This is a genomic window from Wolbachia endosymbiont (group A) of Volucella bombylans, assembly GCF_964026965.1.
Taxonomy (GTDB): Bacteria; Pseudomonadota; Alphaproteobacteria; order Rickettsiales; family Anaplasmataceae; genus Wolbachia; species Wolbachia pipientis.
In genome coordinates this window covers 57,672-115,342 of record NZ_OZ034717.1, presented here as the reverse complement: position 1 = coordinate 115,342, position 57,671 = coordinate 57,672, and the positions used below count along the sequence as shown (strand labels likewise).

Annotated in this window: 44 protein-coding genes and 8 pseudogenes (2 of these 52 cut by a window edge); 27 read left to right on the top strand and 25 right to left on the bottom strand. The window is 35.1% G+C overall.

Annotated features, from left to right (window positions below; genetic code table 11):
* A protein-coding gene (locus tag AAGD51_RS00555; RefSeq protein ID WP_186809130.1) for a WPE palindromic element domain-containing protein crosses the window boundary here: on the bottom strand, positions 1 to 2,538 show its 5' portion. It extends 279 nt beyond the left edge of the window; 2,538 of the gene's 2,817 nt are visible here — the first part of the coding sequence; the start codon lies at positions 2,536 to 2,538; its stop codon lies beyond the left edge, outside the window.
* 108 nt (positions 2,539 to 2,646) lie between these two features.
* On the opposite strand from AAGD51_RS00555, the gene AAGD51_RS00550 reads away from it, so the two are divergent.
* Positions 2,647 to 5,754, top strand: a complete 3,108-nt coding sequence (locus AAGD51_RS00550) for an AIR synthase-related protein (protein ID WP_236514424.1) — start codon at positions 2,647 to 2,649, stop codon at positions 5,752 to 5,754.
* 750 nt (positions 5,755 to 6,504) lie between these two features.
* Here the strand turns inward: AAGD51_RS00550 and AAGD51_RS00545 are convergent.
* Complete coding sequence (locus tag AAGD51_RS00545) at positions 6,505 to 6,678, bottom strand: hypothetical protein (RefSeq protein WP_341810469.1); 174 nt, start codon at positions 6,676 to 6,678, stop codon at positions 6,505 to 6,507.
* Between the two features lie 413 nt (positions 6,679 to 7,091).
* Between AAGD51_RS00545 and uvrA the strand changes: the two genes are divergently transcribed.
* The 6 genes and pseudogenes from uvrA to AAGD51_RS00520 all read left to right on the top strand — a co-directional run bounded on the left by uvrA (position 7,092) and on the right by AAGD51_RS00520 (position 12,167).
* Positions 7,092 to 9,887, top strand: a complete 2,796-nt coding sequence (uvrA, locus tag AAGD51_RS00540; RefSeq protein WP_006279734.1) for an excinuclease ABC subunit UvrA — start codon at positions 7,092 to 7,094, stop codon at positions 9,885 to 9,887.
* Between the two features lie 54 nt (positions 9,888 to 9,941).
* Positions 9,942 to 10,256 (top strand): hypothetical protein, encoded by a 315-nt coding sequence (locus tag AAGD51_RS00535; protein WP_010082388.1) that lies wholly within the window; start codon positions 9,942 to 9,944, stop codon positions 10,254 to 10,256.
* 227 nt (positions 10,257 to 10,483) lie between these two features.
* A complete protein-coding gene (locus tag AAGD51_RS00530; protein ID WP_006279736.1) occupies positions 10,484 to 11,209 on the top strand; it encodes a ComF family protein in 726 nt (241 codons plus the stop codon).
* 64 nt (positions 11,210 to 11,273) lie between these two features.
* Positions 11,274 to 11,486, top strand: a complete 213-nt coding sequence (locus AAGD51_RS00525) for a hypothetical protein (RefSeq protein ID WP_341810468.1) — start codon at positions 11,274 to 11,276, stop codon at positions 11,484 to 11,486.
* A 3-nt stretch (positions 11,487 to 11,489) separates the two neighbouring features.
* A pseudogene (locus AAGD51_RS07155) lies at positions 11,490 to 11,720 on the top strand (ankyrin repeat domain-containing protein); the annotation flags it as partial.
* 63 nt (positions 11,721 to 11,783) lie between these two features.
* Positions 11,784 to 12,167 (top strand): hypothetical protein, encoded by a 384-nt coding sequence (locus tag AAGD51_RS00520; RefSeq protein WP_341810467.1) that lies wholly within the window; start codon positions 11,784 to 11,786, stop codon positions 12,165 to 12,167.
* A gap of 31 nt (positions 12,168 to 12,198) precedes the next feature.
* Here AAGD51_RS00520 and AAGD51_RS00515 read toward each other — a convergent pair.
* Positions 12,199 to 12,573, bottom strand: a pseudogene (locus AAGD51_RS00515) (IS66 family transposase); the annotation flags it as partial.
* A gap of 79 nt (positions 12,574 to 12,652) precedes the next feature.
* On the opposite strand from AAGD51_RS00515, the gene AAGD51_RS00510 reads away from it, so the two are divergent.
* Positions 12,653 to 14,035, top strand: coding sequence for an IS66-like element ISWen3 family transposase (locus AAGD51_RS00510; protein ID WP_341810389.1), 1,383 nt, complete (start codon positions 12,653 to 12,655; stop codon positions 14,033 to 14,035).
* A gap of 4 nt (positions 14,036 to 14,039) precedes the next feature.
* On the opposite strand, the pseudogene AAGD51_RS00505 reads toward AAGD51_RS00510, so the two are convergent.
* The 6 genes and pseudogenes from AAGD51_RS00505 to AAGD51_RS00480 form a co-directional block, all read right to left on the bottom strand.
* Positions 14,040 to 15,071: pseudogene (locus AAGD51_RS00505) on the bottom strand (IS66-like element ISWen3 family transposase); the annotation flags it as partial.
* Between the two features lie 50 nt (positions 15,072 to 15,121).
* The gene (locus AAGD51_RS00500) at positions 15,122 to 16,693 is read right to left on the bottom strand and encodes a UDP-N-acetylmuramoyl-L-alanyl-D-glutamate--2,6-diaminopimelate ligase (RefSeq protein ID WP_341810466.1); all 1,572 of its coding nucleotides are present in this window, start codon (positions 16,691 to 16,693) and stop codon (positions 15,122 to 15,124) included.
* Positions 16,668 to 17,901: pseudogene (gene metC / locus AAGD51_RS00495) on the bottom strand (cystathionine beta-lyase). Before metC ends, AAGD51_RS00500 begins: the two are co-directional and overlap by 26 nt.
* 7 nt (positions 17,902 to 17,908) lie before the next feature.
* Positions 17,909 to 18,193 (bottom strand): BolA family protein, encoded by a 285-nt coding sequence (locus AAGD51_RS00490; protein WP_077188332.1) that lies wholly within the window; start codon positions 18,191 to 18,193, stop codon positions 17,909 to 17,911.
* A 70-nt stretch (positions 18,194 to 18,263) separates the two neighbouring features.
* Entirely contained in the window at positions 18,264 to 20,186 is a 1,923-nt protein-coding gene (gene dnaK / locus AAGD51_RS00485) for a molecular chaperone DnaK (protein ID WP_077188333.1), read from the bottom strand.
* Between the two features lie 86 nt (positions 20,187 to 20,272).
* On the bottom strand, positions 20,273 to 22,036 hold the full coding sequence (locus tag AAGD51_RS00480; RefSeq protein WP_077188334.1) for a ribonuclease E/G: 1,764 nt from the start codon (positions 22,034 to 22,036) through the stop codon (positions 20,273 to 20,275).
* 149 nt (positions 22,037 to 22,185) lie between these two features.
* Here AAGD51_RS00480 and rpmG point away from each other — a divergent pair, with 149 nt between their 5' ends.
* Positions 22,186 to 22,386: a 50S ribosomal protein L33 gene (gene rpmG / locus AAGD51_RS00475; RefSeq protein WP_006279743.1), complete on the top strand. Its 201-nt coding sequence runs from the start codon at positions 22,186 to 22,188 to the stop codon at positions 22,384 to 22,386.
* 25 nt (positions 22,387 to 22,411) lie between these two features.
* Positions 22,412 to 22,687 carry a helix-turn-helix domain-containing protein gene (locus AAGD51_RS00470; protein ID WP_236514428.1) on the top strand — a complete coding sequence of 92 codons (276 nt, stop codon included), beginning with the start codon at positions 22,412 to 22,414 and terminating at the stop codon, positions 22,685 to 22,687.
* A gap of 56 nt (positions 22,688 to 22,743) precedes the next feature.
* Here the strand turns inward: AAGD51_RS00470 and AAGD51_RS00465 are convergent, their stop codons facing one another.
* The gene (locus AAGD51_RS00465) at positions 22,744 to 23,625 is read right to left on the bottom strand and encodes a zinc ABC transporter substrate-binding protein (protein WP_012673303.1); all 882 of its coding nucleotides are present in this window, start codon (positions 23,623 to 23,625) and stop codon (positions 22,744 to 22,746) included.
* Between AAGD51_RS00465 and AAGD51_RS00460 the strand changes: the two genes are divergently transcribed.
* Complete coding sequence (locus AAGD51_RS00460; protein ID WP_006279528.1) at positions 23,617 to 24,357, top strand: metal ABC transporter ATP-binding protein; 741 nt, start codon at positions 23,617 to 23,619, stop codon at positions 24,355 to 24,357. The two genes, AAGD51_RS00465 and AAGD51_RS00460, sit on opposite strands and share 9 nt — an antisense overlap.
* Positions 24,354 to 25,784, top strand: coding sequence for a 2-polyprenylphenol 6-hydroxylase (gene ubiB, locus AAGD51_RS00455; RefSeq protein ID WP_236514429.1), 1,431 nt, complete (start codon positions 24,354 to 24,356; stop codon positions 25,782 to 25,784). The genes AAGD51_RS00460 and ubiB overlap by 4 nt, the downstream gene beginning before the upstream one ends.
* Positions 25,785 to 26,396: 612 nt before the next feature.
* Here the strand turns inward: ubiB and AAGD51_RS00450 are convergent.
* Entirely contained in the window at positions 26,397 to 27,344 is a 948-nt protein-coding gene (locus AAGD51_RS00450) for an IS110 family transposase (RefSeq protein ID WP_209472550.1), read from the bottom strand.
* A gap of 216 nt (positions 27,345 to 27,560) precedes the next feature.
* On the opposite strand from AAGD51_RS00450, the pseudogene AAGD51_RS00445 reads away from it, so the two are divergent.
* From AAGD51_RS00445 to AAGD51_RS00425, 5 genes and pseudogenes are all read left to right on the top strand, one after another.
* Positions 27,561 to 27,968, top strand: a pseudogene (locus tag AAGD51_RS00445) (IS4 family transposase); the annotation flags it as partial.
* Between the two features lie 157 nt (positions 27,969 to 28,125).
* On the top strand, positions 28,126 to 29,739 hold the full coding sequence (locus AAGD51_RS00440; RefSeq protein ID WP_010962938.1) for a hypothetical protein: 1,614 nt from the start codon (positions 28,126 to 28,128) through the stop codon (positions 29,737 to 29,739).
* A 177-nt stretch (positions 29,740 to 29,916) separates the two neighbouring features.
* Positions 29,917 to 30,264, top strand: a complete 348-nt coding sequence (locus AAGD51_RS00435) for an IS630 transposase-related protein (protein ID WP_022626382.1) — start codon at positions 29,917 to 29,919, stop codon at positions 30,262 to 30,264.
* A gap of 167 nt (positions 30,265 to 30,431) precedes the next feature.
* A complete protein-coding gene (locus AAGD51_RS00430) occupies positions 30,432 to 30,767 on the top strand; it encodes a transposase (protein WP_049973597.1) in 336 nt (111 codons plus the stop codon).
* A gap of 219 nt (positions 30,768 to 30,986) precedes the next feature.
* Positions 30,987 to 31,934: an IS110 family transposase gene (locus AAGD51_RS00425; RefSeq protein ID WP_209472550.1), complete on the top strand. Its 948-nt coding sequence runs from the start codon at positions 30,987 to 30,989 to the stop codon at positions 31,932 to 31,934.
* Between the two features lie 208 nt (positions 31,935 to 32,142).
* On the opposite strand, the pseudogene AAGD51_RS00420 reads toward AAGD51_RS00425, so the two are convergent.
* Positions 32,143 to 33,125, bottom strand: a pseudogene (locus AAGD51_RS00420) (IS4 family transposase); the annotation flags it as partial.
* A 141-nt stretch (positions 33,126 to 33,266) separates the two neighbouring features.
* On the opposite strand from AAGD51_RS00420, the gene AAGD51_RS00415 reads away from it, so the two are divergent.
* The 4 genes and pseudogenes from AAGD51_RS00415 to AAGD51_RS00400 all read left to right on the top strand — a co-directional run.
* Complete coding sequence (locus AAGD51_RS00415; RefSeq protein ID WP_012673289.1) at positions 33,267 to 33,527, top strand: hypothetical protein; 261 nt, start codon at positions 33,267 to 33,269, stop codon at positions 33,525 to 33,527.
* A 12-nt stretch (positions 33,528 to 33,539) separates the two neighbouring features.
* Positions 33,540 to 33,812 carry a 30S ribosomal protein S15 gene (rpsO, locus tag AAGD51_RS00410; RefSeq protein WP_006279944.1) on the top strand — a complete coding sequence of 91 codons (273 nt, stop codon included), beginning with the start codon at positions 33,540 to 33,542 and terminating at the stop codon, positions 33,810 to 33,812.
* Positions 33,813 to 33,826: 14 nt separating this feature from the next.
* Positions 33,827 to 36,100, top strand: coding sequence for a polyribonucleotide nucleotidyltransferase (pnp, locus tag AAGD51_RS00405; protein ID WP_077188412.1), 2,274 nt, complete (start codon positions 33,827 to 33,829; stop codon positions 36,098 to 36,100).
* Positions 36,101 to 36,305: 205 nt separating this feature from the next.
* Positions 36,306 to 36,689, top strand: a pseudogene (locus tag AAGD51_RS00400) (IS66 family transposase); the annotation flags it as partial.
* Between the two features lie 28 nt (positions 36,690 to 36,717).
* Here AAGD51_RS00400 and AAGD51_RS00395 read toward each other — a convergent pair.
* Positions 36,718 to 37,569: pseudogene (locus tag AAGD51_RS00395) on the bottom strand (IS630 family transposase).
* A gap of 357 nt (positions 37,570 to 37,926) precedes the next feature.
* Here AAGD51_RS00395 and recR point away from each other — a divergent pair.
* Together recR and AAGD51_RS00385 are read left to right on the top strand one after the other, a co-directional pair.
* Complete coding sequence (gene recR, locus AAGD51_RS00390; protein WP_010963080.1) at positions 37,927 to 38,532, top strand: recombination mediator RecR; 606 nt, start codon at positions 37,927 to 37,929, stop codon at positions 38,530 to 38,532.
* A gap of 3 nt (positions 38,533 to 38,535) precedes the next feature.
* On the top strand, positions 38,536 to 39,756 hold the full coding sequence (locus AAGD51_RS00385) for a P-loop NTPase fold protein (protein ID WP_077190565.1): 1,221 nt from the start codon (positions 38,536 to 38,538) through the stop codon (positions 39,754 to 39,756).
* 45 nt (positions 39,757 to 39,801) lie between these two features.
* Here AAGD51_RS00385 and AAGD51_RS00380 read toward each other — a convergent pair whose 3' ends face one another.
* On the bottom strand, positions 39,802 to 40,626 hold the full coding sequence (locus tag AAGD51_RS00380; protein ID WP_007550761.1) for a hypothetical protein: 825 nt from the start codon (positions 40,624 to 40,626) through the stop codon (positions 39,802 to 39,804).
* 69 nt (positions 40,627 to 40,695) lie between these two features.
* Positions 40,696 to 42,060 carry a pyruvate dehydrogenase complex dihydrolipoamide acetyltransferase gene (locus AAGD51_RS00375; RefSeq protein ID WP_006280214.1) on the bottom strand — a complete coding sequence of 455 codons (1,365 nt, stop codon included), beginning with the start codon at positions 42,058 to 42,060 and terminating at the stop codon, positions 40,696 to 40,698.
* 70 nt (positions 42,061 to 42,130) lie between these two features.
* Between AAGD51_RS00375 and AAGD51_RS00370 the strand changes: the two genes are divergently transcribed.
* Positions 42,131 to 42,622, top strand: a complete 492-nt coding sequence (locus AAGD51_RS00370; RefSeq protein WP_007551030.1) for an SH3 domain-containing protein — start codon at positions 42,131 to 42,133, stop codon at positions 42,620 to 42,622.
* Here AAGD51_RS00370 and AAGD51_RS00365 read toward each other — a convergent pair.
* From AAGD51_RS00365 to AAGD51_RS00335, 7 genes are all read right to left on the bottom strand, one after another.
* Positions 42,619 to 43,104 carry a hypothetical protein gene (locus AAGD51_RS00365; protein ID WP_236514438.1) on the bottom strand — a complete coding sequence of 162 codons (486 nt, stop codon included), beginning with the start codon at positions 43,102 to 43,104 and terminating at the stop codon, positions 42,619 to 42,621. The two genes, AAGD51_RS00370 and AAGD51_RS00365, sit on opposite strands and share 4 nt — an antisense overlap.
* A 121-nt stretch (positions 43,105 to 43,225) precedes the next feature.
* Positions 43,226 to 46,036 carry a hypothetical protein gene (locus AAGD51_RS00360; RefSeq protein WP_341810465.1) on the bottom strand — a complete coding sequence of 937 codons (2,811 nt, stop codon included), beginning with the start codon at positions 46,034 to 46,036 and terminating at the stop codon, positions 43,226 to 43,228.
* Positions 46,017 to 48,371 carry a type VI secretion protein gene (locus tag AAGD51_RS00355; protein WP_077188410.1) on the bottom strand — a complete coding sequence of 785 codons (2,355 nt, stop codon included), beginning with the start codon at positions 48,369 to 48,371 and terminating at the stop codon, positions 46,017 to 46,019. The genes AAGD51_RS00360 and AAGD51_RS00355 overlap by 20 nt, the downstream gene beginning before the upstream one ends.
* 44 nt (positions 48,372 to 48,415) lie before the next feature.
* On the bottom strand, positions 48,416 to 48,790 hold the full coding sequence (locus tag AAGD51_RS00350) for a hypothetical protein (protein WP_006279398.1): 375 nt from the start codon (positions 48,788 to 48,790) through the stop codon (positions 48,416 to 48,418).
* A gap of 94 nt (positions 48,791 to 48,884) precedes the next feature.
* Positions 48,885 to 50,285, bottom strand: coding sequence for a hypothetical protein (locus tag AAGD51_RS00345; RefSeq protein ID WP_236514436.1), 1,401 nt, complete (start codon positions 50,283 to 50,285; stop codon positions 48,885 to 48,887).
* Positions 50,286 to 50,408: 123 nt separating this feature from the next.
* A complete protein-coding gene (locus AAGD51_RS00340; RefSeq protein ID WP_077188405.1) occupies positions 50,409 to 51,437 on the bottom strand; it encodes an NAD(P)H-dependent flavin oxidoreductase in 1,029 nt (342 codons plus the stop codon).
* A 5-nt stretch (positions 51,438 to 51,442) separates the two neighbouring features.
* Positions 51,443 to 51,964 carry a cytochrome b gene (locus AAGD51_RS00335; RefSeq protein ID WP_077188404.1) on the bottom strand — a complete coding sequence of 174 codons (522 nt, stop codon included), beginning with the start codon at positions 51,962 to 51,964 and terminating at the stop codon, positions 51,443 to 51,445.
* 829 nt (positions 51,965 to 52,793) lie between these two features.
* Here AAGD51_RS00335 and AAGD51_RS00330 point away from each other — a divergent pair.
* The 3 genes from AAGD51_RS00330 (at position 52,794) to AAGD51_RS00320 (ending at position 54,835) form a co-directional block, all read left to right on the top strand.
* Entirely contained in the window at positions 52,794 to 53,981 is a 1,188-nt protein-coding gene (locus AAGD51_RS00330) for a phosphoglycerate kinase (protein ID WP_077188326.1), read from the top strand.
* A gap of 243 nt (positions 53,982 to 54,224) precedes the next feature.
* On the top strand, positions 54,225 to 54,545 hold the full coding sequence (locus AAGD51_RS00325) for an EndoU domain-containing protein (protein WP_341810464.1): 321 nt from the start codon (positions 54,225 to 54,227) through the stop codon (positions 54,543 to 54,545).
* 86 nt (positions 54,546 to 54,631) lie between these two features.
* Positions 54,632 to 54,835, top strand: coding sequence for a hypothetical protein (locus tag AAGD51_RS00320; RefSeq protein WP_236717754.1), 204 nt, complete (start codon positions 54,632 to 54,634; stop codon positions 54,833 to 54,835).
* A 51-nt stretch (positions 54,836 to 54,886) separates the two neighbouring features.
* Here the strand turns inward: AAGD51_RS00320 and AAGD51_RS00315 are convergent, their stop codons facing one another.
* From AAGD51_RS00315 to AAGD51_RS00305, 3 genes are all read right to left on the bottom strand, one after another.
* Positions 54,887 to 55,780: an RluA family pseudouridine synthase gene (locus AAGD51_RS00315; RefSeq protein ID WP_236515211.1), complete on the bottom strand. Its 894-nt coding sequence runs from the start codon at positions 55,778 to 55,780 to the stop codon at positions 54,887 to 54,889.
* A gap of 71 nt (positions 55,781 to 55,851) precedes the next feature.
* Positions 55,852 to 57,537 carry a hypothetical protein gene (locus tag AAGD51_RS00310; RefSeq protein WP_077188323.1) on the bottom strand — a complete coding sequence of 562 codons (1,686 nt, stop codon included), beginning with the start codon at positions 57,535 to 57,537 and terminating at the stop codon, positions 55,852 to 55,854.
* 61 nt (positions 57,538 to 57,598) lie between these two features.
* On the bottom strand, positions 57,599 to 57,671 hold the final stretch of the coding sequence (locus tag AAGD51_RS00305; RefSeq protein ID WP_236514433.1) for a ComEC/Rec2 family competence protein. The gene runs 2,087 nt beyond the window's last position; only the last 73 of its 2,160 coding nucleotides appear in the window; its start codon lies beyond the right edge, outside the window; the stop codon is at positions 57,599 to 57,601.

Sequence of the window (57,671 nt, the reverse complement as noted above, 5' to 3'; positions counted from 1 at the left end):
CGACATCACTTCTTCATTGGAAGGTGGTGTACCAAGCTTATAGTCTATAATTGCTACTTGCCCACTTGGTAGATACTCAACTCTATCACATCTTGCTGTCAGTAAGATTTCTTGTGGGATCAGATCTCTATTCGTCATCCAAGCAGTTTCATACTGATCACAAGAACCAGTGTCACGCGCTGGAATATGAAATATCGGACAGGAAAAGCTCTTTTCCAACTCAACATAATTGCTTCGAGTTTCATCAAATTCGACAAAAGATTGAATTATCTTTTGTAGTCTTACCCACCACATATTTGAAAAATTAAACTGACTAGTCGAGAATGCTTCTCGTGCAATGCTCATTGGAGATTTTTTGTTGCGTAAATATCTTGCAAGAATGTTGTGTACCATAGTGCCAAATTCCAATATCGATGGCTTAAAATTCAAGTCTCTTAATTGTTTAAGGCCCAGTATATACTCAACGTAAAATGAATAAGGATTACGAATTAGCTTTTCTATTGCACTGCAAGACATCACCTGCATTTTTTCTTTTCTAACTTCGGTTTGAGGTTTTGGCATAGGCTGAGTACATGGAACAGTACATTCAGGCGTATTTAATATCCTTAGCCAATCACGATAAGGATATTTTGACCCCTGCAACAGAATTTCCAAACGCTGCAATAGCATTGGTTTTCTATGGCTTAGCGATCTTGTAATATAAACCTTACTTGCACAAAACAAATTGTGTAAAGTATAAAAAAAATACCCCTGCTCTTCTTGCGCAGAAGGAAGATTAAATTTTTCTCTCGTAAGTGCATTCAAAAGCGGACTTTGAAAGCTTGGCGCTTCATTAAATCCAGCAAGTATCACAACTTTGTTGTGATATAAGCTGAATTTATTCAAGTCACTTGCTACAGAGAAAAACTCTTTCTCTAAAAATAAGGTCAGAATTTGGCTATATAACTCTAAGGAGCATTTAATTTCTACACCCTCACATGCATTTGAAAAATTACAGGTAAAATTACCTATTTCACTATTTAGCTCTGAAAAATTTATACCAGATAATATATTAATACACTGCAAATGAGTTGCTACCACATCAAAAATAGAGCAATTTATAGAACGAAGTAAAGGATTAAATATAACCTCTAACTTACTGATAATAAGTAATATATCTTCTTTGTATTTTAGCTTTTTATGGGCATTGATAGCATTTATAATATCGCTCAGGCCATTTGTACTAAAGTTGCGTAATATCTCTATTTCAAATTCAGATAAAATCCGAGTGTACTCTTCTTGAGTGTAACCAAAAGTCACTAGCCTATGTTTAAGGAGCGAAAGTAATGACACACTGCTCCAATTTGAGGTCAAAACTTCGATACTATAAAGCAGAAGCGTTATATAAGGGTAATTTTCCGGTATGGCACTGTGTTGCCTTGATAAACATGCTATACGAGCTGCAAGTAATTTATCAAAGACGACCAAAGAAATGTTTTCATAACCTTCATTTTCTATAATTAATGATGTCACTTGTGCTTCTTCCTCTCTGGAATCACAAGTGATGACTTCAATATTGCCAACATGTCCACTACTAACTTTGCTTAGATCGGCAGTTGTATCAAAGACGTAATCTAGATATTCCTCAGGACTTCCTGTTATCCCAGCCCTTTCTTCTGTCATCCAAGTAGCTGACACTGGGATCCAGTTTTCATTATACAGCCACCTGGTGCGCTCATTTAAAGTTAAGTTTTCTGGATCCCAGTGTCTGGGCACTGGGATGACACCAGAACACGCTTCTGGCAGAAAACTAACATCCCTTCTATCCACTTTTAAATAATCGAGTAGATCTTTCAGGCAATATTGATAGTGTTTTTTATCAAGCAATTTCCAGTCTTTCTCTTTAATTTTCAAATTCAGGTTAGGCAAAATTATTTTTCCAAATGGCAGATCATATATAGCCTTAATTAACGACTTATCCTTTCCAATTCCAACAAAGATTATATGTTGGTCTTTTTGTAAAGAGGTTATCATATTGTTTATGTAATCACTCTTATGTTTTAATATATCTACTACTTCTAAATCTTTTAAAGTTTTACTCCAAGTCTCAGTGAGTAAGCTTATGAAATTCTCTATTTTTTTTGAATGTTCATCAAATTGATAACAATCCGTTGTTTGGGTAGATTGAATTTTATCAAGCAATGATGGCAGGCTATAAGCTAAATCAATTGGGAAATTATCATTATTTTTTCTATTCCATTCCAATATGAATTGAATGAGTAGCAGCGTCCTTTTTATTGGACTTATAACTTTAACTCTATCAAGATTTAATATTAAATCTTCCTCATCAATGTTCTCTAGCGAAACTATCTCTGGCAAAATTATGCATTTTTCAGCGTTATAATTCTTGAATGCACTCAGCAGCGCTATCACATCCCTCTTGCAAGGAAGTATGACCTTTATCTCGGGAATTTTTTCTCTTTCATATTCAGAAAATATGTGCTGAACCAGCACATCAAAAAGGGATTCATCCACATTAACAGTAAAAACTCTTCCCACTAACAGTAACAATTAATACAATACTTTTATTGTATAGAAATTATTTAAAATATAAATGTGCTCGCAGTTTCTTATGCTATGATATATTAAAGTCTTTCACAATATTACATGGCAAACATCAGAATAGAAGTTTTAAATAAATGTGAACAATTTGGCCGCAGAAGGGTAGTTAATGTTTACTTGATTTACATAAGCAAAGAATTACCATCAAAATTACATGAAGAAATTTGTGGGCTATTTTATAATAAAGTCATACAAGACTGCCGTTATTATTCCTACAATGAAAACCTTGAAGAAGTTCAATATAACTTCATAGAACCACAAGCAAAGTGGGGCTTGGAGATAAGCTTTTTACCTGGCATGACTGACAATGTAGGCAACACAGCGAAACAAATTGTTAGAGAATATTTAATAAACAAGGACTACATTGATGAAAATGTTTGTATAAAAGCAAGAAGTTCAAAATTGATTCTAAGTCAAGCAACTGAAGATGATATAAAACAAGAATTTAATCCTATCACTGAGTATTGCATTCTTGTTTATAAAGAAAACGGCAATTGCTATTGGAGGCATTACGGTAAATTAAAAGGTGTCATCCCAGTGCCCAGACACTGGGATCCAGAAAATTTCAAGCAATTGTATAATGAAAACTGGATTCCAGTGTCAAGCACTGGAATGACAGAAGGTAGGGTTGGGATGACAGAGGATAGTACTAAGTCCGTTGACCTCAATGTAAGTGACCAAGAGCTTGAAAAGATCAGCAGAGATGGAATCGATGGTAATGGCACTTTAGGGCTCTCTCTGGCAGCAATGAAAGCTATAAAGGATTACTTTAAAAAACTTAATAGAAATCCATATGATATTGAACTTGAGTCCCTAGCACAAACTTGGTCTGAACATTGTAAGCACAATATCTTTTGCTCTCCCATTGATGAAATAAAAGATGGCCTATACGCACATTATATCAAGCGTGCAACGCGTGAGATAAATTCTGACATATGTGTGTCAGTTTTCTCTGACAACGCAGGAGGAATAATTTTTGATGACGATTACTTGATTGTAGATAAAGTTGAAACTCACAATAGCCCTTCAGCTCTTGATCCATTTGGTGGAGCAATGACTGGAGTGCTTGGAGTAAATCGTGATATAGTTGGTTTCGGTAAAGGCGCAGAGCCTATAATGAATACCTATTACTTTTGCTTTGCCAAAGAAGCAAAAGGCAAGTTTTATAGGGATAAAGAGCGCACTGATGAGATCTTACCGCCAAAATATATAATGAAAGAAGTGATTCACGGTGTTAATGTTGCTGGTAATTGCTCTGGTATTCCAACACAACTTGGATCGGTATATTTTGACGATAGATTTTGTGGAAAGCCGTTAGTCTTTGTTGGCAGTGTCGGAATTATTCCACGCAACATAAATAACGCACCTTCACACATCAAAGGGCCTAAAAACGGCGATAAAATCGTAATTATTGGCGGAAGAGTTGGAAGGGACGGAATTCACGGTGCAACGTTTTCCTCAGAGGCTTTGTCGGGAAACAGCCCTTCAACAATTGTGCAAATTGGTGACCCTATAACACAAAAAAAATTATCCAACGCCGCCTTGGAAGCAAGAGATCTTGATCTTTATAATGCAATAACGGATAATGGAGCAGGCGGTCTATCATCATCTATTGGTGAAATGGGAAAAGACGGATTTGAAGTTGATTTGAGCAAGGTTCTCCTTAAAAACGATGGTATGGCTCCGTGGGAAATATGGATATCAGAATCACAAGAGAGAATGACCTTAGCAGTGCCAGAAGAAAATCTCCCTATGTTTAAGCAAATCATGAAAAAACATGATGTGGAGGTTTGTGTGATTGGAGAGTTCAATGAGAGTGGTAAAGCTGTTGTTAAATGTCCTAAAGGGAAAGTAATAATGGATATCGGAACTGAATTTCTGCATGATGGTAATCCTAAAGTGCATTTACAGACAAAGCCGTGGTCTAAGGAGTCTGCTGTATCCTTTCCTGTCATCCCAGTGCTTGACACTGGGATCCAGCAGGTAAAGCCTGCAAACATTTTACGCCAAAACTCATCTAATGGTGGAATTGAATGTGAAATGGATTCCAGTGTCAGCTACTTGCATGACACCCTTTGCGTGTCAGCTACTTGCATGACATCAAGCCAAGAAACTGAACTAAAAGAAATGCTGAGCAGACCAAACATTTGCAGCAAAGAGTTCATAGTGGTGCAATATGATCATGAGGTTCAAGGATCGTCAGTGTTAAAACCACTGCAAGGCAAGGGAAGAATGTGCAGCGAAGCTATTGTCTCAAGGCCTGTTCTTTCTTCAAATAAAGGTGTTGTAAAATCGCAAGGATTTGGCTCAAGTTATGGAGAAATTGACACCTACCACATGGCAGCATGTGCAATTGACACCGCGATACGCAACTATGTAGCCGCAGGAGGAAATATAAATCATCTAGCGTTGCTCGACAATTTTTGCTGGTGTGATGCTTATAATCCAGAAAGGCTATGGCAGCTAAAGAGAGCTGCAGAGGCTTGTTACGACTTTGCAACTGCATTTAAAACACCATTCATATCCGGAAAAGACAGTATGTTCAATGACTTCAAGGGATATGATGAAAATGGCGAGAAAGTGATAATCTCCGCACCACCTTCATTACTCATCTCAGCAATTGGAATTATAGAAAATATTGAAAATGCGGTATCGCTTGATGTGAAAATGCCGGGAGACTTGATATATGTACTTGGAGAAACACTTGATGAACTTGGTAGATCTGAATATCAGTTATATAGTGGAATAGGTAATAACAACGTACCAAAAGTTGATGCAAAGAGCGCTAGGAAGTTGTATGAGCGTTACAACCAGGCAATAAAAGATGGCATAATTGCCTCTGCAATTGCACCAAACTTAGGCGGATTAGTTATTGCTCTGGCAAAATCGCTAATTGCAGGAGACCTTGGTGCTGAAATCGATCTTTCACTAGTGCCAATAGGAAAAATACAAAATACAGACATAATAAACAAGATAATAATGTTTTCTGAATCGCAAAGTAGAATTTTGGTTACTATTGCACCACAAAATCAGAAGAGGTTTGAAGAATTGTTTGAAGGTGCAGTTTATTCATGTATTGGCAAAGTAACAGAGAAAAAGGTGCTAAACATAAAGGATGTTTTAAAAGTAGATCTGAAAGATGTGGCATGCTAATATAAAATATTTTTCTTATTATGCTAAATAACTCTTTTACTATATGTAATGTTTATTTAGAATGAATGTATGTTATTAATTTTGGGTAGGTAATTATGTCTATTTTATCGATACTCCTGTTTATCAGTCTTTCTTTACTCAACACTTCAAATAAATTGATGATATGTGCTGCCTTATTTGTGGGAGCTGCTTTAGTTGTAAATTCAATGGTTGAATTTTATGGCAGAAGCAAAGCTACGTACAACTTAATAGTGTGTACAGCGCTATGTTGTGTTTTTAAATGGCAAAGTTTTAATTTGATGATATTGATTTCATATACTGCAATTTTAGTATCTCTTCTCTCAAGCATAATTATTTTTGAAAAATTGAAGTCCAAGTTGAATTTTCATATGGCAAATTTCATTACTTTAATTATAGCATCAGTGGTTGATAGTGCCGTTGTATGTGTTGGATTACTATACAAATTTTCTGCAGGTAAATGCTTATCAATATACATTAGAGATTTAATTTTTAAGTTTTCTTATGTGTCAGTATTGAGCATCTGCTTGTTTGTAGGAATGTATTTATTTTGCTTGGCGAACAAGAAGTATTTTAAGATTTCCACATAACCTGTTTTCTGATATAGCTAAACTGACTTTGGGTCCTGGGGGTGTATTTGGTGGTCCTAATACGTAACAACAGTTTAGAATTTATAGGTAGCCTAAACTCACAACTGTACAAACACTATGATTTGAGCCTATCAGGGGGGTGTCATTCCAGTCTGGAATCCAGAAAAAAGAATGGTGTCATCCCAGTGCTTGACACATAGCTGTACGAACATTCATTTTTGAAGGTAAATTGCACAGCAAATGGTGTCATTCCAGTCTGGAATCCAGAAAAAAGAATGGTGTCATCCCAGTGCTTGACACATAGCTGTACGAACATTCATTTTTGAAGGTAAATTGCACAGCAAATGGTGTCATTCCAGTCTGGAATCCAGAAATTTTGCTTATAACTGAGCTGATGAGCTAAAGGTAGTTGTCTTACGCTAAAACAAACGTTTTTAATTAAGTTGCATAGAACCAGTGTCTGGGCACTGGCCCACTGGTGGGAATTGCTCCTAAACTACAACGTTCGTACAGCTATGTGCTTGACACTGGGATGACATCATCAGGGCACTGGCCTACTTAACCGTCATACCGTCGCGGTATCTCAGCCGCTAACAAGTAGCGGAATGACGATTTATCAAACGCTGCCTAATTTTCCGTAACAGTTGAAAAAATCAATAGAAAATCAATATATCACTATAAATTCACGTATTTTGAGGCTATAATGGTTAATACGCTATATGGTATAATATGGACGATTTTATCAGAGTTAAGGGCGCAAGGGAACATAATCTGCAAGGTGTAGACGTCAATATACCGAAAAATAAGCTAGTTGTTATAACTGGGCTAAGTGGTTCTGGCAAGTCTAGCCTTGCATTTGATACGATTTATGCAGAAGGCCAACGCCGGTACGTTGAAAGCCTGTCAGCTTACGCGCGTCAATTTCTCAACATTCAGGATAAACCAGATGTTGAGTCGATTACAGGTCTCTCTCCTGCAATATCTATCAACCAGAAATCGATCTCAAAAAATCCAAGGTCAACAGTTGGAACTGTTACCGAAATTTACGATTACTTGCGCTTAGTATATGCACGAATAGGAGTTCCTTATTCACCTGCAACTGGATTACCAATAACAAAACAAACGGTGTCTCAAATTGTAGACACTATAATTGCGTTACCTTTAGAAACTAAGATATATATACTTGCCCCTGTTGTGCGTGGTAGAAAGGGAGAACATCTTAAAGAGATATTGGAAATTAAAAGACAAGGTTACGTAAGGTTCAAAATAGATGGTGAAGTGTACAATGTAGATGACTTGCCTAAACTCGATAAGAACAAGAAACACGACGTTTTTGTGGTTGCAGATAGAATATCAATATTGGGCGATATAGGAAATCGACTGCCAAGTAGTATAGAATCCGCACTAAAACTTGGTAATGGTCTAATGTATGTAGAAATAGTAAACCTACCTGACAACCATAATTCCGAGTATAAAAATGGTCAAATTCTAACTTTTTCAGAGAATTTTGCATGCCCCGAGTCTGGTTTCACTCTTGAGGAAATAGAACCAAGATTATTTTCTTTTAACAGCCCTTACGGTGCATGTGGTTCGTGTAATGGGCTTGGTAAAAAACTAAGTGTTGATATAAAGCTAATAGTACCGGATGAAACTCTTTCAATATCTGAGGGTGCTTTAAAGCCAGTGGGATCAATGTTCCGTCAAGTGCACACAGGTTATGGATTTCTAAAAAGTGCAATTCTATCACTGGCTGAAAACTACAAATTTAACCTTGATATTCCGTGGAAGAACATAGATCAAGAAGTAAAAGATATGATACTCTTTGGCTCTAATAAATTTCAAGGTTTGATCAGTATCTTGGAGAACCAGATGGATTATGATGAAACACTTGTTGAGCGATATTGCTCTGTCACTCACTGCAGAGAATGTACTGGCTATAGATTGAAAAAAGAAGCGCTTACAGTGAAAATTGATAGCAAACATATAGGTGAAATATCAAGGCTCAGCATCGATGAATCCCTTAAATGGTTTGAAAATTTGCCAGACAAGCTCACAGAACAACAGAAGCAAATCTCAAGTAAAATATTAAATGAAATAATCAAGAGGCTAGCATTTTTAAAGAATGTAGGGTTGAATTACCTAACGCTTGATCGAGAATCTAGCACTCTCTCTGGTGGCGAGAGTCAGAGGATCAGGCTTGCTTCACAAATTGGCTCTGGTTTAACAGGAGTGCTGTACGTGCTTGATGAACCCTCGATAGGCCTTCATCAATGCGATAATGATCGGTTAATTGCTACACTGAAAAACTTGAGAGACATGGGTAACACTGTAATCGTTGTTGAGCATGATGAAGATACAATAATGGCTGCTGATTATGCGATTGATATTGGTCCTGGAGCTGGCGTAAATGGTGGAAAAGTTGTTGCAGAAGGAACACCAGACCAGGTGCAAAGAAATTCAGGGAGCATAACAGGGCAATATTTGAGTGGAGAGAAAAAAATTTTAATTCCAAGAAGAAGAAAGCAAGCAACTCAGTTCATAAAAGTAATAAATGCATGTGAAAATAACTTAAAAAATGTGAACGTTAAATTTCCTATAGGGAATCTTATTTGTGTTACTGGAATATCAGGAGGGGGAAAATCAAGTTTAGTCATAGAAACGTTATATAAATATTCAGCACATAAGATACATCATTCGTCTGCACGGTATGGCCAATGCGATAAGATAGAAGGCCTTGAATATATAGATAAAGTTATAGAAGTTGATCAGTCGCCAATTGGTAGAACTCCTGCGTCAAATCCAGCAACATATGTCGGTATGTTTACTCATATAAGAAATTGGTTTGCAGGTCTTTCGGAGTCAAAAGCAAGGGGGTATAATATAGGCCGGTTTTCATTTAATACCAGAGGGGGAAGGTGTGAGGCTTGTAAAGGTGATGGGCACTTAAAGATAGAGATGCATTTTCTACCGGACGTTTACGTGAAGTGTGAGCAGTGTAAAGGACGAAGGTATAATCGGGAAACATTGGAAGTTACTTATAAAGAAAAATCAATCTCTGATGTGCTTGATATGACGATAGATCAAGCTTGTGATTTTTTTGAAAACCTTCCAATGGTAAAAGAAAAGTTGGTTTCTTTGCAGGAAGTGGGGCTTGGCTATATAAAACTCGGACAGTCGTCAACAACGTTGTCTGGGGGTGAAGCACAACGAATAAAGCTGTCCAAAGAGCTATCAAAACGATTTACCGGAAGAACATTGTATATTCTTGATGAGCCAACAACTGGATTACACTTTGAAGATATAAATAACTTACTAAAAATACTCCATAGATTAGTCGATCTGGGAAACACTGTTATAGTTATCGAGCACAATTTGCACGTTATAAAAACTGCAGATTATATAATAGACATCGGACCAGAGGGCGGAATAAAAGGCGGAGAAGTGATTGCTACTGGAACTCCAGGAGAAGTGGCAAAAATTCCAGAAAGTGTTACAGGCAGGTATCTTAAAACGTATTTATTATAAACTATTTCTTAATTATATTAGGCTAGGTTGCATATTTATGATTTGGAGATAAGAATGTCAGTATATCGATACTTTAGAAGGTACGTTGAATATGGAGTTGTACCTGCTAAGAAAGCAGAAGATAACACACTAGTTCCAGAAAATAGTTTCTATAAATCTGTACGTTACGTTGATAATGTGCTAGGACCTGTGAAAGATGTAATTTGTGGAGTTGAGAGTAAAGACAATTATAACAAGTATTATCAAGATAATGATAAACGTGGGTCACAGGGCAGAGAAAGTGTATTCATTGTGTGCACTTGGTGCTATTTTAGCAGCCAACATAATATTGCAACCTTTATGTTTGATACTATAACTAAAGTGACTTAGGTTTACCGACGATTTGATAAACGACAAATTCGTCATCCCGCTGCTTGTTAGCGGGATCTAGAGATACCGCGGCGGTATGACGTAGGAAAACCTGACTTGCACTAGCTACAGCACTCAGCAGTGGCTCAGTTTGAACTATATTGAAATGAAATAAAAAGTGAAAGAGTGTAAGCTTAAGTTACTTTAGCTATACTATATAAATTATTTTATAATATATTTAATGAGTTGTGAACCTTCTCTTACTAAAAAAAGCTACAAATCTCATATTTCCAAGCGTATGCGTAAGTTGCGAATGTATCATTGATGAAAATCTTAATCTGTGTAGTGAATGCAACAAAAAAATCAATTTTCTAACTAAGCATTACTGCAATGTTTGTGGCGTAGTAATCTCAGACAATATTTATACGTGTGGTAAGTGCATCATCAATCCTCCACCGTTTAAAGTATTAAGATCAGTTTTTGCTTATGATCAACATAGTAGAAACATGATTATAAATTTCAAATTTTTTGATAATTTGAATTACGTAAAAATCTATGCAAAGTGGATACACCAAGCTAATCAGGATACATTTCAGAACGCAGAGGTCATAATTCCTATACCGTTACATAAAATGCGCTTGTTTAAACGTAAATATAATCAAGCAGCGTTGCTTGCAAAAGAGTTGAGTAAGTTGTCCAATTTATCCTATACGCCATTTGCAATAAAACGCCTTCGCCATACTGTGCCTCAAGCTGGTCTTTCACTTAAACAGCGTGAAAAAAACTTAAAGAAGGCTTTTAAAACAAGCAACAAGAAAATTATCAAAAATAAAATCGTGATATTAGTTGATGATGTGGTAACAACCGGAGCAACTGTAAGATCTTGCTCTCAGGAAATTTTAAACTCCGGTGCAAAAGAAGTGAGAGTGCTATCACTTGCAAGAACGGTAAATGATTGTGAAACTATTACGTAAAAATCTTGACTTGTTTTTGTTTTATCTATAAAATAACTTATAGCAAATAGTTGTTGGAGAGCTTATGAGTATAAAAGAGCAAGAAATTGATGCCATATTCCAAGAAATAGAGCAAGAATCAAAAGAAAGTGACATAATTGAAGAAATTAAGCAAAAGCTGCTCGTATGTAACCAAGATACATACAATCAGTGGAAAAGACTTAATTTTCACATAGATCATTTATTTGAAATACGGCAAGAGATTACCCATGCTTCTAGGTATTATACTACTGCGTGAAATATTGCTGCTCATAAAGGCTTAGTAAAAACAGTAAGACGTCTACTGGAGAAAGGTGCAGAGGTTAGTACACGCGATGGTGGTAGACACACTGCTCTGCATTGTGCCGCTAACAGCGGTAATACGGAAATAATAGAATTACTACTGGAGCAAGGAGCATATATTCACTCATGTTCTAAACTTGGCTCAACACCGCTGCATTTTGCTGCTACTAATAATCATATAAATGCAGTGAGGTGCCTGTTAAATAAAGGAGCTAGTCCTTTAGCACTAGATAATAATAATTCCATTTCCAGTATGTTTGCTACAGACAAAGAGGTGATTGCTGTCTTGGAGAAAGCAGAAGAAGAGAAGCCTAAGGAAAATGCTGCAAAGGAGGCAGAGGAAAAAAAACATCAGGAAGAGGCTGCTGCTTTAAAGAAAGCAGAAGAAGAAAAACATAAGAGAGAAATGGAATGTAAGAAAAAAAGGCAAGCAAAAATGATTGCTGTAGGTGGTATTGCAACTGCATTGATAGTGGCGGGTATTGGATACATTGTTGAATTACCTATACTAGTAACTATTGGTATATCTGTATCCATTGCATTAGTATCTGTTTGCATTGCGTACGTAATGTCAAAACCTAACACTAAAATGGAAGAAACAGAGAGTTTTGTGCAGAAAGTTGGCCAGAATATATAGGTCAAGATGCGTATCCGTTCAGGAGAGTGGTTTAAGAAACAATAGATAGGAGATTTTGGAAAGGATTGAGACCCCTTTGTTTCCAAGTTAAGTATAATGAAATTATCCGCTCAAGGAATGTATTTCCCCGCTTTGATTGTGTAAAATATGAGTTTTTGCGATAAACGACATAATGCCGAATTTGCCGTTCAGCGTGGTTATTTGTCAGCGGAATATTTTCTGGGTCATCTAAAAATTTCCACATCATTCTTTCAGATCTCAGAACATTTTTTGCAACTCGAGAGGCTCCAATTGCTTCAGGTAAACGAGATATCTCCTTCAAGTAATACTTTGTACGTTTTCTTAATTTTCTGGCACGTCTGACAAACCTCAAAACATCTATCTCACTTTTTAGTAAAGCTTTTTTTGTATCCGTTCAGCGGAGTGGCAGAATAAGGTAGACAAGGTGATCTAAAAAGATAATCATAGAGCAAAAGTGAAATAATATGGTAAACCTTTTAGAACTTTGCAAAAATTTACAGCAAAAAATAGAAAGGTTAGAAGCAAAAATAGAAAGATTGGAAAAAGAGAATGAAAGTTTAAAAGCAGAAAATAAGGCTTTAAAGATAGAAAATGCTGAGTTAAGAGAAAGACTCGGTTTAAGCTCAAAAAATTCATCAATACCAAGTTCCAAAGAGTTGTATAAAATAAAAAAGAATAAGCCGAAAAGCGAAAGGAATATTGGCGGTCAGGTTGGTCATAAAGGAAGTTTTCGCGCCAACATGGATGCAGATAAAGTAGTAAAGATAGAGTTGCCTAATACTTGCGAATGCGGAGGAGAAATTGCAATATGTGAAAAACCATATATTCATCAGAAAGTTGATCTTCCAGAAATCAAGCCTTATGTAGTGGAATATCAGTTAGAACATGGCCGTTGTCGGAGATGCGGAAAGAGAAGAAGTAGCAAGTTACCGGAAGGTGTTACGCCAGATACATTTGGTCCAAGGGTTAAGTCAATAATTGCAGCGTTCAGCGGATTCTACAAAAATTCAAAACGCGAAATAGCGAGTGTCGTAAATGATATCTTCAATTTGAACATAAGCGTCGGTAGCATATCAAATAGTGAACATAGAGTTGCTTCAAAATGCAAAAAAATGTATGAGCAGATCGAACAAGAGATAAGTAGGAGTAAAGTTCTACATATTGATGAAACGAGCCATTATAACAAAGGTAAACTCGCTTGGTGTTGGATGTTTGCAAGCAATACGGCAAGTTTTGTAAAATTTACAGAGTCAAGAGGAATGAAAGTTTTACAAAATAGTAAATTCTGCAATCGCAATAGCTTGGTAATAACTGACAGGTATGCAGCATACAATTATTTTGCCGATAAAAACAGGCAAATCTGTTGGGCACATTTATCAAGAGATTTTGAAAGATTAGCACATAGTTGGAATATTGAAGTTAAAGTTCTGGGTTGTTACTTGAGAAACGTGGCCACTGAATTATTTGCACTAAAAAAAGCTTTACTAAAAAGTGAGATAGATGTTTTGAGGTTTGTCAGACGTGCCAGAAAATTAAGAAAACGTACAAAGTATTACTTGAAGGAGATATCTCGTTTACCTGAAGCAATTGGAGCCTCTCGAGTTGCAAAAAATGTTCTGAGATCTGAAAGAATGATGTGGAAATTTTTAGATGACCCAGAAAATATTCCGCTGACAAATAACCACGCTGAACGGCAAATTCGGCATTATGTCGTTTATCGCAAAAACTCATATTTTACACAATCAAAGCGGGGAAATACATTCCTTGAGCGGATAATTTCATTATACTTAACTTGGAAACAAAGGAGTCTCAATCCTTTCCAAAATCTCCTATCTATTGTTTCTTAAACCACTCTCCTGAACGGATACCTTTTTTTAGTGCAAATAATTCAGTGGCCACGTTTCTCAAGTAACAACCCAGAACTTTAACTTCAATATTCCAACTATGTGCTAATCTTTCAAAATCTCTTGATAAATGTGCCCAACAGATTTGCCTGTTTTTATCGGCAAAATAATTGTATGCTGCATACCTGTCAGTTATTACCAAGCTATTGCGATTGCAGAATTTACTATTTTGTAAAACTTTCATTCCTCTTGACTCTGTAAATTTTACAAAACTTGCCGTATTGCTTGCAAACATCCAACACCAAGCGAGTTTACCTTTGTTATAATGGCTCGTTTCATCAATATGTAGAACTTTACTCCTACTTATCTCTTGTTCGATCTGCTCATACATTTTTTTGCATTTTGAAGCAACTCTATGTTCACTATTTGATATGCTACCGACGCTTATGTTCAAATTGAAGATATCATTTACGACACTCGCTATTTCGCGTTTTGAATTTTTGTAGAATCCGCTGAACGCTGCAATTATTGACTTAACCCTTGGACCAAATGTATCTGGCGTAACACCTTCCGGTAACTTGCTACTTCTTCTCTTTCCGCATCTCCGACAACGGCCATGTTCTAACTGATATTCCACTACATAAGGCTTGATTTCTGGAAGATCAACTTTCTGATGAATATATGGTTTTTCACATATTGCAATTTCTCCTCCGCATTCGCAAGTATTAGGCAACTCTATCTTTACTACTTTATCTGCATCCATGTTGGCGCGAAAACTTCCTTTATGACCAACCTGACCGCCAATATTCCTTTCGCTTTTCGGCTTATTCTTTTTTATTTTATACAACTCTTTGGAACTTGGTATTGATGAATTTTTTGAGCTTAAACCGAGTCTTTCTCTTAACTCAGCATTTTCTATCTTTAAAGCCTTATTTTCTGCTTTTAAACTTTCATTCTCTTTTTCCAATCTTTCTATTTTTGCTTCTAACCTTTCTATTTTTTGCTGTAAATTTTTGCAAAGTTCTAAAAGGTTTACCATATTATTTCACTTTTGCTCTATGATTATCTTTTTAGATCACCTTGTCTACCTTATTCTGCCACTCCGCTGAACGGATACCAAGATGCAACTTTATTTTTAATAACCTCAACATCGCTAAATTCAAAAGTTTGGTTGCCTATAATTTGAAATTTCTCATTTCCCTTTCCTGCAACTAGCAGAATCATACCCTCGTTATAGGCAATATCTACGCCTTTCTCTATAGCTTCTCTCCTACCTCCTATCTCCAGTGCATCAGGGCAATGTAGCAAAATATCGTGGCGAATTTTTGCCGGATCTTCATCACGCGAATTATCATCTGTAATTATTACTTTATCTGCATACATTTGTGCTATTTTGCCCATTTCTGAACGTTTCGTCTGATCGCGATTTCCACCGCATCCAAAAACTAGAATTATTTTTTTGTTGATATGCCATTTTAAAGACAATAGGGCTTGTTTAAGCGCACTTGGAGTATGAGCGTAATCCACGAATGCAAAAGGTTTCACTTTTTCCATTCTTCCTGGTGGAGAAACGAGTTTTTCTACGCATATTTCTCTGTAATTTAATCCAGATATACCAATTGCACATAGCAGATTATATGCTTGAAATTTTCCTAAAACTGGGAAAAATGTATTGTAAATTTGGTTATCAATTTTTACTGTAAGATGTTGACCATTAGGGGTTGATGTTTGCTCTAATAAAGTAATATCAGAGCCTTTTTTTCCATAAGTCACAACTTTATTACTGCGTTTTTCAGCTATTTTAAGCAATGCGCCATATTCATCTATATCCGCATTTAAAATCGCTGTTTTTCCTTCTGGTAATACTTCGTAAAATAACCTTTTTTTAGTTTCTAAATATCCACCAAGACTTTTATGGTAATCTAAATGATCTTGCGAGAAATTAGTAAAAGCTGCAGCACTCAACTTTAATCCATGGATTCTGTATTGATCAATCCCATGACTTGATGATTCCAACACTAAGTGTTCTACACTTATACCACGCAATGTTGCGTAAAGGTCTTCTGCACCTGGAGTGGTAAGGCTGTTGCTATTACCTTTTCTGCCATTATTGATGCATGTTCCAAGTGTTCCAATAGACGCAGCATTATAGCCAGAGTTTTGCCAGATCTGGCGGCAAAATTCTACTACTGAAGTTTTACCATTTGTACCAGTTACAGCAGCAACATATTTGGGCTGTTTGAATTGATAAAACCTGCTGACTATTTCGCTGTATATTTCTTGAGGGTTTAGGTGTTCAAGCACTGCAAAACCCGGAGTATTTGTCATGCAAGTAGCTGACACTGGAATCCAGTTTTTATTATACAATTGCTTAGTGTGTTCATTTACAATTAAATTTTCTGGATCCAAGTAGTCAAGCACTGGGATGACATCTTTCTTGGCCCCTTGTATCACAACGTCTACACAGTTGTGTACGTAACACTGTGATTCAGTAGGAAGGATATGGATTCCAGTATCGCATGTTGCGTATTCTTTACTCCTTTCTGACACACAAACAAAAAGATAACCTTCCTTGACTCTCTTGGGATTACATGTAACGCCCTTGATTTCAATATCAAAGTTAACATCAATAATGTTATGCAGTAATTCTCTCAGTTTCATCTGCCAGCTTTGATATTCAAACATGGCAGTCTTGCTAGTGCAGCATTTAAATCAGAGATCAAATCCTCAGAATCTTCTAGTCCACAAAATATCCGCATGAAACTTCCACCATAATCTGAATTCATTACAGATCTTGACATAGATCTACGATCTATTGGTAATATCAAACTGTCACACCCTCCCCAAGAAGCACCAATACTAAAAATTTTCATATGATCAACCATGCAGCTTAGTTCTTCACATGAATATTCTCTATCCAGTATTATACTAAATACGCTACTTGCTCCTTTGAAGTAACTTTTCCATAATTCGTGTTGAGGATGGGAGGGAAGTGCTGGATACAAAACTTTTTTGATTTTTGAATGTTTTTCTAGCCACTTTGCCACTTCCATTGCTGTATTTTGGTGCCTTGCCATACGTGCATGCAGTGTTCTTAGTCCCCTATGTGCAAGGTAGCAGTCGTGCGATTGAATGGTTACTCCATAATTTTTATAGCTCTCATAAAGCAATTTAAAAGTTTCACCTTCAGCAACCATAGCTCCCATCACTAAATCTGAGTGACCGGCTAGATACTTTGTCACCGCATATAGTGCAACATCAACTCCATAATCAAGCGGCTTAAATAACAAAGGAGTGGCCCATGAATTGTCACAAACGGTTACAATTCCACGTTCTTTAGCAACTTTTACTATATGCTCTATATTCGAAATCTCAAACGTTACAGAACCAGGAGTCTCGATCATTATCAATGAAGTATTACTCTGAATTAAATCAGTTATATCCTGTGTTGGATCATAAAAAGTTACTTCTGTTCCTCTTTTTGGTAGCTCATTTTCTGCAAACCTCCTAAGCCTATAATAACTATTATCTTGAATTAAAACGTGCGAGCCTGCTTTAGCGAAAGTTAGAATAGCAAAAGTAAGTGCAAATAGTCCGGAAGGATAAATAAGCGCTTGTCCACTCCCTTCAATTTCAGCCAGTGCATTTGAAAGATAATGAACAGTAGGAGTACCAACATTACTGTAGCTATAATCCCTTGCAACACCATCGTTGATTACATCGTATATACTTTCTCCATTTGCTGCATTTAAGTAGTCCTTGTAAGTAGGGAATAATATGGTAGAAGAATGATAAACTGGCGGGTTCATGGAACCTTTATAGTCATTAAATTTTCTTCCTGCTTTAACTAATATAGACTCTTCCTTCACATTTTTATTATTTATTTTTTAAATTGTACTCATCTTGCGTATACAAGTGAAGAGAAATTGCATGTATTAGCTCTATCTCACCCTTCAATAACTCATAAATCAACTTGTGTCTTTTTAGAACGCTCATTCCAATAAAGCCGTCAGATATTAATATTAATTTAATGTGCGAAGGTAATGTTGAAGATGAAGCAAAATAATGATCAGCATGCTTTGCTGATTCATCGATAATGTTGATATCAATTACATCTATCGAATCGCGTATCTTTTCTTCTATTGTTTTAATAATATCCATAATGGTTTCTTTAAGCAACAATATGCTCTTCTTGTCATCCCAGTATCAGCTACTTGGATGACAATCGCAATTACTTATTCTCTTCTTTATTATCTATGTCTTGATAATCAGAATCTACTACTTTTTCCTCTTTATCATTTGGATTTCCTTCTGATGAAAAGCCATTTTCAGCACTATTTTGTTGAGATGCTTGATACATAGCTTCTCCAAGTTTCATAGATAATTGAGAAAGATTAGTGACTTTCTGCTGTATTGAATCAGCGTCATCAATGTTATCAGATTTACTAACTTCTTTTAATTCGTTAACTGCATTTTCAATAGCAGATCTATCTTCTGGTGAAACTTTATCACCATACTCTGTCAGAGACTTTTCTGTAGAATGGACTAAGCTATCCGCTTGATTCTTCACTTCAATAAACTTTTTGCGCTTTTCATCTTCTTGCGCTTTTTCTTCAGCTTCTTTTACCATGCGATTTATTTCATCATCAGATAAACCACCTGAAGATTGAATGCGTATTTTTTGCTCTTTTCCAGTAGCTTTATCTTTTGCAGAAACGTGTGCTATTCCATTTGCATCTATATCAAATGTCACTTCAATTTGTGGCCTTCCGCGCGGAGCAGGAGGTATCCCTTCCAAACTAAACTGACCGAGTAGCTTATTATCAACTGCCAGTTTTCTTTCACCCTGATGCACCTTAATTGTAACAGCTGTTTGGTTATCTTCTGCAGTTGAAAACACCTGAGATTTTTTAGTAGGAATTGTAGTATTACGCTCAATAAGTGGAGTGAATACTCCTCCTAGAGTTTCAATACCAAGAGAAAGTGGGGTCACATCAAGTAGTAACACATCTCTTACATCACCTTGAATGATCCCCGCCTGTATTGCAGCTCCAATTGCTACAACTTCATCAGGGTTAACTCCTCTATGTGGATCTTTGCCAAAGAATTCTTTAACTTTCTCTATGACTTTTGGCATACGAGTCATGCCACCAACAAGAACCACTTCGCCAATTTGACTAGCAGATAAACCAGCATCCTCAAGAGCTTTTTTACAAGGAGCCATAGTTCTTTCGATTAAATCATTCACTAAGCTTTCAAGTTTTGCTCTCGTTAATTTCATATTTAAGTGTTTTGGACCACTTGCATCAGCTGTAATAAACGGTAGATTTATTTCCGTTTCCATTGCACTTGATAATTCAATTTTCGCTTTTTCAGCAGCTTCTTTGATTCTTTGCATAGCCATTGGATCATTTTTCAAATCAATGCCATTACTTTTCTTGAATTCATCTAGTAAATAACTCACTACTCCATTATCAAAGTCTTCACCTCCAAGATGGGTATCACCGTTTGTTGCTTTCACTTCGAAAACTCCATCACCTATTTCAAGTATTGAAACGTCAAATGTACCACCACCAAGGTCATATACTACTATTGTGTGCCCATGTTTCTTATCAAGACCATAAGCAAGTGCTGCAGCAGTCGGTTCATTTACTATTCTGAGTACATTTAATCCGGCAATTTTTCCTGCATCTTTTGTTGCTTGACGTTGAGAGTCGTTGAAGTATGCTGGCACTGTTATCACAGCATCTTTTACTTCCTCTCCAAGATAAGCTTCTGCTGCCTCTTTCATGTTTTGTAGTATAAATGCACCAATTTGACTAGGAGAATATTCTTTATTATCAGTTGTTTTAACCCATGCATCACCACTTTTTGCTGCAAATACTTTGTATGGTACACTTAGATTTTTCATCTCAGGATCACTATATTGACGGCCTATTAATCTCTTAGTAGCAAAAAAGGTATTACTTGCATTGGTGGTTGCTTGCCTTTTTGCTGGAGCACCAATCAACCTTTCTCCTGAAGAAGTAAATGCAACTATAGATGGAGTAGTTCTTGCTCCTTCTTTATTCTCTATTACCTTTGTATCTTTGCCCTGCATTATTGCAACACAAGAATTTGTTGTTCCGAGATCTATGCCTATTGCTCTTCCCATAATGAGTACCCCATTGTAAATATTATCTGATATAAGAATATATAAGTATAGGGCTCATTAATTACAAGCCCAATTTAGGTTTCTAATTAGTTATTAGAACTTAAAAGGCGCGAAAGCCACTTAGTCAGCCAAAAATTGCCTCGTAGTTTATTTGAATTATCAGCTTCTTCATTGCTGCTATCCCCAATTTGGTATCCAGAGTTCTGTAATGGCTTATAACCGTTTAAATTAACATCATCTCCTTGTTTTAAAACAAATGTATTTACATCTAAACTGTTATCAATACTAACGTTCAATGTAATATTAAACTCTTTTTCGATTGTAGAAACTGTATTGCGTTTGTTATTAAAAATGTGCGCTATAACTGCACTGTGTGCTACTAAATCAAAAGACTTATTTCGATTCTTGTTAGCAATATGTTGTAAGTCCCTTAGTATTGATGAAACAATTACTTCGTTTGATTTTATTCTTCCAGTACCTTTGCAGTGTAAACATTCTGTAGTATTAATTTCTTGTATGTTTGGTTTAATTCTTTGTCTTGAAAATACCATTAAACCAAAGTCATTTATGTAGCTAAATTGAACTTTAGCTTTATCGTCTTTAAACGCTTGCTTTATAGCAGACTCAACAGCTCTGCAATACTGATATTTCAACATATCAATAAAATCGACTACTATTAATCCTGATAGGCCCCTAAGATTCACCTGTCTTGATATTTCAGGTACTGCTTCCATGTTGGTTCTATAAGCTGTTTCTTCTATGCTATCTTCTCCTGTCATCTTTCCTGAATTTACGTCTATTGAAACAAACGCCTCAGTTAAAGTTATTATCAAAGACCCACCAGATGGCAATTCTACTCTATTGCTATATAACTCAGAAATTTGATCTTCGATTCCGTAGTAAGTAAAGATCGGAGCATAACCTCTATACAATCTATAGCGCAACTTACTACCTTTTAGTGCATTGTTAGCATATTGCTTAACTGCTTCAAAAGATTCCTTTCCAGACACTATAACTTCTATACCATCGCTACAAAAATCACGAACAGATCTCATAATTACATCTGCTTCGTTGTAAATTAATGATGGAGCATTTACAGAGAAGGCATTTTTTTGAATGCTCTGCCATAATGAGGATAAGTAATTGTAATCTTGCTCAATTTCTTTCTTACTTTTTCCTGAACCAACAGTTCTTACTATTAAACCTGATCTTTTTGGCAAGTTTATTAAATTTAGTATATCCTTTAACTGCTTTCTGACATTAGCATCTTCAATTCTGCGGGACACTCCACCTTTGCTCATGGAATTTGGCATGAAAACACAGTATCTACCCACTAAAGTTATGTATGTTGTAAATGAAGCTCCTTTATTGCCTCGTTCCTCTTTAGTTAGCTGAACCAATATTTTTTGATTTACTGAAATAACATCTTGTAATTTGTATTTTTTATATAAAGGTACCTCTCTTACAAAACCACTACCTGATTCGTTGACATTCTTACTAGCTGCAGAATCTGAAGAAACATTTGCTGAGGCTTCTTCTATACAATCGTCATTTGAGTAGCCCTCAAAGATAGTTTCCTTTTCTTTTTCTGGAATGTTGAAGTAATCTAGAGATATCTCGGAAAAAGACAAAAAACCTTGCTTATTTTTTCCATATTCAATAAATACGGCTTGCAAAGAAGGCTCTATACGCTTTATATAAGCAACGTATATATTACCTCTTAATTGTTTTTTTTCCTTGAATTCTTGTTCAAATTCTACAACCTTGTTATTAATTGACAAGGCAACTCTTACCTCATTAGAACAGATAGAATTTTCTATCAATAATACCCTTTTACCACTATTTATCACTTATTTACCGTTTGCTTTTTATTCTGAAGTTAACTTTATGCTACTTAATGCACTGTTGATTGTCAAGGATTTTGCAATCTGCATTATTCGATTGACTTTTAGTATTTTGCGTAATAAACTCGCATAGAATTTATTATATCATTATAAGTATGGCGAAAAAAAATGCTTCTTTGCTTGTTAAGTTAGTCAGCACTGCAATCAAGACAACAAGAGCTGGTGAAGAAAAATCAACAGGCTATTTTTATGTAAAAAAGCGTAATCCAAAAAAGCTCACCAGAAAACTGGAGTTTAGAAAGTATGACCCAGTAGTCAGAAGGCATGTGCTATTTAAAGAAGAAAAATTAAAGTAGTTTTTTTATAGGAAAGTTTATTATTATGCAAAATTTACAATTAAGTTATCCTGTAATAATAGAGTTGGACAATGTAAAGGATACAAAACTGAAATTAATAAAGGTCATTGCACAATTAATAGGTAAGAGATACACAACGCAGAAAAAAGCAGCAAACGCTCTAAAGATTGATCAGCCTAAAGTATCTCAAATCAATAGGTCAAAAATCGAAGGGTTCTCCTTAGAATACTTGCTTAACTTATTGATTGTATTGGGCCAAGACATAAACGTAAGAATAAAGCATAATTCTAAACCTGCATAATATGTAAAGGACAAATAAATGCAGAACAATAAAACAGTAAGCTAAAAGGGAACTTATTACTCAACAAAACAAGACTTAAAATTTTGTGCAATGTTATTGATTATAGCTAGATATGCATCTTTTCCAGGCTCTATGTCTGATCCAATAGGATCAAGAACTACCATTTTTGCGTCATTAGAAAGAGCATTAGGCTTTATGCTGTCTTCCTGTGAATGAGCAAATATACATTTAACGTTTTCTTCCTTCATTATCTTTTTTAGCTTCATTAAACTCCTCATACCTATGTAAGAATCCTCTTCTATGGAAAGAATGGCGCTTGGGTGATTTAAACCAAAATATTTTTCAAAATATTGATAAGCATCGTGAGTGACGATATATTTTTGATTTTTAAAATCATTCAGTTCTTTCATGATTTCTTTTACTTCTTGGTCTATTTTTTTTATAGCTTTTGTTGCATTAGAGTTGTATCGATGGGAATTTTCTTTATCTATGTTAGACAATGTTGCACTTACAGAAAGTATCATGCTCTTTGCATTTTCGGGACTCAGCCAAATGTGTAAATCTTTTTCATCTTTAATGTGAGTAATTTTTCTAGAAAATGAATGTGGCCGAGTAGGAAGTAGGTTGATTGCCTTTGACAATTGCACTAGTTCTTTATTATTTTTGGCGAAAGTTTGAACAAACGTCTCTAAGTTATCGTCAACATAAAATATAACGTCACTTGATTCTAAATTACTCGCATCAGATGGCTTTAATATATAATTATGCGCAGATGTTGCATAGCCAAGCAATTCCGGTTCTAAAATCCCTTCTGTAATAGAAGCTACAAGTGAGTGGATAGGTTTGATTGTAGCTACAACTTTTAAATTGGATGAAAAGGCGATATTATAGTATAGTGTAAATGAAAGTAATAGAAAAAAAGTCAGTAAATGTCTCATATAAACGTTGAGAAGAAGTTAAATTTTGTCAATAAATTGAATAATGTCAATAATCGTGTTCTAAAAATAGAAAATCTTGCTCTCACATATGATGGTAAAAGAATCCTTGACAATATCAATATGTTCATGGAAAGAGGAGACATAATTACAATACTTGGTCCAAATGGTGGAGGTAAAACCTCTTTAGTGAAAGCAATTGCTGGCATAAATAAAAGCTGTACCGGTAATATCGTATTTGCTGACAACATAAAAATTGGCTATATGCCGCAAAATTTTAGTATTAGTAATTTGATGCCAATAACAGTTGAATATTTCCTTTTAAATAGCTCCTTGAAAAGACTAAAGAAAAATCAATCCATTATTACAGAAACGATAGAGTTGGTTGGTATCGGTAACATTTTGAAGAATCAAGTGTTAGAAATTTCTGCAGGGCAAACACAATTATTGCTACTTGCACGTTGTTTAATTGCAGAGCCTGACTTGATCATTCTAGATGAACCAGTTAGTGCAATGGATATTAACGCGCGGGCTAAATTTTATGATATTATAAATAAAATAGCAAAAAAACGATTGGTATCGATTCTTATGACTTCTCATGATCTTAACTCTGCTCTACCATCCTCAGATTACATAATTTGTATAAATAATACTATCTATTGCCAAGGCAAGCCTGATGAGATTATGAAAAATAGAACCCTAAATGAAATATTTAGCAGTTACGCAGCGAAATGATTCAAAATATTTTGCGTCTTCTGCACATAACTACGGTGCTGACGCGTTACAATATATTACCTTATTTACTTCCACCATCAAAAAAATCAATAAATAAAATACAAGGCCACAAGCTAAAGTGTGCTCTTGAAAAATTAGGTCCGGTGTTCATTAAGTTTGGGCAGTCTATCTCATCACGTACTGATGTTTTAAATGAAGATATAACAAATAACTTGTTATTGATATGTGATAGATTGCCATCATTTTCACATAAAATAGCAGTTAAAACTATAGAAAGTGAGTTTAATTGTAAATTGAGCGACATTTTTTCAAGCTTTTCTGAAAAGCCAATTGCAGCAGCATCGATTTCTCAGGTGCATAGAGCGGTTACAACTGAGGGTAAGGAAGTTGCTGTGAAGGTTTTAAGGCCAAATATTGAGAAAACATTCTCAAGAGATATAAAAATGCTTTCTTGGCTTGCAGAAATTGCAGAAAAATTTAGCGAACAATCAAAAAGGCTGAGGCCAATTGAATTAGTTAAAACTTTTGCTGAAATTTGCCGATTAGAGTTAGATCTACGTTTTGAAGCTGCTCACTCTTCGGAACTAAAGAAAAACACAAAAAATGACAGAGGTTTTTATGTACCTGAAATAGATTGGAATAGAACTGCAAAAAAGGTTTTAACATTAGAATGGATAGAAGCAACGCCAATATACGAAGTTGAAAAACTGAATAATCATAAGCAAATAGCTATCAATCTTATAGAATCGTTTTGTAATCAGGTATACAGGGATTGTTTTTTTCATGCTGATATGCATCCTGGAAATCTAATGGTTGATAGTAATAACAATATTATTGCTCTGGATTGTGGAATCATGGGTAGAATAGATCGTGAGACATGCTATTACGTTATAGAGATACTCAAAGGCTTTTTAAATCGGGATTATGATCACGTTGCAAAAATGCACTTTAAAGCTGGTTACGTTTCATCACAGCATAGAAATTTTGTCACAGCTTGCAGGGCAATAGGTGAACCCATTATTGGGCAGCCTATACAGAAGATTTCATTTGCTAGTTTACTTGCTCAGCTATTAAAAATAACTGGTGATTTTGATATGAAAGTTCAAACACAATTGTTATTGCTGCAGAAAACTATGATTTTACTGGAAGGGACATGTAGAAAGATCTACCCAGAAATCAATATGTGGAAAGTAGTTGAAGCGTGGATAAGCAGTCAACATGAAAGTAAAATAGGGTATAGGGAAAAAATTAGAAGTTCTTATCCTGTAAAAACAATCCAAGGGATATTTAGCCTTATAGAAAAATTAAACCTAATAGCTGATAAAAAATTAGAAAACATCCAAATTAAAAATAAATCAAATGGAAAAGTCTATTTTTTATTGTGGTTTGTAATTATAATTCTAATCGTTAAACTTTTAATTTCTTAAACTATGGGAAAAAACTGCGTCAAATCCAATTTTTATTCAACTTAATTTTTAATCTGCAGGAGCCGAGTTGAGAATGTCCAATTTTCCACTTTCTTTATGTATCTGTTCAGCAGAGTGGCAAAATAAGGTAGACGAGAAAAGACAACTATAGGAACAAATGGGTGTCATGCCAGTGCGTGACACTGGCCTCTTGTTTCAATGTTAAACAAAATACCATAGAATTCAAAAAGACAATTCCTAGAAAATTTCTACATCTAAAAAAGGCATAAGTTATGTTAATGCTGTTTGAATGAGATGATATAAAGATAAGCCAAATTTTTACAAAGAAAACATTTCAAGCAGCAAGACACCTTTGATTGAAAGAGAGCACCAAATTTATGGGGTGAGTAACTGTGCTATTTCAACTATAGTATCAACTATGTTTTTTAAAAATTTTTTTATTTGTGTAATTTTGCAAATTATATGGGCAATAAAAACCCGTTTGTCATAGAAATAGAATTTTATATCAAACAGCTACCACAGCAATTTCTGCTTAAGCTAATGAATATGTGCTTTAAGTCTGTGTGGACGCACATATTCATTAGCCAATTTCAGTTACCGTTGTGAAGATTTTTAAGTATGCAAATTAATTGCTTCTTTAAGTCTTGTATTAGCAATTACTATAATTTTACGCATTAGGGCTGTTATAGCCACCATCTTCTTCTTACCACTTTCAACAAGCTTAGAATAAAAGGCGCCAAGTATAGATTTTGACCTTGTAGCAGCCATAGCGGCTGTAAAGAGCTTTGAACGAACGTTACTTCTACCACCTGTAATCCTTCGGTAACCAACAGCTTTACCACTTTCTTTTGGATGCGGTGCAACTCCGGCAAGACTTGCTACTTCTTTTCTATTTAAGTAACCAAGCTCTGGCATTAAACACAAAAAATCTTGTGATAACTTTTTACCTATTCCAGGAACTGTTTTAAGAATTTTTTGGCGTTGTTGTAATTCGCGGCTTTCATCAATAATCTTTTGTATAGTATCATTGAGTTCGTTTATTTGACTATCGAAAAACTCAATGGTCTTTTGACAGCTTTCTTTTATATGATCATTTTCCGGTGCTTCAAGTCTGCATTTTTCTTGAGTTCTCATTTGCGTAATATCATCACGACGTTGACAAAGTGCAGCCAAAGTTGATTGTTCTGTAGAGGTAGGTACAAATAGAGAGATAGTTCTATGGCGTTCAAATCCATATTGAGCAAGAGCTCTTGCATCTGATCTATCAGACTTTGCTAAAGTTCCGTGAGATAAAATAAAGCTTTTTACTTTACGAGTATTAGCTCGATGCACGGCAATATTTTTGTCGGTAAGAAAATGTGATAAGCCAAGCTCATATTTCCCTGTATTTTCTAAAGTCACTAAAGCATTAGGTAGAATATCTGAAAACTCTTGAAATAATTGTTGCCAACCAGAAGCATTATTATCAAATTCGACAGCATTCTTCTGTTTGTGAATTGCAACGACATTTTTAAATTTTCCGATGTCAATGCCAATAAAATTTTGATAAGATGTAACCATAATAAACCTCGATAGTTTTAGTTAATTTAAGATTGTAAACGGGTGCATATATATGTCCCAAGCAACTATTCAAACGTATCGAGAGATAGGGCTAGCGTACCTTGATACCAACGGTTGTAATACCAATTTCCTTTCGGTCGCGCACGCCCGCTATTCCTAGTGAGCAGGGTTATCTTTCTCTCTTATCTCTTTTATATCACGTTTTTAACTTACAATTGCCTTAGATGGAAAATAGAGATATTACATAAAATTTTAAATCCGGTCTCAAAGTTGAGGAATGTAGACTTGGAACAGCAGAAAGATTAATGAGGTATTTAACAGTCATGAGCATTATTGCTTGGAGAATTTTCTTTATTACATCAATTGCAAGAACTAACCCAACATTACCATGTACTGCCTTATTAGCTGAGGAAGAATGGAAAGTTTTATATGTTAAAATACACAGGAAACCATGTCCAAATATAGCCCCTACTATAAAAGAAGCCGTTTCGTGAACTTGGAGGTCATTTAGCAAGAAAAAGCGACCCAAAACCAGGACCAATTACTCTTTGGAAAGGATATAAACGTCTCTTTGATTTAGCAGAAGGATGGCGACTTGCTCACGAACCTCATATTTGTTGGTAATAGTAAGTTGTTAGCGGTATCTGGAGATACCGCGGCGGTATGACGTAGGGAAATCTTACTTATTATAGCTATAGTTCTACATGAATTACAAAAGTAACATTTACTAGATCTTAATATTTTAGATCTATATTTTAATAAATAATGAGCTGTAATTAGTATGAATAATCCATTTAAAAGTGAGAACTATAAAAAAAATCTCGATTCTCTGATCAAAGCTGTAAAGCTAGGAAATGCAGAGAAACAATATAACAAAACGTTAAGGGATTTATCTCATGCATTAGAAGGTTTTACAGGTGAGGCAAAAGGTATAGCTGAGTTTGTTATATATACTGACTTGAACAATTATGTAGAACAGCCATTAGGTCTTTTTAAAACATTAATGAATAGAATTTTGGGAAAAAATTTTCCAACCAAGAACAGTAGTATAAGTAATTTTGTAAATGATGAGTTGTCAAGTTTCACTTTAGAAACAGCAGCTAAGTATACAAGAATTTTAAAAAAAATTGATCTCTTGGAACAATTAGAAAAAGATTTCAGAAAAAATAATATTTTAAAAGATTCTTTAAATTTAGAACAAAGTGAAAAGAGTCAAGGAAAAGATAGATCACACGAAGTGAGTTTGGAAGGTAGAAAGCAAAAGGAAGGTACTTTTGAGCTGCGAAAAGAAGAACAGCCGAAAGAAAAATTAGGTGGTAATCGCATGAGGCAAATAAAGCGACCAACAACAGCACCTCCGGCTGCTCCAGATTCGAGGAAGGTACGCTTTAAATCAGAAATATCCTCAGATGGAGAAAGCAAGGCAAAGTCTACATCTTCTTTACTAAAAGGAGCTAATAGTTTTAGTATGCCTGATGCTAAGGAAAATCCTTCTGAGGATTCAGGCTATGAAAGTTCATTAGATCAGGGGTCTGAATATGAAGACATATCAAATTATCAAGAGAAAAAGCAAAAGGAAAATCCTTTATATGAGCAGAGAGAAGATTCAGGCTATGGAAGTTCATTAAATGAAGAGTCTGTATACAAAGAGATATCAAATTATCAAGAGAAGAAGAGTAAAATTTTAATAGAAAATTCGCAGAGTTCAAAATCGCCCAAAGAAGAGCCAATTTATGCAACAGTTCCTAAAGAACATATAGAAGCAAAAAGAGAACGTAAGCAGAAACAACAACCTCAATCCCTCGTACCACCAAAACCACCGCAAGTGCCAAAAAAAATGTTTACTACTGGTCAAGAAGTTAGACAAGAATCGAAAGTGGTAATCAAAGATAAACCTGCAGTACCGCCAAAGCCTAAAAATCTAAGCCGTGCTAATCAAAAAGTAAGCACAGAGCCAAAAGTAGTAGGAGTAATTCTTAAAAAATCAGCTGAAAGAGTACCACTAAAATCTGAAAATCAAGACAATAGGAAATCAGCACAAAAAGCTGCTGGTAAGGCGATACCAAAAGTAGCAGCAGCTACTATGAAAGGAGGAGCTAATCGCGAGATGGGCAGTAAAGTAAAGGCATTAAAAGAAAAATTTGAGCAAAATCAAGCAAAAGGAAATGCTAATGTACAGCTTGCTGAAAGCAAAACCACTCCAGCAGCACAAGCGGATATCGGTGTGAAGAAAAAACAATCTCATTCATTTCTAACAGAGAATAAAAGATCTGCAACGAAACACGTAACAGCAAAATCTGATCCAAAATCTCATGTCAGCAAAAATTCCCTTCTCACGCATGCAAATGTAAAGGAAATGGTTGCACAAATTGAGAAAGGAAAAGGAGGAAGATAGTAACATTTGGGAAAAAAACATATGTGTCAAGTCAAGAGATTGTGAGCAAATTTAGGAAATTATAGCTAAACTGACTTAGATTTACCGACAATTTGAAAAACCGTCATTCCGCTAACTATAGTATTTTCGAAAGCGAATGATAAAGGTATAATATGTTTTTTTAAAGTAGGGAAAGCGATGGTATATAGTGTAGATTTAAGGGAAAAAGCAGTGTCTTTGGTAGAAAAAGGAAAGTCAAAGGTTGAAGTTGCAGAGGTTTTTGAGATAGGGATAGCAACACTATATAGATGGCTAAAAAAGAAAGCTACTGGCCAAGGTCTCAAAGCGGTAAAAAGTACTGGTTTTATTCGAAAAATAGATCCAGAAATACTCAAAGAATATGTCAAAAAACACCCAGATCACACACTAGCAGAAATGAAACAAAACCTTGGCTTTGGGATAAGTGCAATTTGGTATAGATTAAGACAGCTAAAAATAACCTTTAAAAAAAGTCACATTCTATCAAGAGCGCAATCAAGAAGATAGGCAGCAATTTATCGATAAAGTCTCAAAAATAGACCACTGTAGCATTTTATATATAGATGAAGCAGGAGTTGATAATAGACTATACCGAGAATATGCACGAGCTCCAAGAGGAGAAAAAATATATGCTGATGTTCCAGGAAAAAAGCGGGAAAGAGTGAGTATAATAGGTGGATGAGAAGTTTATTGCACCAATGACCTTCACAGGAGGGTGTAATAAAGATATATTTAATGTATGGTTAGAGCGAAGATTACTTCCACAATTACAGCGTGATACAACCATAGTTATGGATAATGCTACATTCCATAAAACTCCCAAAACAAAGTCATTAATAGAGTCTTTTGGCTGTCATTTGCTTTATCTTCCAACATATTCACCTGATCTAAATCCGATAGAGCATTGTTGGCACACCATCAAAAGTTGCCTCAGACCTCTAATGCATCAATGTACAGACTTACACCTTTTAGTTGGTAATACCATTTTAGACGTTTATCATTCGTTTTAGAAAATTGTAAGTTAAAAACGTGATATAAAAGAGATAAGAGAGAAAGATAACCCTGCTCACTAGGAATAGCGGGCGTGCGCGACCGAAAGGAAATTGGTATTACAACCGTTGGTATCAAGGTACGCTAGCCCTATCTCTCGATACGTTTGAATAGTTGCTTGGGACATATATATGCACCCGTTTACAATCTTAAATTAACTAAAACTATCGAGGTTTATTATGGTTACATCTTATCAAAATTTTATTGGCATTGACATCGGAAAATTTAAAAATGTCGTTGCAATTCACAAACAGAAGAATGCTGTCGAATTTGATAATAATGCTTCTGGTTGGCAACAATTATTTCAAGAGTTTTCAGATATTCTACCTAATGCTTTAGTGACTTTAGAAAATACAGGGAAATATGAGCTTGGCTTATCACATTTTCTTACCGACAAAAATATTGCCGTGCATCGAGCTAATACTCGTAAAGTAAAAAGCTTTATTTTATCTCACGGAACTTTAGCAAAGTCTGATAGATCAGATGCAAGAGCTCTTGCTCAATATGGATTTGAACGCCATAGAACTATCTCTCTATTTGTACCTACCTCTACAGAACAATCAACTTTGGCTGCACTTTGTCAACGTCGTGATGATATTACGCAAATGAGAACTCAAGAAAAATGCAGACTTGAAGCACCGGAAAATGATCATATAAAAGAAAGCTGTCAAAAGACCATTGAGTTTTTCGATAGTCAAATAAACGAACTCAATGATACTATACAAAAGATTATTGATGAAAGCCGCGAATTACAACAACGCCAAAAAATTCTTAAAACAGTTCCTGGAATAGGTAAAAAGTTATCACAAGATTTTTTGTGTTTAATGCCAGAGCTTGGTTACTTAAATAGAAAAGAAGTAGCAAGTCTTGCCGGAGTTGCACCGCATCCAAAAGAAAGTGGTAAAGCTGTTGGTTACCGAAGGATTACAGGTGGTAGAAGTAACGTTCGTTCAAAGCTCTTTACAGCCGCTATGGCTGCTACAAGGTCAAAATCTATACTTGGCGCCTTTTATTCTAAGCTTGTTGAAAGTGGTAAGAAGAAGATGGTGGCTATAACAGCCCTAATGCGTAAAATTATAGTAATTGCTAATACAAGACTTAAAGAAGCAATTAATTTGCATACTTAAAAATCTTCACAACGGTAACTGAAATTGGCTAATGAATATGTGCGTCCACACAGACTTAAAGCACATATTCATTAGCTTAAGCAGAAATTGCTGTGGTAGCTGTTTGATATAAAATTCTATTTCTATGACAAACGGGTTTTTATTGCCCATATAATTTGCAAAATTACACAAATAAAAAAATTTTTAAAAAACATAGTTGATATCAACTAATTTTTTCAACAGCTTCATCGAAAGTATTAACTGAAAGATTCGTTAATAGCATCCATTCTAGCGGTTTTTTTTTAAGGGAAGGGGAGTTTTCTCAACAACATAAACTGCATAAAGTGGTAATTTAGGTAGTTCTTCCGTCTTATGCCTAATATTATTCTTAGATGGATTCATCATAAACTTTCCAAATCTAACTTCCAAACGTGCTGTTCTTTTTGGCTTATTATCTTTTACAGGAACTTCAACTTCTACCGTACCTGCACAATGAGAGGATTTAATAAATGCCCATAACTTCTGCTCACCTTTTTCAGGATATCGAGATTTTCTATTTACTGCTCTATCTCTGCATGCTCTAACTAGCACTGCCGAATTAAGACTATGTGCAAGCTCAAAAAAGTCATATATATCTGCTTCTCTATCGCATACAGTTATAGTCTCAGTTTGAGTTGGATCAATAATATTATTTGTTTTTCTTAAAGTTTCCAACCACTTTACGCTTTCTTTATCTTCAATGCGATCGCTCTTTTTTTTAAGGTTCTCAGTTTCTTCAGGTCTTGAATAAACTTTTTGATCTAGTATCCCTAGTACCAAACCTTCTATACTAACGGCAAGAGCTGTATGCATTATAATACCTTTTGCAGTATCATAACTGGACAAATTTGCTAATCCGCTTGTTTTTTTATGGTTATTATATACAATGTAACTGGTATCTTGAATGACAAGAACCCTCTTGTGAGCTTTTGTTCTCTCAACTGTTTTATCAATGTGTGAAGCTAGAATATCGACTTCTTTTACGTTCTCATTTTAAAAAAAACGATATGCTGCTTTTGCTTCTGACCAACTTCCGCATGCCTCATTAATTGAGCTTTCAGGTAAACTTATCAAACTGTCAGCAATATTTACTAATCGGTCAGTTAATCTTTTATCTCCAAGTACAGCATCTCCAAATTCATTTTTAGCCCATTCATTACTCTCGTTTGCCATTTTTATACCCTCAATATTTGCAAACTCTAATATTGTAATACTTTATTTATAAGTACATTTATATTTGTGGGTAATAGTAAGGAATGACACCGTCTTGGATGGAAACCAGTGTCAGCTACTTTCATGACAGAGGGGGGTGGGATGACAGAAGATGATGGAGTGACAGGGAGTAATACAAAAAGTTTCGTCATCCCCATTGAATCGGCTTTAAAATCGATGTTCAAAGTTGAAATTTCCCTAGAAGATGCGGGAAAAATCAGAAAAGGTCAGGAAGTTGTATTAAATAACTTGCGTAATTTAAAGAATCATGATATTTGTTGTACGGTGGTGGGTAGTGTACCTATTGCAATCTGCAGTTTTATTTATGGTTGTGTGAAACCTATTCGTGTTTTTAATATTTAAAATGAGGTTTAGATGTCGATAACATCCGAAAAGAAAAAGAGTTTGATAAATATATATGCAATTAAAGAAGATGATACAGGCTCATCTTTTGTACAATGTGCAATTTTGACCGAGAGGATCAGTAACTTAACTGAGCATTTTAAAGTGCACAAGCATGACCATCACTCTAAGCGTGGTTTACTTATATTGATAGGTAGAAGACGCAAGCACTTAAATTATATAAAGCGTAAATTTGGTAATGAAGCCTATCAGGAATTAATAGAGAAGTTAGGCATTAGAAAATAATCGAGGAATTTAATATGTTTAAAATTATAAAAAAATCTATAGAGTGGGGTGGTCGTCCCTTATCTTTAGAAACAGGAAAAATAGCACGCCAAGCTCATGGTTCAGTAGTTGTAAATTACGGTGATACTTCTGTTTTAGTAACTGTTGTACGTAAAAAGAAGGAAGAAAGCGTTGATTTCCTACCTTTAAATGTGCAGTTTATCGCAAAAAGCTATGCCATGGGTAAGATCCCTGGCGGGTTTTTTAAAAGAGAAGGCAAGCCATCTGATAGAGAAACTTTAATCTCAAGAGTAATAGATAGAAGTATAAGACCACTATTCCCAGAAGGATTTCATGATGAAATTAGTGTGGTGTGCAATCTATTAACTTATGATACAGTCAATCCTCCTGAAGTGCCAGCATTGATTGGTGCTGTTGCAGCTCTTGCAATTTCTGGTGTTCCCTTTCACTTTACTATAGCTGGAGTGATGGTTGGTTGTGATGAAAATAATAACTATATACTCAACCCTTCTGTTCAAGAGATGAAAGCAAGCAGCTTGGATCTGTTTTTGTCTGGTGATGAAAATTCAATTTTAATGGTTGAATCAGAAGTGAAAGAGCTCTCTGAAGAAAATGTTTTTAATGCAATAAAATTTGGCCATGAACACCTTAAGCCTGTCATTAAGCTCATAAAAGAGTTTGCTGATACAATTGGCAATAAACCTGAGAGCTTTGCCCCTATTGATGCATCAGATATAACACAAGAGCTCGAAAAATACGGTAAAGATTTTGAAAAAGCATATTCGCAAACAGTAAAACAAGAGCGAGTTCAAGCTCTAGAAGCGATCAGAGAGAATATATTGAATACTCTTAAAGAAACTGGAAAAGACGAAAAGTTAATTACGTATGCAGTAAAAAACTTTGAAAGATCTTTAGTACGTGAAATAATTAGGAAGAAAAGTGTAAGGATAGACGGTCGTAAGCATGATGAGATACGTCAGATAGAAGTTGAAGTTGATATTCTGTCCAAAACTCACGGTTCTGCACTATTTACAAGAGGCAATACTCAGGCACTGGTTGTTACTGCTCTTGGCACCACTCAAGATGAGCAAATTGTGGATGATATTGAAGGGGATAGACGTGAGCATTTCATGTTGCATTATAACTTTCCCTCATTTGCTGTTGGAGAAACTTCTGCTGCGCGTGCACCAGGAAGAAGAGAAATCGGTCATGGCAAACTTGCTTGGAAAGCAATTCATCCTGTTTTACCCGATAAGTCTGAATTTCCTTATACAATAAGAGTAGTGTCCGAAATTTTGGAGTCTGATGGTTCTTCTTCTATGGCAACAGTTTGTGGGACTTCTCTTGCTTTAATGGATACGGGTGTGCCAATAAAGGCCCCTGTTGCTGGAATTGCTATGGGTCTCATCAAAGATAAAGACGAGTATGTAATACTTTCCGATATACTTGGTGATGAAGATTATCTTGGTGATATGGACTTTAAAGTAGCAGGAACTAGTGAAGGGGTTACGGCGCTACAAATGGACATGAAAATTTCTGGTATAAGCTTTGAAATTGTTGAAAAATCTTTAGAACAGGCAAAAGCTGGAAGATTACATATTTTAGAAAAAATGAATGCAGTGATTTCAGAACACAGTGATGATGTCAAAGACCATGCACCAAGGATGTTATCATTTTACATAGATAAAGACAAAATTTCTGCTGCTATAGGTTCTAAGGGGAAAAATATACGCAGTGTGTGTGAAAGAAGTAATGCAAAAATTGAAATAGGAGATGATGGTAAAGTTTCTGTTTTTGCTACGAGTGGCACTGAAGCTGAAATTGCAAAGAGTATGATGATTGATTCAATAACAGAACTAGAACAAGGTTCTATAGTTGATGTCAAGGTTGTAAGAATAGAGAAGTCTATTGTAGAGCTTGAATTTCTTAATGGCAGAAAAGGAAAAATGCACATAAGTGAAGTAGCTAATGAACATATAGATTCTATAGAGAGCGTACTTAAACAAGATGATACTTTCAAAGCACTAGTAATTGACTTCGAAAAAGGTGGGTGTCCAAAGTTGTCAAGACGTCGGGTTGATCAAGAGACGGGAGAGTTTTTTGAAGGTGAGCTTTACAACGAGGAAAGGAAAGATGGTCCAAATGACAGGGATAATTATTACAATAATTCATTTAGTAGAAAACCTGGAGGAAGTCACCATAAGAGGCCTCCTCGTCCTCGTTCTGGTTTCAGCAATAGAAATAGGCCGAAATTTGGTAATAATGATTCATCATCAGGTTTTTATTAAGAGTAAACTTCTTGCGTTACCTCTCGTCATTCCAGTGCTTAACACTGGAATGACACCCTTTCTGGTGAAGGTTGTTCTCAAATCACAATGTTAGTACAATTGTGGTGTTAGCTATAGCTAACCCAAGGTATCCGTTCAGCGGAGTGGTAGAATAAGGTAGACAAAGTGATCTAAAAAGATAATCATAGAGCAAAAGTGAGGTAATGTGGTAAACCTTTTAGAACTTTGCAAAAATTTACAGCAAAAAATAGAAAAACTGAAAGCAGAGATAGAAAACTTAAAAGCAGAAAATAAAGCTTTAAAGATAGAGAACGCTGAATTAAAGGAAAGGCTTGGTTTAAACTCGAAAAATTCATCTCTACCGAGCTCTAAAGAATTGTACAAAACAAAAAAGGACAAGCCAAAAAGCGAAAGGAATGTTGGCGATCAGGTTGGGCATAAAGGAAATTTTCATGCTACAATGGAAGCGGATAAAGTAGTAAAAATAGAGTTGCCTAATATTTGCGAATGCGGAGGAGAGCTTGTAATATGCGAAAAACCTTATGTTCACCAAAAAGTTGATCTTCCGGAAATTAGGCCTTATGTAGTATAGCATTTCTCATAATAGTCCGAACAGGTCATAGGAAGGCAGAATCAACAGCACGACGAAAGGATTCGAATAGAGGAATGTTTTTCCTGGCTCTGTTTTTTATAGCAAACCAATGATGCTCAATTTTGTTGAAATCTGGAGAATAAGGCGGCAGATACAAAATTTCTGCACCAACCCCTTTAGCAAGCTTTATCAGACTTATGAAAAGTAGCATTGTCAAGAATGACAGTCTGTCCAGGTTCCAAGATCGGTGTCAAAAATTGCTCAAACCATCCATTAAAAACATCCATATTACAGTGGCCTTCAAAGGTTAACGGAACAACTATCTTTCTTCCACTTAAGGCTGCAACCATACTGATTCGTTGAGTTTTTTTTCCAGATTTTAAGGCATAAAACCGCTGTCCTTTCTGGCAATATCCGTAGGGGTAGTCTTCGGTGTTATCAATGCCAGACTCATCTATATACACTAAGTTTTTAGGTTCTTTTGTCGCTATAATTTTCAAAAATTCAGCACGTTTTTCTTCGTTTCTTTCCTTGTATCCATATGTCTTTTTTTGCGCGTAAATCCAATTTTTTTAAGGGCTCGATAGATCGTTTGGATACTAACGTTGTTCCAAAGTTTAGCCATTTCCGATAGAGTCTTTCCTCCGTGTTCTCTGGCAAATTTGGCAAAGGTATCCCAGTCGGTAATTTTGTGATTGTAACCCCCATTTCCAAGTTTTTTTGATTGAAAGTCTCCTGTTTCTTTTCTTCTTTGCTGCCACTCCCATAAAGTAGTTCGTCCAATCTTAAATCTTGCTGCCACTGTTTCTCTGCTTTCTCCTTCGTCTAGCGCTTCCATTGCTTTTTTTCTTAAATCATAACTATATGCTGCTGGCATTCAACCTCCTTATCATCATCTACCCTTATCCTATCACATCCGGACTTTTATGGAAAGAGCTATACTTGGTAGAGTTAAATTTCCTGGATCCAAGTAGTCGGCTACTCGGATGACAGGAGAAGGTACTGCCGTCATAAAGGAACCAGTGTCAGCTACTTGGATGATACCTTTTTTCTACTTAGTTTGGGTTATGCAAGAAGTCTATTATAATCAGGCTTTAAGTGTGCGGAAGTAATTTTTTTCGTTAAAGTAAAAAATTTTTTCTATAGCTGATCAAAGTGGGATCAAGAGAAACTTACCACTTTCTTTACAAAGGGTTTGATGTTACCATTTGACTGCCTATTCTGAATTTATTGAATGAACGTTAACATAAAGAATCTAGTTCATGCTTTCTCTAAATTGCCAAGTTTAGGGCCATCATCATCACGCAGGTTAGTTATACATTTACTCCAAAACAAAGAAAAAGTTATGCTACCACTTGCATCTTTGATTAAAGAGCTAGCAGATCTTATAATAGAGTGTGAAGTTTGCGGAAATCTAGATACTAAGTCACCTTGTTCTATTTGTACTAACCCAAAACGTGACACTAAGTTACTGTGTGTAGTAGAAGAATTAGGTGATCTATGGGCGTTTGAAAAAGGAAATATATATTCAGGTTTATACCATGTTTTGGGTGGCAGATTGTCTGCAATAAATGGCATAGGTCCAAAAGAACTCAACCTTGACACTATTCTGAAAAGAGTGACAGAGTCTAAAATTGAAGAGATAATTATCGCAATTAATCCGACATTAGAGGGCCAAGTTACTGCACAATATATAATTGAATTGCTAAAAAATTTGGATGTGAAAATATCACGCCTTGCTTGCGGCATACCAATGGGCGGAGAAATTGACTATCTTGATGAAGGAACGCTGAGGATAGCACTTACTTCAAGACAAGAATATGAGTTAAATATAAAATAAGACATGTGCTTAAAAAAACTTATATCGCTAATAACATTCAAAAAGAAAAAAATAGTGCCACCACTTAAAGTGGTGGCTTGGGAAAATGACCACCTAAACTATAAGCAATTTTCAGGTAAATTCAACACTATAATTAAAACAATTGATCAGTCTTTTACAATAATATCTTTGGAAGGATATGATGGATGGGGCAAGACGTTTTTTTTGAAAGAATGGGTAAAAGAGTTAAAACAGCAAAATGAAATTGCAGCTTATTATAGTGCATGGGATATCAATGCATTGGACCAACCACTGCCTTCTTTTTTAAATTTCCTATTTGAAGATTTATTTGTATCGTATAAAGTAAAAAGAAGTGTTATACAACAGTTCAAGAACATAAACCAAGAGCTATTTTCTCTAAACACACTAGGAAAGCTGATCAGTAAATCTCCACTTGCTATGCTTTCAGTATTTCTTGATGCTGCAAAAGAGGCTGATAAAAAAGACATAGGTTTTGTCTTGAGTGAATTAAGTCTTCTCCAAAGAAGAAAAGAGAGTACTAGAGATTTTAAAACACAGTTAGCGGATGTGGTTAATAAAATCAGAAAAGACAAAAACATTTATATAATGGTGGATAATCTTGATGTGTGCCGTCCTAAATTCGTTGTCGATTTTTTGGAATCTATAAAGTATATGCTTGATGTGGAGGGGCTGGTTTTCATTATTTCTGTAAGTAAAGATAAGAGTAATGTACAAAGAGCAATCAGCACAATACTTGGACCAAATTTTGACCTAAAATCTTTTACTGATCTCTCTTTACATTTGCCAAAACAACCGATAGAAAAATTTACAAAAGAACTATTTGAAAATATTAAATTACCGAAAAAGTCAAAAAATTTGATTGTAGATAGTTTTATATTTTATACAGAAAGCCTGTCACTATCGTTAAAAACAATAGAATACTGCGTAAAAAAAATAAAGCTGTGTCTTCTGAATCACACAAGAGAAGAATTACCTGATCCGAATTTGTTTTCATTTTTGGTAATACTGCAATCGATAAATATTGATATATATGAGGAATTAGGTTTTTCATATCAAAGAGCATTGGAAAAAATTGAAAATGAATATAAATCTTTAGTTCTAAATGGTCAAGAAGAATGGGAAAAACTTAAAACCTCTCTAGAAACTGCTTTTGCAGAGAGGGAGTCAAAAATTAACAAAGCTATAAAGGATATACTATTTTGAAAAGATACCCTACCTTTACATATACAAAGATAGGGTAACATTTGATTAACGCCCTTTTACTATGTCATTACCTTGTTCAAACTTTCTGATTAATTCGCTTACATTGACATTAGATAATTTTTTACCTGCAGATTTGTCATTATGTGAAGCATCAGGTTTACGAAGGTCTTCCTTACTGTTACTCCTAGTAATATTACATCTAACAATGTTTGAATTATTAGACTTATCGCTTACATCTGAAATATTGCTTTTTTCACTACATGAAGACGAATTACTCGACATATTGCCTAAGCTAAAGAGCTTTTTACCTTGATAGATTGGATTCCAATCAAGTGGATTATAAGTTTTTTTGCTAGTCTCAACCTTTTGGTTATTTTGCTGTTTAGGAGAAAAACCAAGTTTTTCTCTTTCTTTCTTGCTTAGCGTTTTGAGAAATTTTACGGTTTCTAATTCATCAGTTGCTTGTACTTTATGTAAATCAAAGCTTTTTTGATGGTTATCCTGCTTAACATTTTCCATCATTTTATCTTTTATTGTTCTATCCTCATCATCAGAAGTGCTGCTACTAATATCACTGATACCACTATCCCCTGAATTGCGGCGTTGTTTGTTAGGAGTGCTATGAATGTTGTCTTCCATGAGTTTTTGCATTGTTGGGCCAAATGTTCTTCCAAGATTGCTACTCACTGTTTTATTACTATCATTTGCTTGAGAATGAGGTACATTTCGCTCAAAAATTGCTTTTATTCCAGCAAATTTAGCTTGGGAAGATTTCGGAGGAACAGGTGGGGCAACCATGCCTTTTGAGTTAATCTTTCCTTCATTTTGAGGAAAAATTTTTGGATTATTTTTTTCTACTGTAGTATTCATTTTTTTACCTCTAAACCTATTAACTAATAAAAGTATAAACTTAGAGGTATTAATTTTGTAATAACAATGCTAATAGATTACCGCAGTTTCAATAAGCATCACCAGAGGATTCTCTATATAATGCTTAAAGGCATTTAAAAACTTTGCTCCGAGTGCCCCATCAACTGCTCTATGGTCAACAGAGAGCGTTACTGTCATTATTTCTGCTATTTCTATTTTCTCATTCATAACAATTGGTTGTTTTTTAGATGCACCAACTGCCATAATGCAAGATTGCGGCGGATTGATTATAGCACTGAAGGCTTTTATACCAAACATCCCTAAGTTGGAGATAGTAAACCCTCCTCCTTGAAACTCTTCAGGTTTCAATTTTCCAGATCTTGCTCTGCTTACTAAATCTTTCACTTCTTTTGATATAGATAAAATACCCTTTTTATCAGCATTTTTTACTATAGGAGTAATTAGCCCATCTTCAAGTGCCACAGCGATTGAAATATCTATATTTGAATATCTCAGTATTTTATTATCTATCCACGAAGAATTTATATCAGGAAATTTTTTCATGCTGAAAGCTGCAGCTTTTATGATTAGATCATTAATTGTTACTTTATTGTTTTCATCTGCTGAGTTAATCTCGTTTTTTAACGATATTAACTTATCAACCTGGCAATCTACAGTTAAATAAAAATGTGGAACATTCTGTTTTGATTCAGTCAGGCGCTGTGCTATCACTTGGCGCATGTTGCTTACTTCAACTATGGTATCTTTCTCAGGACTTTCAGTATGTATACCACTGCCTAAAAACTCCAACACATCAGCCTTAATTATGCGACCATATGGTCCTGTACCTTTTAATTGCTGCACATTAACCCCTTCATTTTGAGCTATTTTCTTAGCTAATGGGCTTATTTTTGTTCTACCTTCTGCATAACCCTCTGTCATCTGAGTAGCTGACACTGGGATCCATTCTTCTTTTCTAGATCCCAGCGTCAAGCACTGGGATGACATTGAGGGGTTGGATTCCAGCGTCACGCGCTGGAATGACACCGAAGAATGACTTATTGGCTTTCCGTTTAAATCTTGGTGTTCTGATTTTTGATTATCAACAGCACTTTTTGTCACTTCCTTTTTAACTGCACTATTGATAGAAGTTGAAGTATAGTTGTTAAGTGCACTTTCATCTTCTCCTTCTTCCAGCATTAAAGCTATTGGTTGATTTACAGGCACGCCACTTGTTCCTTCTGTTACTAAAATTTTTGCTAAAACTCCTTCATCTATAGATTCAAACTCCATTATGGCTTTATCAGTCTCTATCTCAGCAATTACGTCGCCTACTTCAACTTTGTCTTGTTCTTTTTTATGCCACTTTACAATTTTTCCTCCAGTTTTGCTCATTGTCGGTGAAAGAGCAGGCATTAATATTTCTATAGGCATTGATTTTGCATTTAAAGATCTATTCAATTTTTAATTTACTCTTTATCTTATGTCAACCTAATCGTGAATTATGATGAATAAGTCTGTTACACTATCCCTCACGTTATCCCAGTGCGTGACACTGGGATCTTGGTTCAGTACTATTATCCTATTGTTTTTATTATTTAGCCATAGCTTGTTTGCTAACAACTTTGTTTCAACCAAATCAAATAAGATCAACATGAGAACGGGGCCAGGGTTTCACTATCCTGTAAAATGGATATACACTTGCAAAAATCTGCCCCTGAAAGTGATAGAAGAGTTTGAGAGTTGGAAAAAGGTCTGCGATATAGATGAAGACTGCGGATGGATAAAAGGCAATCTTCTTAGTGATAAGCGCTACGCGATTGTAAAAGAAGATACTTATGGATATCAAAAACAGAGTGTAGACAGCAAGATTACTATGAAAATAGACAAGTTTGTTGTGATGAAGATAGAAAAATGCAACGAAGAATGGTGCTTTCTTTCCACCCCAAAACGCAAAGCATGGGTACAAAAAAAACATATATATGGGGTTGATTAGGTTGACAAAAGATCTGAATTAACACTAGTTTCTGGGCCTTCTGTAGCATGCTCTTCAGATGAAGCAGAGGGTTCTTGAGGCTCTGGAGACTGTACAGGGTTATCACAGAAACTCCTTAACATCTCCTCAGCGGATGAATCTAAAATTTGTACAATAGACTTTTCACTCTGCTCTTTTAGCGATTGATCCACTCTAGAAATCAACTCAGAAAACTCGCTACCTGATTTTTCAGCTTCATTTTTTATTTTACTTTCTATGCTTGCAATATTGCCTTGTTCAATTTCTTCTTTTGTTATGTTGAACGAATTTGCAGCATCTTGATATCCAATCTTGCAATTTCCACAACCAATTATGCAAAAAGCAATAGAATTAGATATTTCGCTTGCAGCCCACTTATGTATAGCGTAAGCCAAATAATTGTCATGGTATTTAATGCTAAATTGTTGTTCTATTAGCTCAGAAATTTTATTCTTTAGAGACATAAAGTACCCTCCTTACATTCGTTATACCTTTTTGTTAAGATACAGCAATTACACCATTTACTACATGCTTTACTTTAATTAATTATTAAAACGAGAGCATAATTTTCAGAGTTATATCTTTTTACCTTAACAATTCTTTTTTGAGTTCCTCTTTAATTATCCCACTTATATTCACGTTAAGATCCCCTACCCAAAAATCAGTCATAGTTTCAAGATCGTATAGATCCTCTATTAATTTTTTAATAGCAGCATTTATTTCTTCTTCGTCAAATTCCTTTATAATAGGTCTAATCTTCACATACCCTGGAGAGCCTTTACCATAAATTCCTTTGCTTTTATTAATGCAGCCACCTGCACCAGATCTACTGCTTCTCAAACCACTTCCACACTCTACTGTTTCATACTTGATTTCACCATTTTCTATATATGCTATTTGATTGTCTTGTGTAGACTTCAGTTTATCTGCCTTTACAATTTTCTCCTCTAGCTTTAAATCTTGCTTATGAATTACTGTTTCCTCATAACCCTTACCACCGTATGTTCTATACTCACCTCCACCTGCAACAGTAATCAGTTGCTGGCAATGTTGCTTCTGCGAATTGCACATTTCTATGAAAACAGGTCCCCCGTCCTTATCTGAGAGGTTACTTTCCTGGTTACCCCCTCCCTCTGTGACTTGCACCTTAATTATAGGATAATTAGGATCGATTTTCAGTTTAGCTTTAATATAATCTCCTGGCATCCCTACTCTGCTTTCAGTAGAATGGCATTTTTGATTGTCACAGCCACTACCTTGTATATGACCTGCTTCACCACTTCCCCACGCTTCTATTTTAATACGATCAAATTTTATTGATAAGTCATCTGTATAAACATCTTTATTTTTATGATCATAGGATTTTTCATTATTTTTTTCAAGATCTGATTTCTTATTTTTCAGATGTTCCTTGATTATCTCTTTTAATTTTTCTTTTAATTTCTTTTTGAGACCTTCTAAATCGAACCTACACAATTTATCAGCGTAAAAGACCTCCGTTCTGTTTGCTTTAATTGGTGCTTCTTGTTGTGTGACAACGCCATTTGTATTTTGTGAAATCTTTGTATAAAAAGGTTGAGTGTTTTCTTTGTCTACATATCGTGTTGAACGGCTGCATGTTCCAGTAAAGCAGATACAACCATCATCACCTTGATTACATTTTTCTCTATGCTCTACATCCGTCAATTTGTATACTACTTTCAGTCCTTTACTAGATTTAAATGTATCGTCTATCTCATCATTTCTTTTTACACAGTAACTGCATTCTCCCTTCTTCTGCTCATTTTCATCAGGGAAGAAAACATACTCTTGCTTATTAAATATTATTTTATCCAACCTCTCTTGAGTTTCTTTCAAAGGGTAAACTATTTCCTTGCTTGGAAGATAATAGAACTGATTTGATTCCTTGGAGTAAACAGCATTGTATTTAGTATATCTTGTTCCCATTAATTTTAGTGGTATTATTTTATTTTCTCTTTTAAGAACAAACTCCTCTGGTTCTGGCTGCCATCCAGAAAGACAAAGCATTTTACTGTTAGAATTTCCTTTATACTTTACTTCTATTTCCGGCTGCCCAGAGTTATTAAATTCACATTGAATAGATTTGTCTTTTAACTTTTTCTCAAAATCATTAAAACTATAAAAACTTCCGCCTTTAGAACATTTAATTTGCACATCAGGAACATAGCCATATTCTTTCAGAACTTTAAATTGTTGCGGATTACTTTCTAATATACCTTCTATAATATTATCAATATTACTATCAGTTGTTTTTGCTACTATTGCTGGTTTTACTACTTTTAAAGATAGGGGGCCAATGTTTATAGGATGGTTGAGGTCAGTATTAACATTAAAAGTACAGGAACCATTACTATAGGTTCCATGTGCTTTAGCACAAGTGCTCTCACTCATCTTCATTTCTACTTTCAATGTATTTTTATTTACTATCTCCACTATCTCAGGTTCTGGAGCAGGTGATGCAGGAAAACAGCGGACGAACTGTGGATTTTGTTCATTTATACTTTGAGTTCCAAGGTATTCAGCACAGAGCTGGCCCTTTTTTCTATAGGTTTTGAAGTAGTACGTGATGCCATCTTTGTCTAAAATAGAGCGCCACTCAGCTTTATTTTCTCCATACCCTTTAGGGAAATCTAATTTTTCTCCAATCTCTCCGTCTCTTCCTTTCAGATCACCAATGATTACCTTAACCTTAGGATTAAAGTAATCATTGTCTTTATCTGTTATAGGAACAATTCTAACTTGTGGAGGTGACATTGCAAGTTGCTCGCAAAATGGAGGGGGACTAGGTGCAAGTGGCACGGGAGCACATTTTACTGCCGTTTGGTAGCAGGTATCACAGACTTTTTCCATCTCCCCAGGACGAAAAATATTCTCACCCGAAAATACTCTAGAACCCCATGAAGAAATTCCTGACATACAAGCCCCTTTTTGACTGCAAGCACATATTTTAGGAGAGTTAGCGAATCTTCTTTTTTCCTCATCAGTAACACCGTCTGCCCATTCCCATTTAAGACCCCGAGCAATTTCTCCTCCAGCTTTTGTTTTATCCCCTTCCCAATCAATAAAAGCTGCAGCAGAAACTCCAGCTCCTGTACCTTGCGTTCCATATATCTGGCGGCAGGATTCCCCACTTTGTAAGTCATAACAATAACTTTGTCCATCATAAGCACATACTCTAATTTTGGGATTAAAGTAACCATCAACTCCTTGATCTTTTATTGCTTGCACCTTAATTTCCTTTACCCAATCTCCACCAACTATTGCTTCCAACCAAGTATTACTTTCTACAAATGTTGGACAATCAGCATATCCTTGATACGAAAGACCAAGTATCAAAAAAAATATCAATAAGAAATTAAGCCTTACACTTCTCATAAAATACCGGTAACCACTCATTAACTTCTTCTCCTTTTTCCTTTATTGCCTCGTACATATACTTTATCGTCTCTTTGTTAGCTGAAAGTACATGTATTTCTTGCATATTCTTTAAATCTAAATTTAAAGTTACTAATCCTTTATACTGTTTTATCAAAAATAAACCTTCCTGCGTTGGCGTCTGCAGAATTATATTCAGCTCCTCTTTTGATAAAGAAAATGCTTTCATGTATAATCTATTTGCATTGACGTTCGGCATCAAGATTCTTGTATCAACATGTTTATCTAAATATTGAGTAAATTTGCTAGCAAATGCGAGATTTAAATTTTCAGTACTTAGGATTACTACAACATTTAGTTCCGTCATTCTTTGCATCCAGTTATCAAACTCTTTCTCTGTAGGAAAAATATTACTTATCTCCCATGCTTCATCCAAAACAAGTATTGCAGGCGAGCCATCACATTTTGCCTCAAAAGAATATAAAAAATAGTAAAGTATCACGGACATACATTCCTTTTGTTTTGTAAGGTTTGCGGTGTTGAGAGATATAATTTTTGTTTCCCAGTCAATATCTGATTCATTACCATCTTGAAATAAGTAAGCAAAGTCACCATCGTCACACCATCTACTTATCTTACCCCCAAGGAGCAAGAGCACCTCAGAAATTTGTGAAATAGAACGTGATTCCTTGGGTATAGCAAATATAGAATCCACAATTTTTCTTATCTTTTCTTCTACGTCCACCAAGCTCGTATCGGCTACCATTCTTCTGATCAGTTCAACCAACATATTGCGATTGGAAGCACTATCTTCAATGTTTAGTGGATTAAATTTTAGGCTTTTGTCCTTATATTTTGGATCGATTATGTAATATTTACCACTCACTGCTTTAGTAAAAATTATTGATTTTCCAGTGTTATCCAATATGACAATTCTTGGGTTAAACTTTCTTGATTCTGATAATAGAAAATTAATGAGTGAAGTTCTGCCTGAATTTGGAGCTCCGAGTATCGTAGTATGGCCATTATTTCTTTTTCCATGAAAATTAAAGAAGTAAGGATTTCCTTTTTTTGAGAAAAAAATCATTACCGCTTCTTTCCACCTTCTTCCTTTTAATGTACCTGACGTAAAATCGTGCAGCATAGCAAAGCTGCAAGCGTATTTTGTTAAGATATTTTTCGGTTGCGTAATAAAAGCAAAATTGCCTGGAAGTTGTGCCCAAAAATGACTTTCCATATGTAAATCAGTTCTAAACATCATGAAGCCAACTAATGACATTATAGAAGATAAATCACTAATACTTTCAGCTAACTTATTCCTATCATCTGCAAATATTGTAAAAATAATTTTCTGTTGGCAGAAGTCTATACTAGAGGTCTTTTCAAGCTCTATTATTTCTTCAATTCCTGAGCTTTTAAGTAAGGTATTATCCTCACTAATTTGCAGCATGTTGATTTGTTTTTTAAATTCTTTTATTGCTTTGTTATTACTAGTAAATATCATTATTTCTGTAATGATAAATTCAGATTCAAGCTGCAAGCATCTATCTATATTACCTAAAGAGATTTCCCGGTATTCTTTTATGCTGAAAATAGAGCCAAATTTCTGTTGATTTTCAAATATTGTTTGAAACGTATTGAAACCAAAAGCTATTTTAAAATTTCTAATATATTGCGACAGGTCCCTTTCATGTATTGGATAATCTTTGTGCGTTAATGTAACAATATAGTGGAGAAATTCTATCATTTCAGAATATATTTTACCTTCACTAAACCTTAGACTCAGTTTTTTAGCTCCAAAAGGTCCTAAATCATTTTGAATTACGTCAGTTATCTTTTGCAACTCCTGATGGCTTTCTTGTAAAGACAACTTATGCTTATTCTTTATTCTATTGAAAAAAAACGAATTATTAGTATGCTTGCCAAAATCGCTAAACAATATTACAATGTATAGTTCATTTATATACTGTAATTTACTATCAGTTAGTTTATTAAACCACGTTGAATGTAGGTTGTCAGAGAAGTCTTCAGTTTTATTCCATTTCAAGCTCAGTTTATTGCGCTTTCTAACGGTATGAATCCAAACGGTAAAATACAGGCTATTAATATTTTTTGATATGCTTTTTCTAATTTCAGTTCTGAGGTCGCTGTAGTTATCAACAGAAGAATAATCTTCTAACTTGATTATTTTTAACAATTCTCCCTGTTTTGTTAGTATGGTTTCTTCATCGTAATGACAAGCATAAGGAACAAAATCTAAATCAATGCTTTCTAGTAATGCTAAGTTGTTCTTTTTTTTAAGCTTAGAGTTAACTGTTGGTACTTTTAACTGCATATGCGTATTCAATAAAGATAATTAAAAAAGATAAAAATACTATCTTAATTTTTATCTTTTTTTTCGCTATCGGATTGTAATTTTATATCTTTTGCAAAGTTAAATTTTTCTTTTAAGTAGTCTGTTGCCTTTTCTGTACTACCGAACACCAGGACCAGTACACCAAACATTATCATAAAAAAGATTAGACCTCTGAACACTACTGCAAGTATCACTGCAGCTATACACAACCCTATGATTGTTGAAGGACTCATATTTTCTACAGTATCTTTAACTGAAAATGAAGAAATAAAATTTTTTACCGTTTCTTGTATACCCTTTAATTCATCACTCGCCGAACTTGCTTCGCTAGAATATGATGCAAAAATGAAACTTAATAAGGCTATAAAAACCAAAACTTTATTCAATTGAATGCGCATCAACTAAACACCTTTTAAACATTCCTCAAATATAACAACTTTTATATCAATAGGCAAGAACTGAATTCACTTATCCACTACAAGTAACACATATTTAATTTTTACCGCTGCGAACATGCTGTAAGCTCTTATCATCAACAAGAGGACTCACATTAATGGATGTTAATTTACTTGATAGGAAGTTTGAATGCAATTCAGCTACTGCTGCTATAGCAAGCACTGCAACCATAGCAAGTAGTCCTGCTCCTATCAATCCTGATGTCATTGCTCCTGCAACAATGCACCCTATTGTGGAGAGAGCACAACCTGCTACAAATGCAACGTGAAGATTTCTGTTATTGGGTTGTTTTTCAAGTGGAGTATCTTCACCCTTTTTCTTATTCAAAGGAAATTTCTGCACGATTGTAATGGCGTTTTTTCTGTCCCTTTTTTCTTCGGGTTGCATTGAATCTTTTGCCTGGCTGCCTGTCATCTGAGTAGTTTGACTATTTGTATCCATACTTTCTTTTTCTCTGGATCCCAGTGTCACGCACTGGGATGACACCTGTGGTGACTCTTTCTCAACTTGATCTTCAATCTTTTTATTATATTTAGAAGGAGATCTTCGTCCACTTGGCCCTTTGGACCTTGTTTTAGTTAGGTGTGCTAATTTTGTCTCTCCTTCATCCTCTGGTTGTAAGCCATTATCTCCTTCAACAGAGCTCAATGTTGAGTTTAAACTTTCCTCAGATGAAGTGCTTGCTATTGATGTTAAACTGTTTTTTCTACTATTTATTGGTGATATCGAGTTTTTTTCACTCAGTCCAGGTGAGTCTATTCCACTATCTGAGTCATTGCCACTACTGAGTTTAGAAGTTTGCTTCTCCTCTATTTCTTTCACAACCTTGCTATATTTTTCAAACACTTCCTCTGTAACATCTGAATTACTAAGTATTTTATTATCACCACTTTTTTTCTCAGCTACATTCAAGGGTGTTTCTTGTGTGTTGTTTTGCTCTTCAATATGTTTTAGCTGCATTTGATCTTCAATATTTTCTTCAACAGCATTTGGTATTGAGCTTACACTGCTGCTCCTGTTAGTAATATCCAAAATTGTTTGTACTATTTCTGCCTTTTTTTTTAAGTCTAGTTTTTTTGACTTTGTTATTTCTGCTTTCAACGCTGGAAGAAAGTGTTGGATATAATTATTATAATGTTCTCTTTTTTTCCCCACTGATTTTTCTAACTCAGCTAATGCTTCAGGACTAGTTCCTTGCTTGGATGACTCTAAGTGTTTTGCAATAGCCTGCTCATTTTGTCGTTCTCTCAGTATTTTTTCCAATTCAGCCAATGTTTTAGGACTAGCTCCCTGCTTGAACAACCTTTTGCATTCTTTGGAAGTCTCATCTTGATTTTCTTGATAATTTTCTGCTGTTACCTTTTTGTATATAGTGTTGCTCAATTGTTGGTTAATATCTCCTTCCTTACTCTTAGGTTTTTTAAAGGGACTGTGCATAACATTCCTCCATACATAATAAAATGTATAGATACCTCTTTAGCGTTAATTTTACATTAAAACTGGGCAATTATGCCATATTATAAATAATTGCGGCAACTTGCTTATTGGAAGGTCGCTTAACTATTTGCTTTCTGGGCTTTCTACTTCTACAGATTTGCTATTAATATGATTCTTTGCTTGTTGAACTAACATATCCACTACTTCTTTTACAGGCTTTTCCCTATCAACCATGCCAACACTTTGGCCGGCCATTAAAGATCCTGTTTCAACATCTCCTTCAATCACTGCCCTTCTTAAAGCTCCAGCCCAGAACTTTTCTATTTCAAGCTGCCCATCTTCTTTTGAGATCTGTCCCTTTTGGTATTCATCAATAACTTCTTTTTGACGCTTCATGAAGTCATCGCTTGCTTTGTTGGCTATAGCTCTTACAGGAATTACAGGAAAATCAGCACTTATCTGTACAGAAGGTATTGCATTACGTGCGGCCGATTTAATAAACACTTCCTTAAAATTTTTGTGGGCAATTGACTCATTAGTGCAGACAAATAATGTACCTATTTGACAGCCACTTGCTCCCATTTCCAGGTAATTAACTATCATTTCACCTCTTCCTATTCCACCTGCAACAAACACTGGTATTTGTTCATTTTTAAAATGAGGCAATATCTCTTGTGCAAGAACAGAAGTGCTAACTGGACCTATATGCCCACCTGCTTCCATTCCTTCTATTATCAATGCATCTACTCCCATTTTTACTAACCTTTTCGCAAGGCTTAATGCTGGTGCAAAGCACATAACTTTAATGCCTGCACCCTTGATTTTTTCTATATTAGGCTTTGTTGGCAGTCCACCGGCAAGCACTATATGGCTCACTTTCGTTTCAATACACACATCTATCAACTCACTCAACTTTGGGTGCATAGTAATTAGGTTTACACCAAATGGCTTGTTAGTTAATTTTTGTGTCTCTATGATTTCTTTTTCCAGTAAGTCTGGGAACATTGCACCACATGCAATCACACCAAAACCACCAGCGTTTGAGATTGCTGAAACCAAGTTTCTCTCTGAAACCCAGCTCATAGCACCACCCATTATCGCAAACTCACTGCCAAGAAAATCTGTTCCTTTTTTCCAGAGGCTACTTAACATATAACCTATATCATGCGTTTAAAAATGTTTTGCTTATCTATAAATGTGTGCTTTAAGGCGCCAAGTATATGTAAGATTATAAAGAGTACCATAAAATATGCAAGCATCGAATGTAGCTCGTTAGCCGTGTTAGCTAGATCTTTGTTTTGATTAATCAACAAAGGGATATGGAAAAAATATTTGATCTGTTTGCCAGAAGCAGAAGACATGACATAGCCAGATAGTGGCATTAGCACCATTAAAGAATATAAACCAAAGTGCACTGCTTTACTTGTATTGATTACAAACCGAGAAAAATTTGCTGGAAGTGGTGGAACATAAGTAAAGACGCGAAAAAATATGCGTACTATGATTAATCCAAGAATAGTGATACCGCAAGCCTTATGAATAGCGTATATGTTGAACTTAATTTCATTGCTAAGTGGTAAGCTTTTCATATAAAGTCCAGAGCAAAGCATACCGATAATAAAAACAGCCATCAACCAATGGATAACTCTTAAACCTAGGCTATATTTATCGTCTTCCATTTTGATTACCCTAAAGTAGCATTTATATAATAGAAAAACTATTTTTCAATCAAAATTATTAAAGCAATTTAGATTTACCGACAATGTAGCTATACAAATTCGACCCAGCCGAGAGTCAAGTAGCAGGCACTGGCATCTAAGTCATAGAAACGGATCAAATGCAAAACTTACTTGACACCCTTCGCCAGCCCCCTTATCATGAAACTGAAGCTATTTATTTATCTTCTCTGTACAGATTAAATGACAAAAAAACTCAACGTATCTGGCGTCTCATGTTTAATTTTTTGCACTATGTGCACCTTATGTCTTTATAAAACTTCTAGGTTTTTACCTAATATAAGCTAAAATGCGCTATTTAAAACATAAAAAAACGCCAACTTAAAAAATGGATAGTGAATAACTAGCTACCCTAGGGTTTCTTTTGCCTTTTTTTCTGTTTAGTAAATTTCTTAATGTTTATAATTTAGATTAGTTGCGGCTTAAAAGCAACTGAATCGCGGTTATTAAACGTTTAGAATAAAAAAACGCCATACTTGAAAGTATAATGTAAGTAATTAGCCAACCACGGGGCTTCTTTTGCCTTTTTTTCTGTTTAGTAAATTTCTTAAATATTTATGGCTAAACGACAATCGTCATCCCTGTAAAGGTCAAGTATCCCGCTACGTGTTAGCGGCTAAGAGATACCCGGCGGTATGACGGTTCGTGATGGCATGACGATAAGGTTCCAGTGTCAAGCGTTTGGCATGCAAATTTCCTTAAACGTTCGTAAGCTTAAAACTTTACTTTAGATCAAACTGCTGTATAGTGACTTTATAGCTTCAATTTTGTAATGAATATACCTAGTATAGAAAATTGTGATCTTCACAATAAAACCGTCTTACTCAGAGTTGATTTCAATGTTCCTATAAAAGATGGAGAAATTCGTGACGTCACTCGTATTTTGAGAGCATTGCCTACTATTCAGTATTTAGTGAATGCGAGTGCAAAGATTATTATTATATCGCATTTTGGACGCCCAAAGGCTAGAGACAATAATCTGTCGCTAAAAAATATAATTGACACTTTATCACAGTTACTAAATAAAAAAGTGAAATTCATTGATGATTGCGTTGGTGAAAAAGTGCAAAAAGCAGTGAGTGCTATGGATGCAGGAGATATAATATTACTAGAGAATCTAAGATTTTATGAAGGTGAAAAGGAGAATGATGCAAACTTTGCCAGACAATTAGCATCTCTGGCGGATACATATGTCAATGATGCATTTTCTTGCTCTCACAGAGCTCACGCTTCTATTTCACGCATTACAGAGTTTTTACCTTCCTACGCGGGATTTTGCTTGCAAGATGAGCTAAAGTATCTTGAAAAAGCTGTATCGTTTAAAGCTAAACCTATTACTGCGATAGTTGGGGGAGCCAAAATGTCAACTAAGATAAAAATGCTTATAAAGCTAACAGAAAAGGTTGATTACCTAGTTCTCGGAGGTGCAATTGCTAATAATTTTTTGTCATTTAGCAAAGTAAATATAGGGAAATCTTTCTTTCAAAATGGTGTTGACGACCTTCTGCATAATATTCTTGAAACAGCAAATAAAAACAATTGCAAAATAGTTGTGCCAGAAGACGTTCTGGTTGCAGTAAACTCTGATTACAGCACTAGTATTTCAAGAAGAACTGAGTCCATTTTGGACGGTGATATAATTTTGGATATCGGACCACAAACTTTGAGTACAATAAGCAGTATAATAGCAAGCAGTAAGACTCTGCTGTGGAATGGACCTATTGGTGTTTTTGAACATTCAGCTTTTGCAAGTGGTACAATAGGGGTAATGAAAATCGTAAGTGACTTAACGCACAAAGGAAAGTTAACCAGCATAATAGGGGGAGGCGATAGTCTATCTGCAATAAGTGCTGCAGGCTTTACCGATAAGGATTTTACATATGCTTCCACTGGTGGAGGAGCATTTTTAGATTGGTTAAGTGGCGATGAAATGCCGGGAGTTGCTGCTCTGCAAAAATGATTAGATTAAAACTTTTTTAAATTATTTCTTATAGGCTAGCTTTTTTGTGAACGTGATTATGTCGAAGACAGTTAAACTAATTTTGTGTTTAATAATACCAATAATAGGATTTATTTTTTATATTAGGGATCATTATTTTCACACTGACTATGTAGAAGAAAATAATTTTGAACCATTTTTCAGTTCACAACCAGCCACCATTTCCAGAATTAACTGACTTCGATAGAGGAGTGTTGAAAGTTTGTGGAGATTGGGGAGCGCATCCAGATAAGAGAAGATTTCAAAATTTTACTTAGTTGTCTGCAGCATCAAGAAGTAGTGAAAGAAATATATGATGAGCTTGATCATCAAATTGTCACACCAGATGCGGATTTGGAGCTATTTAAAGATGAACTGGCTAACATTTGGTTTACAAATAGTGGAAGTGAAAAAGAAACTATAGGGTTTGGACATATTTTTTGTGGTGAGCCAAACGATAAATTAGGTGGCATGCATTTTGTAGGCAGATATGTTGAAGCTCAAGAAGATAAATGGGCAGGTGCGATCTGGAATCCTGTGCAATAAATCAGATATTAAGCCGCCAGTTTATACATTTGGAATGAAATATTTGGGCAAGGATGGAGAAGTGAAAGTTAAATGCCCAAATGGATATGCATATAACCTTCATGCCGATAATTTCTGCAACTAAGGCGTTTAAGGAATTGGGAAAAGATGGAATGTGCCTGTATAAAATGGAGGATGACAATTATCAATCAGTATTTATAAGAAAGAATGATGCTATACTCACGTTCTATCCTGACTTAACACCAAAATGTGATGATAAGAGCACTTATTGTAGTTGCAGTAAATCTTAATTTATTTTAGCCAAAGATATATACCAGCAATGATGCCGTTGATTTTATACTTCAAAAATCAGGTAACCCTTTCTTAGGTATATTTTCAAACTCACCAATTAAAGTTTTTATATCTTGTGGTAAATCAGAGACAAATTCCATGTATTCCTTACTTTTTGGGTGGTATAAGCCCAGTGTATAAGCATGTAGTGCTTGTCTGTTGAAATTACGAATAAAACTAGAGTTTTTAGCATATTTTGTGCTTTTACTACTATTTTTCCCATAAACTTGATCACCAACTATAGAATGTCCTATGTGGCTCATGTGGACTCGAATTTGGTGCGTTCTACCTGTTTCTAAAGTGCATTTAACGAGGCTTGCTTGTCCTATAACTTTCTCTACTGAGTAATGAGTGATTGCTAATTTGCCCGTTGTTTTTGTAACACACATCATTTCTTTATTACCACGCTTTGGAGCAATGTTAGTTTCTATAGTTCCCTGCTGGGAAGATAATATTCCCCAAACTACTGCTAAGTATTCCCGCTTTATTTTGCGATTCGATAACAATTCAGACAAAAAACTATGGGCTGCTTCATTTTTTGCAATTACCATTAGCCCACTAGTATCTTTATCGAGTCTATGAACAATTCCTGGTCTTACATCAAGGTGAGCGATAACTGCGTTCAAAAGCGTATCATTGTTTGTCCCAGCACCTGGGTGCACTGTTAATCCACTTTGTTTACTCAGAACTATAATGTCCTCATCTTCATAGACGATATCAAGTTTTATGTCATAATTAGGCTCAATTGATGTGGATATGTCAGGTTGAACGAGATGCACCACATACTCTTCATCTGGTTTTACTATGTAGTCATTATTAATTATCGGTGTGCCAAGTAATTTCACCTGCTCATTTTGTATCAATCTTTGCGCTTTGCTGCGTGATATGTTGCATTTTTCAGCTATATAGGTGTCTAACCTTAATTTCTCTTTATCATTATTAACACTTAAGGTTACTTCTAAGTGGTCTATAACAACTACCCCGCGCGAGCTACTGCAAATGCTGCTTGAATATTTTGATCTACAAAATCAACTTTTGTACTAGGAAGATCACCTTGTTTTTTAATATGGCAAATTGTTTGAGAGCCATCTTTCCAGTGAATTATTATTTTGTTATCAAAATCCCGTAATGTTGCCTCAACCTTTTTTTCTTTATTATCTTTTTCTTCCAGCTTAATAGATTCTAATAAATAATATAGAAAGTCACTTGGGTTGCCATTGATTTTTTCTTTCCATTCATCTGTTTTTTCTTGTTCAGATTTTTTTTGCTCTAACTTTTCCTTCTTTTGCTGCAGCTTATTTTGTTCTGCTTCCAGCTCTAACTTTCTAACTGTGTCACGTAGTTCTTTGACTTTATTTTCTAACACTAATAATTTATTAGTATTATTTCCATTGTTAGCTTCTAAATCAGGCGTACTTGGTTGAGCTTGCTTCTTTTTTATTTCTTCTAATTCATTCCTTACTACGTTTAATTGCATCTTCAATTCCGTTTTTTCCTTTTCTGTATCCTCTTTTAACTTTTTTAGCATGCTAAGGAACTCGTTATTATTAGACTGCGTAGTTGATTGAAGCCAGCCTACAAAGCGGCTTGGTTCAAATCGTTCAATCTTATCTTCAGCAATTTTAATAGCATTCTCTAACCTAGAAAAAGTACCTTCAATATCTAGTGAATGTGCTTTTTTTGTCAATTCTTTAGTGTTGTTTAAAACTTCTGAAATTTCTGCATGTAGCCAATCTAAATCTTTTTTGATGTCTTCTCTGATTTTTTTTAGGTGATCAAGCGTTTCTTTAATGTTAATATTTGCAGGCTTTAAAAGACTATTATCAAGTAAATCGCAAGCTTTTTTAAGGTTACTGTCAAATGAGTTGCAAAGCGGACTAAGTAGTTTTTTCATTAGAGATATTAGTTCATTTTCCCTTTTACCAAGCTTATTTTCTACTACTGATACAACCATGCCCTTTCCAGACCAGTATGGAAATAGAAGACCTAAAGAACTGTGTTTTCTAATAGTATGATTTTCATGATCCACGCTATTACTTATTAGATTGCTAAGTGTTGATATGATGCATAAAAGAATAGCGACTAATAAAGCTATTAATATTATTGGAGCATTAATGGATTGTGATATTGCTGAAACTACTATAATAGCACCAAATACATATGATCCTGTAAACAAGAGAATCCTATTTCTATTTTCTGCTTCTATATCTTCTAGTATTTTTCTCTGCGTCTTAGAAATTGGTAAAACTATTGAAAGCTTTTTCCTCTTACGATCTAAATTTGTTACAATTTCAATTTTTTCGGCTTCTTGAACAATCTGGCTGTACTGTTCATCAACTTGATAGTTTCCTACTTTTTTATCTATCTCATTCTCTTTTATTTTTTGTGTATTTATAAAGTTTATAACAGCAGTAAATAAGAAAACTGCAAGAGGAATAAAGGCAAGAGGTGCTGGCGTGAACGCAAATCCAGCAATACTTACTATAACAGGCTGAATAGAAAAGGTAGTAAATGCTATAAGAGTAGCAATGGTACTTGCTATCGATATAGTACCAGAATACTTTCTTATAGAGCTCAAAATTCTACTGGGCTGGTCAGAAAGTTTTCTAAATCCTAAAAAATCAAAATAGTCTTTGAAAGGATCTTTAGTGTCTGTAACCATAACATTTTTCTAGTTTAAACTTATTTAGGTATACATTAACCAAACCTTAAAATCAAGTTTCTTAATTTTTCAACATGTGCCAAGGCCTATTAGAGCGCACTTTATTAATCTTTATGTAACGATTTGTTAACCAA

What these genes read in the sequence shown, in the direction of transcription:
- AAGD51_RS00550 (WP_236514424.1), top strand. Translation starts at nt 2,647, where the DNA reads ATGGCAAACATCAGAATAGAAGTTTTAAATAAATGTGAACAATTTGGC.
- AAGD51_RS00545 (WP_341810469.1), bottom strand. Translation starts at nt 6,678, where the DNA reads ATGTTCGTACAGCTATGTGTCAAGCACTGGGATGACACCATTCTTTTT.
- uvrA (WP_006279734.1), top strand. Translation starts at nt 7,092, where the DNA reads ATGGACGATTTTATCAGAGTTAAGGGCGCAAGGGAACATAATCTGCAA.
- AAGD51_RS00535 (WP_010082388.1), top strand. Translation starts at nt 9,942, where the DNA reads ATGTCAGTATATCGATACTTTAGAAGGTACGTTGAATATGGAGTTGTA.
- AAGD51_RS00525 (WP_341810468.1), top strand. Translation starts at nt 11,274, where the DNA reads ATGAGTATAAAAGAGCAAGAAATTGATGCCATATTCCAAGAAATAGAG.
- AAGD51_RS00520 (WP_341810467.1), top strand. Translation starts at nt 11,784, where the DNA reads ATGTTTGCTACAGACAAAGAGGTGATTGCTGTCTTGGAGAAAGCAGAA.
- AAGD51_RS00510 (WP_341810389.1), top strand. Translation starts at nt 12,653, where the DNA reads ATGGTAAACCTTTTAGAACTTTGCAAAAATTTACAGCAAAAAATAGAA.
- AAGD51_RS00500 (WP_341810466.1), bottom strand. Translation starts at nt 16,693, where the DNA reads ATGAAACTGAGAGAATTACTGCATAACATTATTGATGTTAACTTTGAT.
- AAGD51_RS00490 (WP_077188332.1), bottom strand. Translation starts at nt 18,193, where the DNA reads ATGGATATTATTAAAACAATAGAAGAAAAGATACGCGATTCGATAGAT.
- dnaK (WP_077188333.1), bottom strand. Translation starts at nt 20,186, where the DNA reads ATGGGAAGAGCAATAGGCATAGATCTCGGAACAACAAATTCTTGTGTT.
- rpmG (WP_006279743.1), top strand. Translation starts at nt 22,186, where the DNA reads ATGGCGAAAAAAAATGCTTCTTTGCTTGTTAAGTTAGTCAGCACTGCA.
- AAGD51_RS00470 (WP_236514428.1), top strand. Translation starts at nt 22,412, where the DNA reads ATGCAAAATTTACAATTAAGTTATCCTGTAATAATAGAGTTGGACAAT.
- AAGD51_RS00460 (WP_006279528.1), top strand. Translation starts at nt 23,617, where the DNA reads ATGTCTCATATAAACGTTGAGAAGAAGTTAAATTTTGTCAATAAATTG.
- AAGD51_RS00465 (WP_012673303.1), bottom strand. Translation starts at nt 23,625, where the DNA reads ATGAGACATTTACTGACTTTTTTTCTATTACTTTCATTTACACTATAC.
- ubiB (WP_236514429.1), top strand. Translation starts at nt 24,354, where the DNA reads ATGATTCAAAATATTTTGCGTCTTCTGCACATAACTACGGTGCTGACG.
- AAGD51_RS00450 (WP_209472550.1), bottom strand. Translation starts at nt 27,344, where the DNA reads ATGGTTACATCTTATCAAAATTTTATTGGCATTGACATCGGAAAATTT.
- AAGD51_RS00440 (WP_010962938.1), top strand. Translation starts at nt 28,126, where the DNA reads ATGAATAATCCATTTAAAAGTGAGAACTATAAAAAAAATCTCGATTCT.
- AAGD51_RS00435 (WP_022626382.1), top strand. Translation starts at nt 29,917, where the DNA reads ATGGTATATAGTGTAGATTTAAGGGAAAAAGCAGTGTCTTTGGTAGAA.
- AAGD51_RS00425 (WP_209472550.1), top strand. Translation starts at nt 30,987, where the DNA reads ATGGTTACATCTTATCAAAATTTTATTGGCATTGACATCGGAAAATTT.
- AAGD51_RS00415 (WP_012673289.1), top strand. Translation starts at nt 33,267, where the DNA reads ATGACAGAAGATGATGGAGTGACAGGGAGTAATACAAAAAGTTTCGTC.
- rpsO (WP_006279944.1), top strand. Translation starts at nt 33,540, where the DNA reads ATGTCGATAACATCCGAAAAGAAAAAGAGTTTGATAAATATATATGCA.
- pnp (WP_077188412.1), top strand. Translation starts at nt 33,827, where the DNA reads ATGTTTAAAATTATAAAAAAATCTATAGAGTGGGGTGGTCGTCCCTTA.
- recR (WP_010963080.1), top strand. Translation starts at nt 37,927, where the DNA reads ATGAACGTTAACATAAAGAATCTAGTTCATGCTTTCTCTAAATTGCCA.
- AAGD51_RS00385 (WP_077190565.1), top strand. Translation starts at nt 38,536, where the DNA reads ATGTGCTTAAAAAAACTTATATCGCTAATAACATTCAAAAAGAAAAAA.
- AAGD51_RS00380 (WP_007550761.1), bottom strand. Translation starts at nt 40,626, where the DNA reads ATGAATACTACAGTAGAAAAAAATAATCCAAAAATTTTTCCTCAAAAT.
- AAGD51_RS00375 (WP_006280214.1), bottom strand. Translation starts at nt 42,060, where the DNA reads ATGCCTATAGAAATATTAATGCCTGCTCTTTCACCGACAATGAGCAAA.
- AAGD51_RS00370 (WP_007551030.1), top strand. Translation starts at nt 42,131, where the DNA reads ATGATGAATAAGTCTGTTACACTATCCCTCACGTTATCCCAGTGCGTG.
- AAGD51_RS00365 (WP_236514438.1), bottom strand. Translation starts at nt 43,104, where the DNA reads ATGTCTCTAAAGAATAAAATTTCTGAGCTAATAGAACAACAATTTAGC.
- AAGD51_RS00360 (WP_341810465.1), bottom strand. Translation starts at nt 46,036, where the DNA reads ATGAGAAGTGTAAGGCTTAATTTCTTATTGATATTTTTTTTGATACTT.
- AAGD51_RS00355 (WP_077188410.1), bottom strand. Translation starts at nt 48,371, where the DNA reads ATGCAGTTAAAAGTACCAACAGTTAACTCTAAGCTTAAAAAAAAGAAC.
- AAGD51_RS00350 (WP_006279398.1), bottom strand. Translation starts at nt 48,790, where the DNA reads ATGCGCATTCAATTGAATAAAGTTTTGGTTTTTATAGCCTTATTAAGT.
- AAGD51_RS00345 (WP_236514436.1), bottom strand. Translation starts at nt 50,285, where the DNA reads ATGCACAGTCCCTTTAAAAAACCTAAGAGTAAGGAAGGAGATATTAAC.
- AAGD51_RS00340 (WP_077188405.1), bottom strand. Translation starts at nt 51,437, where the DNA reads ATGTTAAGTAGCCTCTGGAAAAAAGGAACAGATTTTCTTGGCAGTGAG.
- AAGD51_RS00335 (WP_077188404.1), bottom strand. Translation starts at nt 51,964, where the DNA reads ATGGAAGACGATAAATATAGCCTAGGTTTAAGAGTTATCCATTGGTTG.
- AAGD51_RS00330 (WP_077188326.1), top strand. Translation starts at nt 52,794, where the DNA reads ATGAATATACCTAGTATAGAAAATTGTGATCTTCACAATAAAACCGTC.
- AAGD51_RS00320 (WP_236717754.1), top strand. Translation starts at nt 54,632, where the DNA reads ATGCATATAACCTTCATGCCGATAATTTCTGCAACTAAGGCGTTTAAG.
- AAGD51_RS00310 (WP_077188323.1), bottom strand. Translation starts at nt 57,537, where the DNA reads ATGGTTACAGACACTAAAGATCCTTTCAAAGACTATTTTGATTTTTTA.